Annotated in this window: 54 protein-coding genes (2 of these 54 running past the window's edge); 31 read left to right on the top strand and 23 right to left on the bottom strand. The window is 58.0% G+C overall.

All coding sequences use genetic code 11. The features are described from left to right. The 4 genes from G536_RS0123215 to G536_RS0123200 form a co-directional block, all read left to right on the top strand. Positions 1-669, top strand: partial view of a helix-turn-helix domain-containing protein gene (locus G536_RS0123215; RefSeq protein ID WP_022826005.1) — the 3' portion only. 234 nt of this gene lie to the left of the window's left edge; 669 of the gene's 903 nt are visible here — the last part of the coding sequence; its start codon lies off the left edge, out of view; its stop codon occupies positions 667-669. Between the two features lie 394 nt (positions 670-1,063). Next, positions 1,064-1,912, top strand: coding sequence for an SDR family oxidoreductase (locus G536_RS0123210; RefSeq protein ID WP_022826004.1), 849 nt, complete (start codon positions 1,064-1,066; stop codon positions 1,910-1,912). Between the two features lie 192 nt (positions 1,913-2,104). Then, complete coding sequence (locus G536_RS31130) at positions 2,105-3,484, top strand: OmpA family protein (protein WP_022826003.1); 1,380 nt, start codon at positions 2,105-2,107, stop codon at positions 3,482-3,484. A 292-nt stretch (positions 3,485-3,776) separates the two neighbouring features. Continuing rightward, on the top strand, positions 3,777-4,526 hold the full coding sequence (locus tag G536_RS0123200) for a DUF3667 domain-containing protein (protein ID WP_022826002.1): 750 nt from the start codon (positions 3,777-3,779) through the stop codon (positions 4,524-4,526). An 83-nt stretch (positions 4,527-4,609) separates the two neighbouring features. On the opposite strand, the gene G536_RS0123195 is transcribed toward G536_RS0123200, so the two are convergent. The 6 genes from G536_RS0123195 to G536_RS0123170 form a co-directional block, all read right to left on the bottom strand. Next, positions 4,610-5,581: a deoxyhypusine synthase family protein gene (locus G536_RS0123195; RefSeq protein WP_022826001.1), complete on the bottom strand. Its 972-nt coding sequence runs from the start codon at positions 5,579-5,581 to the stop codon at positions 4,610-4,612. Positions 5,582-5,721: 140 nt separating this feature from the next. Beyond that, entirely contained in the window at positions 5,722-6,219 is a 498-nt protein-coding gene (locus G536_RS0123190) for a hypothetical protein (protein WP_022826000.1), read from the bottom strand. Positions 6,220-6,280: 61 nt separating this feature from the next. Then, complete coding sequence (hslV, locus tag G536_RS0123185; protein WP_022825999.1) at positions 6,281-6,817, bottom strand: ATP-dependent protease subunit HslV; 537 nt, start codon at positions 6,815-6,817, stop codon at positions 6,281-6,283. A 153-nt stretch (positions 6,818-6,970) separates the two neighbouring features. Further along, entirely contained in the window at positions 6,971-9,541 is a 2,571-nt protein-coding gene (locus G536_RS0123180) for a TonB-dependent receptor (RefSeq protein ID WP_022825998.1), read from the bottom strand. A 146-nt stretch (positions 9,542-9,687) separates the two neighbouring features. Then, positions 9,688-11,445 carry a pyruvate dehydrogenase complex dihydrolipoamide acetyltransferase gene (locus G536_RS0123175; RefSeq protein WP_022825997.1) on the bottom strand — a complete coding sequence of 586 codons (1,758 nt, stop codon included), beginning with the start codon at positions 11,443-11,445 and terminating at the stop codon, positions 9,688-9,690. Positions 11,446-11,610: 165 nt separating this feature from the next. Further along, positions 11,611-12,225 carry a histidine phosphatase family protein gene (locus G536_RS0123170; protein ID WP_026880518.1) on the bottom strand — a complete coding sequence of 205 codons (615 nt, stop codon included), beginning with the start codon at positions 12,223-12,225 and terminating at the stop codon, positions 11,611-11,613. An 84-nt stretch (positions 12,226-12,309) separates the two neighbouring features. Between G536_RS0123170 and G536_RS0123165 the strand changes: the two genes are divergently transcribed. From G536_RS0123165 to G536_RS0123140, 6 genes are all read left to right on the top strand, one after another. Next, a complete protein-coding gene (locus G536_RS0123165) occupies positions 12,310-12,753 on the top strand; it encodes a hotdog fold thioesterase (protein WP_022825995.1) in 444 nt (147 codons plus the stop codon). After that, a complete protein-coding gene (locus G536_RS0123160) occupies positions 12,750-14,048 on the top strand; it encodes a chorismate-binding protein (RefSeq protein WP_022825994.1) in 1,299 nt (432 codons plus the stop codon). The genes G536_RS0123165 and G536_RS0123160 overlap by 4 nt, the downstream gene beginning before the upstream one ends. Before the next feature lie 96 nt (positions 14,049-14,144). Further along, positions 14,145-15,851, top strand: a complete 1,707-nt coding sequence (menD, locus tag G536_RS0123155) for a 2-succinyl-5-enolpyruvyl-6-hydroxy-3-cyclohexene-1-carboxylic-acid synthase (protein WP_022825993.1) — start codon at positions 14,145-14,147, stop codon at positions 15,849-15,851. 114 nt (positions 15,852-15,965) lie between these two features. Then, positions 15,966-16,790 (top strand): 1,4-dihydroxy-2-naphthoyl-CoA synthase, encoded by an 825-nt coding sequence (menB, locus tag G536_RS0123150; protein ID WP_022825992.1) that lies wholly within the window; start codon positions 15,966-15,968, stop codon positions 16,788-16,790. 63 nt (positions 16,791-16,853) lie between these two features. Continuing rightward, positions 16,854-17,576 carry a DUF1266 domain-containing protein gene (locus tag G536_RS0123145; RefSeq protein WP_022825991.1) on the top strand — a complete coding sequence of 241 codons (723 nt, stop codon included), beginning with the start codon at positions 16,854-16,856 and terminating at the stop codon, positions 17,574-17,576. A gap of 119 nt (positions 17,577-17,695) precedes the next feature. Continuing rightward, complete coding sequence (locus G536_RS0123140; RefSeq protein ID WP_022825990.1) at positions 17,696-18,124, top strand: DUF1810 domain-containing protein; 429 nt, start codon at positions 17,696-17,698, stop codon at positions 18,122-18,124. A 90-nt stretch (positions 18,125-18,214) separates the two neighbouring features. On the opposite strand, the gene G536_RS0123135 is transcribed toward G536_RS0123140, so the two are convergent. Further along, a complete protein-coding gene (locus G536_RS0123135; RefSeq protein ID WP_022825989.1) occupies positions 18,215-18,430 on the bottom strand; it encodes a hypothetical protein in 216 nt (71 codons plus the stop codon). Positions 18,431-18,583: 153 nt separating this feature from the next. On the opposite strand from G536_RS0123135, the gene G536_RS0123130 reads away from it, so the two are divergent. Then, positions 18,584-19,033, top strand: coding sequence for a hypothetical protein (locus tag G536_RS0123130; protein WP_022825988.1), 450 nt, complete (start codon positions 18,584-18,586; stop codon positions 19,031-19,033). Between the two features lie 63 nt (positions 19,034-19,096). After that, a complete protein-coding gene (locus G536_RS0123125) occupies positions 19,097-20,233 on the top strand; it encodes an AMP-binding protein (protein WP_022825987.1) in 1,137 nt (378 codons plus the stop codon). Positions 20,234-20,333: 100 nt separating this feature from the next. Here the strand turns inward: G536_RS0123125 and G536_RS29515 are convergent, their stop codons facing one another. Both G536_RS29515 and G536_RS29510 read right to left on the bottom strand, forming a co-directional pair. After that, positions 20,334-20,891 carry an FKBP-type peptidyl-prolyl cis-trans isomerase gene (locus G536_RS29515; RefSeq protein ID WP_157530885.1) on the bottom strand — a complete coding sequence of 186 codons (558 nt, stop codon included), beginning with the start codon at positions 20,889-20,891 and terminating at the stop codon, positions 20,334-20,336. A 157-nt stretch (positions 20,892-21,048) separates the two neighbouring features. Further along, the gene (locus G536_RS29510; RefSeq protein ID WP_022825985.1) at positions 21,049-21,960 is read right to left on the bottom strand and encodes an AraC family transcriptional regulator; all 912 of its coding nucleotides are present in this window, start codon (positions 21,958-21,960) and stop codon (positions 21,049-21,051) included. A 346-nt stretch (positions 21,961-22,306) separates the two neighbouring features. On the opposite strand from G536_RS29510, the gene pckA reads away from it, so the two are divergent. Then, positions 22,307-23,920, top strand: coding sequence for a phosphoenolpyruvate carboxykinase (ATP) (gene pckA / locus G536_RS29505; RefSeq protein ID WP_022825984.1), 1,614 nt, complete (start codon positions 22,307-22,309; stop codon positions 23,918-23,920). Positions 23,921-24,021: 101 nt separating this feature from the next. On the opposite strand, the gene G536_RS0123105 is transcribed toward pckA, so the two are convergent. Continuing rightward, positions 24,022-24,744, bottom strand: coding sequence for a hypothetical protein (locus tag G536_RS0123105; RefSeq protein ID WP_157530883.1), 723 nt, complete (start codon positions 24,742-24,744; stop codon positions 24,022-24,024). A gap of 176 nt (positions 24,745-24,920) precedes the next feature. Between G536_RS0123105 and G536_RS29500 the strand changes: the two genes are divergently transcribed. The 7 genes from G536_RS29500 (at position 24,921) to G536_RS0123070 (ending at position 31,494) form a co-directional block, all read left to right on the top strand. After that, entirely contained in the window at positions 24,921-25,409 is a 489-nt protein-coding gene (locus G536_RS29500; RefSeq protein ID WP_022825982.1) for an ABA4-like family protein, read from the top strand. 85 nt (positions 25,410-25,494) lie between these two features. After that, a complete protein-coding gene (locus tag G536_RS0123095; protein ID WP_022825981.1) occupies positions 25,495-26,163 on the top strand; it encodes a CPBP family intramembrane glutamic endopeptidase in 669 nt (222 codons plus the stop codon). A 74-nt stretch (positions 26,164-26,237) separates the two neighbouring features. Continuing rightward, entirely contained in the window at positions 26,238-27,107 is an 870-nt protein-coding gene (locus G536_RS0123090) for a hypothetical protein (protein ID WP_022825980.1), read from the top strand. A 49-nt stretch (positions 27,108-27,156) separates the two neighbouring features. After that, positions 27,157-28,098 (top strand): alpha/beta fold hydrolase, encoded by a 942-nt coding sequence (locus G536_RS31125; RefSeq protein WP_022825979.1) that lies wholly within the window; start codon positions 27,157-27,159, stop codon positions 28,096-28,098. 44 nt (positions 28,099-28,142) lie between these two features. Beyond that, positions 28,143-29,147, top strand: coding sequence for a sensor histidine kinase (locus G536_RS0123080; RefSeq protein ID WP_022825978.1), 1,005 nt, complete (start codon positions 28,143-28,145; stop codon positions 29,145-29,147). Between the two features lie 72 nt (positions 29,148-29,219). Further along, complete coding sequence (locus tag G536_RS0123075; protein WP_022825977.1) at positions 29,220-30,002, top strand: LytR/AlgR family response regulator transcription factor; 783 nt, start codon at positions 29,220-29,222, stop codon at positions 30,000-30,002. A 274-nt stretch (positions 30,003-30,276) separates the two neighbouring features. After that, positions 30,277-31,494, top strand: coding sequence for a PQQ-dependent sugar dehydrogenase (locus G536_RS0123070; protein WP_026880514.1), 1,218 nt, complete (start codon positions 30,277-30,279; stop codon positions 31,492-31,494). Positions 31,495-31,663: 169 nt separating this feature from the next. Here G536_RS0123070 and G536_RS0123065 read toward each other — a convergent pair whose 3' ends face one another. From G536_RS0123065 to G536_RS0123045, 5 genes are all read right to left on the bottom strand, one after another. After that, entirely contained in the window at positions 31,664-32,455 is a 792-nt protein-coding gene (locus tag G536_RS0123065) for a LytR/AlgR family response regulator transcription factor (RefSeq protein WP_022825975.1), read from the bottom strand. Positions 32,456-32,589: 134 nt separating this feature from the next. Then, positions 32,590-33,711, bottom strand: a complete 1,122-nt coding sequence (locus G536_RS0123060) for a sensor histidine kinase (RefSeq protein WP_169515148.1) — start codon at positions 33,709-33,711, stop codon at positions 32,590-32,592. A 157-nt stretch (positions 33,712-33,868) separates the two neighbouring features. Further along, positions 33,869-34,582: a hypothetical protein gene (locus G536_RS29490; protein ID WP_022825973.1), complete on the bottom strand. Its 714-nt coding sequence runs from the start codon at positions 34,580-34,582 to the stop codon at positions 33,869-33,871. 181 nt (positions 34,583-34,763) lie between these two features. Next, positions 34,764-36,956, bottom strand: coding sequence for a TonB-dependent receptor (locus G536_RS0123050; protein WP_022825972.1), 2,193 nt, complete (start codon positions 36,954-36,956; stop codon positions 34,764-34,766). A gap of 112 nt (positions 36,957-37,068) precedes the next feature. Continuing rightward, entirely contained in the window at positions 37,069-37,449 is a 381-nt protein-coding gene (locus G536_RS0123045) for a hypothetical protein (protein WP_022825971.1), read from the bottom strand. 298 nt (positions 37,450-37,747) lie between these two features. Here G536_RS0123045 and G536_RS29480 point away from each other — a divergent pair, with 298 nt between their 5' ends. From G536_RS29480 to G536_RS0123020, 4 genes are all read left to right on the top strand, one after another. Next, entirely contained in the window at positions 37,748-38,566 is an 819-nt protein-coding gene (locus G536_RS29480; protein ID WP_022825969.1) for an aldo/keto reductase, read from the top strand. A 161-nt stretch (positions 38,567-38,727) separates the two neighbouring features. Beyond that, positions 38,728-40,035, top strand: a complete 1,308-nt coding sequence (locus tag G536_RS0123030; protein WP_022825968.1) for a PAS domain-containing protein — start codon at positions 38,728-38,730, stop codon at positions 40,033-40,035. Positions 40,036-40,069: 34 nt separating this feature from the next. After that, a complete protein-coding gene (locus G536_RS0123025; RefSeq protein WP_022825967.1) occupies positions 40,070-40,432 on the top strand; it encodes a CZB domain-containing protein in 363 nt (120 codons plus the stop codon). A gap of 450 nt (positions 40,433-40,882) precedes the next feature. Next, the gene (locus G536_RS0123020; RefSeq protein WP_022825966.1) at positions 40,883-42,082 is read left to right on the top strand and encodes a Gfo/Idh/MocA family protein; all 1,200 of its coding nucleotides are present in this window, start codon (positions 40,883-40,885) and stop codon (positions 42,080-42,082) included. Positions 42,083-42,153: 71 nt separating this feature from the next. Here G536_RS0123020 and G536_RS0123015 read toward each other — a convergent pair whose 3' ends face one another. The 3 genes from G536_RS0123015 to G536_RS0123005 all read right to left on the bottom strand — a co-directional run bounded on the left by G536_RS0123015 (position 42,154) and on the right by G536_RS0123005 (position 44,155). Next, on the bottom strand, positions 42,154-42,456 hold the full coding sequence (locus G536_RS0123015; RefSeq protein WP_022825965.1) for a hypothetical protein: 303 nt from the start codon (positions 42,454-42,456) through the stop codon (positions 42,154-42,156). Between the two features lie 108 nt (positions 42,457-42,564). Further along, complete coding sequence (locus tag G536_RS0123010; protein WP_026880512.1) at positions 42,565-43,104, bottom strand: DUF4136 domain-containing protein; 540 nt, start codon at positions 43,102-43,104, stop codon at positions 42,565-42,567. A 70-nt stretch (positions 43,105-43,174) separates the two neighbouring features. Next, positions 43,175-44,155, bottom strand: a complete 981-nt coding sequence (locus tag G536_RS0123005) for an aldo/keto reductase (RefSeq protein WP_022825963.1) — start codon at positions 44,153-44,155, stop codon at positions 43,175-43,177. Positions 44,156-44,358: 203 nt separating this feature from the next. Here G536_RS0123005 and G536_RS29475 point away from each other — a divergent pair, with 203 nt between their 5' ends. Beyond that, the gene (locus G536_RS29475) at positions 44,359-45,270 is read left to right on the top strand and encodes a fatty acid desaturase (RefSeq protein WP_022825962.1); all 912 of its coding nucleotides are present in this window, start codon (positions 44,359-44,361) and stop codon (positions 45,268-45,270) included. A gap of 139 nt (positions 45,271-45,409) precedes the next feature. Further along, entirely contained in the window at positions 45,410-45,859 is a 450-nt protein-coding gene (locus G536_RS0122995) for a GNAT family N-acetyltransferase (RefSeq protein WP_033370736.1), read from the top strand. Positions 45,860-45,927: 68 nt separating this feature from the next. Here the strand turns inward: G536_RS0122995 and G536_RS0122990 are convergent, their stop codons facing one another. From G536_RS0122990 to G536_RS0122980, 3 genes are all read right to left on the bottom strand, one after another. Next, the gene (locus tag G536_RS0122990; RefSeq protein WP_022825960.1) at positions 45,928-46,359 is read right to left on the bottom strand and encodes an EamA family transporter; all 432 of its coding nucleotides are present in this window, start codon (positions 46,357-46,359) and stop codon (positions 45,928-45,930) included. Between the two features lie 229 nt (positions 46,360-46,588). Further along, positions 46,589-48,130: a glycosyltransferase family 39 protein gene (locus G536_RS0122985; RefSeq protein ID WP_022825959.1), complete on the bottom strand. Its 1,542-nt coding sequence runs from the start codon at positions 48,128-48,130 to the stop codon at positions 46,589-46,591. 78 nt (positions 48,131-48,208) lie between these two features. After that, entirely contained in the window at positions 48,209-48,451 is a 243-nt protein-coding gene (locus tag G536_RS0122980; protein WP_022825958.1) for a hypothetical protein, read from the bottom strand. Between the two features lie 142 nt (positions 48,452-48,593). On the opposite strand from G536_RS0122980, the gene G536_RS0122975 reads away from it, so the two are divergent. Then, a complete protein-coding gene (locus G536_RS0122975) occupies positions 48,594-49,934 on the top strand; it encodes a YfcC family protein (protein WP_022825957.1) in 1,341 nt (446 codons plus the stop codon). Between the two features lie 84 nt (positions 49,935-50,018). Here G536_RS0122975 and G536_RS0122970 read toward each other — a convergent pair whose 3' ends face one another. Further along, entirely contained in the window at positions 50,019-50,423 is a 405-nt protein-coding gene (locus tag G536_RS0122970) for a DUF6960 family protein (RefSeq protein ID WP_157530881.1), read from the bottom strand. A 226-nt stretch (positions 50,424-50,649) separates the two neighbouring features. Between G536_RS0122970 and G536_RS0122965 the strand changes: the two genes are divergently transcribed. Next, positions 50,650-51,339 (top strand): DUF421 domain-containing protein, encoded by a 690-nt coding sequence (locus G536_RS0122965; RefSeq protein WP_022825955.1) that lies wholly within the window; start codon positions 50,650-50,652, stop codon positions 51,337-51,339. 199 nt (positions 51,340-51,538) lie between these two features. Next, on the top strand, positions 51,539-52,240 hold the full coding sequence (locus G536_RS0122960; protein WP_022825954.1) for a DUF421 domain-containing protein: 702 nt from the start codon (positions 51,539-51,541) through the stop codon (positions 52,238-52,240). Between the two features lie 39 nt (positions 52,241-52,279). Here G536_RS0122960 and G536_RS29470 read toward each other — a convergent pair whose 3' ends face one another. Beyond that, entirely contained in the window at positions 52,280-53,590 is a 1,311-nt protein-coding gene (locus G536_RS29470; RefSeq protein ID WP_022825953.1) for a zinc dependent phospholipase C family protein, read from the bottom strand. A 411-nt stretch (positions 53,591-54,001) separates the two neighbouring features. Between G536_RS29470 and G536_RS29465 the strand changes: the two genes are divergently transcribed. Then, on the top strand, positions 54,002-55,819 hold the full coding sequence (locus G536_RS29465; RefSeq protein ID WP_022825952.1) for an alpha-amylase family glycosyl hydrolase: 1,818 nt from the start codon (positions 54,002-54,004) through the stop codon (positions 55,817-55,819). 244 nt (positions 55,820-56,063) lie between these two features. Next, positions 56,064-56,943: the start of a glycosyltransferase gene (locus tag G536_RS29460; protein ID WP_022825951.1), read on the top strand. It continues 959 nt past the right edge of the window; the window shows 880 of its 1,839 coding nt (coding positions 1-880); the start codon lies at positions 56,064-56,066; its stop codon lies off the right edge, out of view.

Here is a 56,943-nt window from a genome sequence, read left to right as displayed (position 1 = left end):
CTGTTCGCCAACCCCATGGTGCCCTACGATTGGGAGCCGCTCGACGACAACCAAACGGGGTACTTCTGTATTTTCACCGAGGCATTTTTGCAGCGCTACTTGGTAGCAGGCGCGCTGGACATGCCCATGTTCAAGCCAGGCGGACAGCCGCTGTACTCCCTCACCGATGCACAGTTAGCTGGCGCTACGCAGCTGTTCGAGAAGATGACGACGGAGTTGGATTCTGACTATGCCTTCAAGTACGATCTGTTGCGCAACTACGTGTTTGAGCTGGTACACAGCGCCCTGAAGCTGCAACCGGCCACTACGCTCTACCAGGAAAGCAACGCCGCCACCCGCATTGCCTCGCTGTTCACGGAACTGCTGGAGCGTCAGTTCCCGATTGAAACGCCGGGCCAGCAGGTGCGGTTACGCAACGCCAACGCCTTTGCCGGGCAACTGGCCGTGCACGTCAACCACCTCAACCGCGCCCTGAAGGAAGTAACCGGCAAAACCACCACTCAGCTCATTGCCGACCGGCTAGTGCAGGAAGCCCACGCGTTGCTCAAGCACACCGCTTGGAACGTGTCGGAAATCAGCTACTGCCTGGGCTTCGAGGAACCTGCACATTTCAACAACTTCTTCCGCAAACAAACGGGCACCACCCCTACGGCTGTACGCACTGTTTGATTTTCGCAAGTATCGGTTTGAAACGGGCAAGCTGACCGGCCTTGCTGTACTCTAGTTTTGCAGTGTACTAAAACACGCAACTATGAGTACTTCTCACATCTGGTTTGTGCCGGTGCCGCCTCTTGGATGCCCCCGCGCTGTCCCATCTGCCCGCCAAGAAATTAGCATCTGGCATTCTCTCACTGTTTCAACTGGCTTCGAGCAGTAGCAGCACCCGAAAGCGGCAGTGAGTATGACTTCTATGTTACGATTTTGCTTTTGGCTGCAATAAAATGAAGCCAAGCGCGTCTGCCTTTGTAGTAGCCTTCCACTTTAACCGCTTTCCTTATGCTCTACCAATTCGCAAGCCTCGCCCTGAGCGATTCGCTGTCTTATCAAGAAAACTATCAACAACATGAAAACCAAGAATATATGGTTCGTGACCGGCGCCTCGAAGGGGTTGGGTCTGACACTAGTACAACACTTATTGGCCCGCGGCTATGCGGTGGCAGCCACCTCGCGCAATCTAGAAGAACTGAAACAAGCCGTGCCGCCTAGCAACGGCCAGTTCCTGCCGCTGCACATGGACCTCGGCAACGAGGACAGCATCCGGCAGGCCATTGCCACTACCATCAGCACCCTCGGCGGGCTTGATGTGGTAGTAAATAATGCGGGCTACGGCCAGCTTGGCGCTCTGGAAGAATTATCCGACCAGGAAGCCCGCCGGAATTTCGATGTGAACGTGTTTGGGTTGCTGCACGTGCTGCGGCACGCCACGCCACACCTGCGGCAGCAAGGCGCGGGCCGCGTGTTCAACATTTCCTCGGTTGGGGGCTTTGCGGGCAACTTTCCAGGATGGGGCGTTTATTGCGCCACCAAGTTTGCAGTGGCCGGCCTCACCGAATCGTATGCGGCGGAGGTAAAGGAGTTTGGCGTGCAGGCCAGCGTAGTATACCCCGGCTACTTCCGCACCGGCTTCCTGACTTCCGGCTCGTTGGGCACGCCCCAACGTCCCCTGCTCGAGTACCAAGCGGTGCGCGACTCCCAGACGGCCCACGAGCACCAAATCAACGGTAACCAACCCGGCGACCCGGAAAAAGCTGCTGCCCTCCTGGTGCAAACCAGTGAAGCCGAACAGCAGCCTGTCCACCTGTTTTTGGGCGCTGATGCCTACCAGATGGCCGCCCAGAAAATAGCCACCGTACAGCAGGATATGCAGCAATGGCAGGCAGTAGCCACCGCCACTGATTTTGCGCAAGCCTAGGTATCTGATTATTAGCAGCAAAAAGCCCACTGCCAAATTTAGCAGTGGGCTTTTTGCTATTAGCTACCAAATCTGACAGGGCTTGCCAAAGGAATTCACAGGTCAAAAAATATAAAAAATCACATATTAATCAGACCTCAACAACAGTATTGCGTATGCACCTATAATCCAAACTTTTACCCACAAAACACTATGAGCCAGAACCTGCTAGAGCTTGTCCAAAACTACTTTGGGGGCGACACAGTGCGCCAAACCAGCACTGCGCTGGGCGAAAATGAAGGCGGTATCGGTACTGCCTTGCGAAGCATTGTGCCGCTTGTGTTAGGTGGTTTATTTGCCCGTTCTCAGCAGCCCGGCGGTACCACCGAATTGTTTGGGCTGGCCCAACAGGCGCACAGCAACGGTATTTTGGGTAACCTGAGCAGCTTGCTAGGTGGCATGGGCGTCAACAGTACGGCTCCGGCTTCCGACGGCGGCCTGCTTAACAAAGGGGCTGAGCTACTCCGCTCGGTACTAGGCAGCAACTACACCTCCGCCGTAGAAGGCGTTAGCCAGCAAGCCGGCGTACGTACGTCAACCACTAGCAGCTTGATGGCTATGGCCGTGCCCGTTGTGCTGGGGCTACTAGGCAAGCACAGCGCCGAAAACAACCTTGATTCCAACGGCTTTGGCAGCTACCTCAACGACCAGAAAAGCAGCATCATGGGTGCGCTTGGCAGCTTGCCAAGTGGGCTGGGTTCTATATTATCCGGGTTAGGCCTGGGCGCAGCAGCCAGCAGCGTAGGCAATACCGCCAGCGCCGCAGCCACCGGTTTCGGCAACGCCGTTTCGGCCACCGCCGACCGTACCGGCGACGCCGTGCGCAACACCGCCCGTGAGGTGGAAGCCACCGCCAGTTCCCCGAGCCGTTGGCCGTGGATTCTGCTCCTCCTGCTGGGCCTAGCGGCGCTGTTTTACTTCATGCGCGGCTGCAACAAAGAGCCTGAAGCCACCGTGCCTGCTGCCACCGAACCCATGGCCGACACCACAGCCATAACGCCAGCCGCTCCCGCTGCCCCAACCGGCCGCTACGACGAAGCCAGTGGCAATTACATCTATGAAACCGGTGCCAACACCGACATCAATCTCTCGGATGGTACCGTACTGAACGTGGGCAGCAGCTCCATTGAAGCCCGCCTGTTCAACTTCCTCAACGATGCCAACCAAACGGTGAGCGACGACAAAACGCAGGGTTGGATGAGCCTTGACCGAGTGTACTTCAATACCGCCAAATCCACGCTGACCGCTGAGTCGCAGGCGCAACTCAAGAATATTGCGTCCATTTTGAAAGCCTTCCCCAATGCAGCCATCAAGTTCGGCGGCTACACCGATAACGTAGGCAAGGCTGACATGAACTTGACTTTGAGCGCCGACCGGGCCAATGTGGCACGCAAAGCCGTGATGGATGCGGGCATCGACGCCGGCCGGGTAGCAGCCGAGGGTTACGGCCAGGAGCACCCCATTGCCACAAACGATACCCCCGAAGGCCGCGCCCAAAACCGCCGTGTAGACGTGCGCGTGACCAAGAAGTAAGAGTAGCACCCAAGTGAAAAGCCCCGCTGCTAGTTAGCAGCGGGGCTTTTTTTATTCTGCTATTTTATACTTAAATAGCTTTAATTCAAACTATTCATCCTCACGTTCTATGCATTCAACTTCTATCTCATCCGTTGTTCTAGACCCCAAGTTGGCTCAGTCAGTGCATGGTGCACCGTTGGATACCTCCACTCACCACGCCCCTGCAGCTTGCTTAAACTGTAGCACACTTGTCGCCGATAGGTTCTGCGGGCACTGTGGGCAGGATGCGCACCATACGCACCGCCTCACCATGGCCGACATGCTGCACGACATTCCGCACAGCATCTGGCACGTAGATAAGGGGATTTTTTACTCTATCTGGAATATTCTGACCCGCCCCGGCTCCACCATCCGCAACTACTTAGCCGGGCAGCGCAAGTACCACTTTCCGCCGTTGTCGCTACTGCTGCTAGTAACTGGTATTTACGCCTTTATTTCCTCAGCACTACACATTGATCTGCTACCGCCCCGCGACCCGGCCGTACCCGAGGCTATATGGGAGGCACAAAAGTCTAGCATCGAATTCGTGGCCAAGTATATGAGTTGGGTTTATGTGGGACTAGTACCGATAATAGCCGCGTTTGCCCGGCTGTTTCTGCGTCGTGGGGGCTACAACTATGCCGAATGCCTTGTTATTGCGGCATTCATCACAGCGGTTTGCAATTCCATCACCCTGTTCTTTCTACCTGTTTCCTATTTCTACTCTGGCACTGTCTACATCACGAAAGTAGGATTCCTGGTATCACTATTAAGCTTCGGCTACGCCACTTGGGCTTATGGCTCTATGCTGGCGCACACGGGCCTAAGTTTAGCCGGGCGTCTGATAAGAGGCTTTTTCCCATTTGTGTTGGGCAGTATTGTCCCATCTGTGCTGGTAGGAATGGTTGTGGCGGGGTTAAATTTTAGTACCATTAAAAAAGACGTGCAGCAGCAACAACTCCAAAAGCAGCAAGCCAAATCGGCCCCTGCGCCGGCACATGCAGCAGTGCCCACTCACTAGGAGCCAGCCGATATCCGGGCATAAACGAAAAGCCCCGCCGCTGACAGTCAGCGGTGGGGCTTTTTAATAACGCTAAGCAACAATTATTGCCCTAGCACCATGGCAAACACCAACGGCGCTACAATGGTAGCATCCGACTCGATGATAAACTTGGGCGTGTCTTGGCCCAGTTTGCCCCAGGTGATTTTCTCGTTCGGCACCGCACCGGAGTACGAACCGTAGCTGGTAGTGGAGTCCGAAATCTGGCAGAAGTACCCCCATAGCGGCACGGAGGTACGGCCTAGGTCTTGGTGCAGCATTGGTACCACGCAGATGGGGAAGTCGCCGGCAATGCCGCCACCAATCTGGAAGAAACCGACCGGGCTGGCGTCGGTGGCTTGCTCGGTGTACCAGCCGGCCAGGTAAATCATGTACTCGATGCCGGTGCGTACGGTGTGCACGTTCTTGATGTCACCCGAAATAACGTGGCCCGCGAAGATGTTGCCCAGCGTGGAGTCTTCCCAACCGGGGCAGATGATCGGCAGGTTTTTCTCGGCGGCAGCCAGCATCCAGCTGTCTTTGGGGTCAATCTGGTAGTACTGCTCCAGTTCGCCCGACTTCAGGATCTGGTAGAAGAACTCGTGGGGGAAATACTGCTCGCCAGCCTTATCGGCCTTTTCCCAGAACTTCAGTACCGAGTGCTCCAGGCGGCGCATGGCCTCTTCTTCGGGGATACAGGTGTCGGTTACGCGGTTCATGTGGCGCTCCAACAGGGCCTGCTCATCGGCGGGCGTTAGGTCGCGGTAGTTGGGTACCCGCTCGTAGAAGTCGTGGGCTACCAGATTGAAGATATCCTCCTCTAGGTTGGCACCGGTGCAGCTGATGATTTGCACCTTATCCTGCCGGATCAACTCGGCCAGTTGGATGCCCATTTCGGCGGTGCTCATGGCGCCGGCCAGCGTTATCATCATCTTGCCCCCTTCGGCGAGGTGCTTGTTGTAGCCTTCGGCGGCATCAATCAAAGCAGCAGCGTTGAAGTGGCGGTAGTGGTGCTTGAGGAAGTTGGTGATTTGCATTGCGTGTATGTTCGGTATTAGTGGGTGTGCGGTGTACAATCAAATTACAACCGGGAATCGTTCAAGAATTAAGCGCTGTATCAAAGATTCTGAATAGCGCCCAATTACAGCTGGGTTCCTCACAAAACGGAGGAAGTTGGCTACAGATCGAAGTGCTTTTTTAGAAGCGCCGGGGGAATTGTGGAATCCCACTCGTCATATTCTTCATCCATGCCTTCGGCAAAGTAAATGAAGTCGTCCGTGCGGGGCAGTTTGTTGAAGTCGAGCTGCTGCATTACCCAGCTGATCATCTGCTTGAACTGCTCTTGCAACTCGTTGGTATCTGTTTCATCGTCGTTGTAGCATATTTCTTCGTACGCCGTAAACAGCGCGAGCGTAGGCTCTGATAGGTCGGCCTGCACATGGTCGGTGTAGTAAAACCAGGAAGCTACATCATAAATGTGGGCCCCTACATCCTTGTGTAGGGCCCGCACTGGTAACAGCATTCCGGTGGCATCCAGGGTCGATTCAAAGTACAGGCAAAAGGCCTGTAGTGGTGCATCTTCGGGATACTTCGCGGCGTAAGAATCAATGAACTCCTGCGTATCAGCCCGCAATGATTCGCCTAAGGCTTCGAAGTCAAATGCTTTCTTCTTCATACAAACCGGTTGAGTGAGCTGAATTTGCTTGACGATATACCTGTTCGGGCAGGCTACTCACCTATACCGGCTGCTCAATCATGAGGTTGTGGTTGGTGTAGATGCAGATGTCGGCGGCAATGTGCAGGGCATCTTCCACCATCTGGCGGGCCGTGAGGTGTGGGGCGTGCTTCTTGAGGGCCAGCGCGGCGGCTTGGGCGTACATGGCCCCCGAACCAATAGCAGCCACATCGGAGTCAGGTTCGAGCACGTCGCCGGAGCCGGCAATGATGAGCAGTTCGTCACGGTCGGCTACCACCATCATGGCTTCCAGCTTGCGCAGATACTGGTCTTTGCGCCACTCCTTGGCTAGCTCAATAGCGGCGCGGCGCAGGTTGCCGCCGTAGCCGTTCAGCTTCTCCTCGAACTTGTCGAGCAGCATAAACGCGTCGGCGGTGGAGCCAGCAAACCCCGTCACGACTTTGCCGTCTTGAAGCTTGCGGACCTTGCGCACGTTGCTTTTCGCTACGTGCTTGTCCATCGTTGCCTGACCGTCGGCGCCCAGAGCTACTTCGCCATTGTGGCGGATACCGAGTACGGTAGTGGATCTTATTCTCATTGCAGTTATCAGTTGTAAGTTGCCCGTTATCAGTTCACCAGTGCCACATAGCTGTAAAAAAACGAAGAGCTGGCTGGCAGTGCCAACGCACCAACAACCAACTCCCCATTCTACCATCTCTGGCAACTACAAACTGACAACAGGCAACTGACCTTAGAATCGGGCCTGCAATTTAGCAAAGTAAAACCGGCCGTTCGAGCCCATCTGCACTGGGTCCCAGGCGCCGCCAGTTTCCGTTACCTGCGGGTTGAAGAAGGTAGGGTACTTATTGAACAGGTTGGAGCTACCTATTGAGAGTTGCAAATGGTCGGTGAGGGAGTAGCTCAACGCCAAATCAGTGGTGATGCGCGACTCGTACACCTGCTCCAAGGCGTCATACCCAATCAGCTTTACATCGGCGAAGCGCACGAAGCGCAGCAGCGCGCCAAAGCGGCCCATCTGATAATCAAAGGTGAGGTTGATTTTGGACGGCGGCGCTGAAGCCTTCACAAAGGCCTGTTCGCGTGGCCCAAAAAACTCGTCTTCCCGTCCGGCCAGCCGGCCCGAGGTCTGCACCCGGTCGATGCGCAAACGGTTGAAATTGGCAGCCAGCGTGGAGTTCAGGCGGCCATTGCTTAGTGCCAGCGTGTGGCTCAGCACTGCATCCAAACCCAACGACTTGGTGGAAGCCGCGTTGGCAAAGAACTGCGCCTGCCCTACGTTCAGCGCCTGCAAATCAGGCCCAATCACCGGGTCTTCGGACGAGAACTGGCTGGTGAGCACCACCCGGTCGTCAATCTTGATGTAATACCCGTCCAGCGTCAAGCTCAGCGAGGAACCGATGCGGCTGGTCAGGCCGATATTGGCGCTGTTAGAGGTTTCTTGCTTGAGTGCCGGAATGCCCAGTTTCTGCGTAACGGCGCTGTTGTTGCGGGCCAGCAGCACTTCCACTGGTTGGCCCTGAATGAAGTTGGTAAACGTGGAATTGAAATTTACTTGGGCCAAGGAAGGCGCCCGGAAGCCGGTGCTGTACGTGCCGCGCAAGGTCAGAAACTCGGTCAGATTGTAGCGGGTGGCTATTTTATAGTTGAGCGTGCTCCCAAAGTCAGTGTAGTATTCGTAGCGCAGCGCGGCAGCTACCAGCCATTGTGGCGTTACACTCAACTCGGCATCCACATAGGCGCCCACGTTGTCGCGCTGGGCCTTGATAGCGTCGGTTGGCTGATACCCTGGAAAACCCTGCGACCCAGCCGCCCGCCGCAACGAATCGGGCGTGCCCGCCGGGTCATAATTGCGGTAGGAAGCTTCCTCGCCGGCAAACAGCGAATACCACTCGTGACGCCACTCCGCCCCAGCGGCCAGGTTCAAGCCGCTCAGTACGCTGGCGTAGTTCCGCGTGAGGCCCAAGCTCTGCACCTGCTGCTGCAACTGGAAGCCGCCCGCCTTGAATTTGGTGGGTGAACTGGCCCCCAACGAGGAATTCAGCGTATTCTCTACGCCATACTCGAACCGGTTCGAGCCGAAGTTATTGCTCAAATCCAGCTCCCACGCGCCTAGCTGCGTGCGCAAGCCCACCACGGCCGAACCGTCCCAGATGTCGCTGGTGATGATGGGGTCGAAGCCGTTGGGGTAGATGGATGGCACGTTGCGGTCATCGTCGGCGAAGCGCGTCCAGGCGTAGGAGTCGCCGCGGCGCTTGTTCAACCCGCCAAAGGCATACACCTGCGCTTTCTCGCTGATGGGAAATTTGGCGTTGAAATAAGCCGCGCCATTTTTCACCTGCGGGTCGCCGTACTCACGGCGCGCAATGCCATCTTCGGCGGGCACGTTGGCGCGCTGCGTGTGCTCGCGCTGGTTGTAATCAAGCGTAGCATTCACATAGCCGCCCTGCTTGCCTACCCCGACACCGTAATTAACGTTGGCGTTGAAGTTGCCACCGTCGAAGTTCTTATCATCGAACCTATACTTGGCGTCGTAAGCGCCGTAGTTGGTACTGACGGTCAGCTCGTTCGTGGTTTTCTTGAGCACGATGTTGATAACGCCCGCAATGGCATCGGAGCCGTACTGCGCCGCCGCGCCGTCGCGCAGAATCTCAATCCGCTCGATGCTCGCTGCCGGAATGACGTTCAAGTCGGTGCCGGTATTGCCACGGCCGCGCGAGCCGAACAGGTTCACCAGCGCCGATTGGTGCTGTCGCTTGCCGTTCACGAGCACCAGCGTTTGGTCGGGGCCAAGGCCGCGCAACGAAGCGGGGTCTACGTGGTCGGCGCCGTCGGAGCCGGTTTGGCGGTTGGAGTTGAACGACGGGGCCACAAATTGCAGCAACTGGTTCACATCAAGCTGCCCGGTTTTGGCCGTCACCTCCCGAATGTCAATCACGTCAACCGGCGAGGGCGAATCCGTTACGGACCGGTTCTGGCTGCGCGAACCCACAATTTGCACTTCGCTTAGGCCGGTAGAGGCCTCCGCCAGCTGCACCCGAACCGGGCCGCTGCCGGCCGTTACTTCCTGGCTGGCAAACCCAATGGAGCTAACTACCAGCGTGGCTGATTGGGCCCGGGCGCGCAACGTGAAGCGGCCGTTGCCATCGGTGCCGGTGCCGTTATTGGTGCCTTTTTCTACCACGGTGGCGCCCACTACAGGCCGGCCGGTGGCATCCAGCACTTGGCCGGTCAGGGTTTGGCTTTGCGCCATAGCCGCCCCGCTGGCTAAACACAAAATGGTGATGGGTACTAGGTTTTTCATAGCGTACTGGAAAAAAGGTTAAGTCTGTTGTAGGGCGGAGCGGGGCGGGAAACGGATAATCTCCACAATAAGGGGAATAAATAAAAAAACCAGCCCCGAGAGGCTGGCTTTTCTATCAAATAAATAATTCCGACCTATTTTTTTGATCAGATCAGCATCCGCATCGGATCTTCGAGCAGGCTCTTCACCGTCTGCAAGAAGGCGGCGCCGGTAGCGCCATCTACCACGCGGTGGTCGCAGCTGAGCGTCACTTTCATGATGTTGCCGATGGCTAGCGCGCCATCCTTCACCACGGCCGTTTGCTTGATGCCACCCACGGCCAGAATACAGGCATTTGGCTCGTTGATGATGGCCGTGAATTCGTCGATGCCGAACATACCCAGGTTGGAGATGGTAAAGGTGCTACCCTCCCACTCCGCAGGTTGCAGCTTCTTGCTCTTGGCTTTGCCGGCCAGTTCTTTTACTTCAGTGGCAATGGTCGAGAGGCCTTTGCCGTCGGCGTTGCGCACCACGGGTACAAGCAGCCCTTCGTCTACGGCCACGGCCACCCCGATGTTCACCACCTTGTTCTGGCGGATTTTGTCGCCGAGCCACGAGGAGTTGATGGCAGGGTGCTGCTTAAGGGACACGGCGCAAGCTTTGATTACCAAGTCGTTGAAGCTGAGCTTCACCGGCGACAAGGTATTGAGCTGCGTACGAACTTCCATGGCGCGGTCCATCACAATTTCCATTGTCAGATAGAAATGCGGGGCCGTGAACAGGCTTTCGGAGAGACGGCGGGCAATAACCTTGCGCATCTGCGACACCGGCGTTTCGGTGTAGTCGGCCGAGGACGTAGCGGGAGCCGGGGCAGCTTTCGGTGCTTCAGCTGGGGCCTGCTGCTCAGGCAAGGCAGCTTTGATGTACTCGGAGGGCTGAGCGGCGGGCTGGGCAGCAGGAGCAGCGGCCGGAGCGGCAGCGGCACTTGGCTGCGCGCTTTCCAAGTCGCGGGAAATAATGCGGCCGTTTTCGCCCGAGCCTTTGATGGTATTCAGGTCGATGCCTTTGTCTTTGGCAATGCTCTTGGCCAGCGGCGATGCCAGCAAACGACCACCTGCAGGCTGCGTGGTAGTAGCGGCTTGCGGTGCGGCGGCAGCCGGGGCATTTTCGGCTGAGGCAGCTTCAGCAGGAGTAGCTTCAGCGGCTGGGGCAGCGCTACCGCCACTTTGGCCACCAATCAGGGCCTGCACGTCGGCGCCTTCCTCCCCGATGATAGCCAGGATGCCATCAACAGCCACCGATTCGCCGTCTTTCGGACCGATATAGAGCAGGGTACCGTCTTCGTAGTTTTCCAGTTCCATGGTCGCCTTATCGGTTTCCACTTCGGCCAGCACGTCACCCGACTTCACTTTGTCGCCTACCTTTTTCAACCAAGAAGCAATAGTGCCTTCGGTCATAGTGTCGCTCATTTTGGGCATACGCACTACGGTAGCCTTCTTGCCGTTACCGGCAGCGGCTGGGGCCGCAGCTACTGGAGCCGAAACGGGGGTAGCGGCCGGGGCGGGTGCGGGGGCTGGTTTAGGAGCCTCAGGCGCAGGAGCCGGAGCGGCTTCCGCTTTGGGAGCCTCCGCGGCTGGCGCTGGAGCAGCACCGCCGCCATCTTGCAGCAGAGCCGAAAAGTCTTCGCCTTCTTTACCCACAATGGCCAAAATGCCGTCTACGGCTACCGACTCACCTTCCTTGGGGCCTATATACAACAGGGTGCCGTCCTCGTAGTTTTCCAGCTCCATGGTGGCTTTGTCGGTTTCGACTTCGGCCAATACATCGCCAGATTTTATTTTGTCACCTACCTTCTTGAGCCAGGACGCAATGACGCCTTCCGTCATGGTGTCGCTCATTTTGGGCATTTTTATGATTTCGGCCATCTGTTTCTTCGGTTGAAATGAGTGGGGGTCAAAATTAGCCCGAAAATCCGGCGGTGCAAACGAATAGTGAGTGAGGAATTAGCAATGAAGAGTACGGAATCGGTTGCGTTACAATTTCGTCGAGTTACATTAACAGGCTGGCGCCTTCTATTCACTGCTAATTTCCTATTCCAAATGGGCTACGTCGAGGAAATTGCGCACTGTGAACATCGAGCCGGTGTAGTGGAGCTTGTAGAGACACAGGTTGCGGTGCTCGAAGGCATCCATGCGGCGGAGCGGGTAGCCTAGCAGTTGGCAAAGCAGTACGCGCATGGCGCGGCCGTGCATGCACACCAGCACGTTTTCCTCTTCGGGGCACGAGGTTAGCAGCTCGATAAACGGGCGCTGGCGGGCGGCTACTTCGTCGGGACTTTCGCCGCCGGTGAGGCGGGCGTGAGTTTCGCCGCGGTTCCATTGGGCCAACACGCCGTGGTACTCGGTGTCTTCTTCGGCCGTGATGCGGGTACCTTCGCGCACGCCCCAGCTGATTTCGTTGAGCGCCGCATACTGCTCGTGCGGCAAGCCCAACTCTAGGAAGCCCTGCACCGACTGATGGGTGCGGCGCAGCACCGAGGTGTAGACCTTATCGAAAGGCATTTGATGGTAGGCGGCAAAAAACTGCGCCGCCTGTTGCCGGCCTCTTTCGTTGAGGTCGGAGTCGATTCCACTGCCCTGCACGATATTCTGCACGTTGAAGTCGGTCTGCCCGTGGCGAATCAGGTATATTTTTTTGACGCTCACTTTCCCGCTAGCTTTGCTGTTTATACCCAAAAGTAGCCCGATTTCAGGCGTTACCGGCTGTAATTGTACGTTTTTCCACCAACAATGACCTATCCCACCCGCGACGTTTCCCAAATCAATGCCTGGTCGAAGAACACCTTAGGCGAGCACCTGGGCATCGAGATTACTGAAGTTGGCGAGCAGACCATATCCGGCCGCATGCCCGTTGACCACCGCACGCACCAGCCGATGGGCTTGTTGCACGGCGGGGCCTCGGTGGCATTGGCTGAAACGCTGGGCAGCATTGGGGCCGCGTTGCAAGTGGATTTACGCAAGAAAGCCTGCGTCGGGCTGGAAATCAACGCCAACCATATTAAAGGAGTGAAATCGGGGTACGTGGTGGGCAAGGCCACGGCGCTGCATGTGGGCCGCACCACGCAGGTGTGGGAAATCCGGATTACGCACGAAGAAACCGGTGCCTTGGTGTGCATCAGCCGCATTACGATGGCCGTTATTGATTTGCCCGCCCCAGCTCAGCCGCAAGTATGATTAAAGCGCCCTTAAGTATTACCTGGCCGGCGCCGGCTACGCTGCTGGAGCAGTTGCGCCGCCTTACGGCTTTTGCGCTGCACCACCGGCTACCCGTGGCCATGTGGCGGCTGCCACAAGCCCAAACTACACAGCTGTGCTTCAGCTTCTCGGCGGAAGCGGCTTTGACTGGTTTACCGCCCGCGCTGGAAGCCACGGCTCCGGCCGGTTTCGCCTTCTTTCCCTTCCGCGACACCGACCACAATCCGGCCTTGTTCATCCCCGCCGACGTGTGGTTCGACAGCGCCCAGCCCCGAGAGCTACGCATCAACGAAACGGCCATTGGGGCTGCTACTTTGCTGCCGAAGCTGCGGGAGTGGCTGCAAGGTGATGGAGTTGAAGCGGCAGATTCAAGGAATCAGGAATCAACAAGCAACGCCCAACAGGCAGCAACGCTACCTTGGCATATAAGCCCGCAGCCAGTGCCGCACGAGGCTTCTAAGGAGGAGTACACGGCCTTAGTGGAACGCGGGGTGGCAGCTATTGAGGCGGGGCAAGTACTGAAAGTAGTGAGCAGCCGGACCGTGCGGCGCCCGTTGCCTGCGGGGTTCGATGCATTGCGGGCCTTTGTAGAACTGGAGCATCGGTATCCACTGGCGTTTGCCAGCTTAGTGAGTGCACCTGGGGCCGGCACGTGGTTTGGGGCTACACCAGAAACGCTGGTGCAGCTCACCGAAGATGGCCGTTTCTGCACGATGGCGCTGGCCGGCACCCAGCCCCGCCCCCACGACCACTCGCCGTACACAGCGGTCTGGCGGCAGAAGGAAATCGAAGAGCAGGCCCTAGTGGCGCGCTACATCGTGAGCTGCTTCAAACAACTACGGCTGCGCGAATACGACGAAACCGGCCCCCGCACCGTGGCCGCCGGCGAGCTGCTGCACTTGCGCACCGACTTCTCGGTGAACTTACGGCGCGTTCCCTTCCCTACCCTCGGCACCGATATGCTGCGGCTGTTGCACCCCACCTCGGCCGTGGGCGGCATGCCCAAACAAGCGGCGCTGGATTTCCTGCACCAATACGAAGGGTACGACCGGGCGTATTACAGTGGTTTCCTTGGGCCGGTGAACTTGCCGGTGGCCGGTGTGTCGCGCTTGTACGTAAACCTGCGCGGCCTTCAGCTCCGCCCCCAGGAAGCCATCCTCTACGCCGGCACCGGCCTCACCGTCGATTCCGACCCCGCCCGTGAGTGGCAGGAAACCGAGCTGAAGCTAACCACCGTAGGCGCCGTGTTACATGCACACACAGCACCGGGCTAGCTGAGTGAATCCTTGGTGGTTGTACGATTTCCTTGACTCGTTAATTCATCTACTTGTTCACGCCGTTACTCAGCTACTTAATCACTCAGTTACTCTATGCAGGTTGTTCATAATATTGCTGAAATCTGTGCCCAGCATGGCATTACCGATGTGGTGTTGTCGCCGGGTTCCCGCTCGGCTCCACTGACGCTGGCTTTTGCCCGCCATCCCGCTCTCACGGTGCGCGTGGTGCCCGATGAGCGTGCGGCGGCCTTTATTGCGTTGGGCATGGCGCAAGCGCAGCGGCGGGCGGTGGTGCTGGTGTGTACGTCGGGCACGGCGGGCCTCAACTACGCCCCCGCCGTGGCCGAAGCGTATTTTCAGCACATTCCGCTGGTAATTTTCACCGCCGACCGGCCGCCAGAGTGGATCGACCAGCTCGACGGCCAGACCATCCGCCAACACAACCTGTACGGTGCCCACGCCAAAGGTGCTTTCGAGTTTCCGGCCGACACGACGCACACCGATGCCAAGTGGCACTCGGCCCGCATCGTGAATGAGGCCATCAACTTGGCCCAGGCTGGCCCCGCCGGACCAGTGCAGGTGAACGTGCCGTTGCGGGAGCCGTTCTACCCGAAAGCCGGCGAGGCAATCCAGTACGAACAGAACGTAAAGATTGTGCGGGAACTGCCTGCCTCTGCTTCAACCACGCTGCCTGCCAACTGGGCTGAACTCCGGGAGGTCATTCTGGCTTCCGACCGGACGCTGGTGGTATTAGGCCAGCAGACCGCCGACCCAGCGCTGTTGCAAGGTTTAATGGAGTTTCTAGGTACTAAGTACGCCACGGTGGTAGCTGATTGCCTGGGCCAAATCAATGCTTTCGACCCGGTGACGGCTCAGGATGTCTTTCTCCCGCATATCGAGCCGCACCTGCTGCAACCCGATGTACTCATTACTTGCGGCTTGTCTTTAATTTCCAAGTCGCTGAAGCTGTTTTTGAGGAAGAATCCACCCAATCGACACATCCACGTGTTGCCGGGCGGCATTGCACCCAATACGTTTCAGGCACTTACAGATGTAGTGTATGCCGAGCCGGCGGCCTTTTTTTCCACTATACTAGCGGGCCATGAAACAGTAGTTGATAGAGCCATCCCTTTTCATCAGGCGTGGTCAAAGGCCGATGCCGACGGAGCCGCTCTACCCCGAAAGATCATTCGAGCGGCTGGGCAAGGAACCCTAACTGAGTTTGGGGCAATGGCTACGGTATTGCCCTATATTGCACAGGGTACTGCCCTGCACCTCGCCAATAGCATGGCCGTGCGCTACGCCAATATTTTGGGTATCGAAGCAGGTATCGAAGTGTTTGCCAACCGCGGCACCAGTGGCATTGATGGCTGCAATAGTACGGCAGTAGGCGCGGCATTGGCGCAACCCGAGCGGCCGGTGGTGCTGCTCACCGGCGACGTGGCGTTTTTCTACGACCGGAACGCCTTCTGGCACAACTATCCCACGCCCAATCTGAGGGTTATCGTGTTCAACAACCACGGCGGCGGCATCTTCCGTATCATCGATGGGCCGCGCCAGCAGCCGGAACTGGAAGAGTTTTTCGAGACGCGCCAACTGCTGACTGCCGAGAATACGGCGCGGGATTTCAAGCTGCGGTATTTCCCGGTTTCGTCGTTCGCTGAACTAGAGTCGGCGCTACCGGTTTTCTTTGCACTGGAAACCGGCGCGGCCTTACTCGAAGTAACTACCGATAGCAAGACCAACGCCGAATTCTTTGAACAGTATCGTGCCGCGGTGAAAGCCGCTTTCACTAATTAGAACGTCGTGCTGAGCTGGCTGAAACAGCTCTTCCGCTTTGTTGAAAAAACCCGGTAGAAATATTTCGACCAGCTCAGCACGACGGCCTTTTTTCCTTACATCACTCTTAGACCTATGGCCGAACAACTTATCTGGACCCCGATCAAGGAGTTCAAAGAAATTCTCTTCACGCAGGCGGGCGGCATCGCCAAAATCAGCATCAACCGCCCACAGGTGCACAACGCCTTCACGCCTCTCACGGTGCAGGAGATGATTGACGCCATGCGTATCTGCCAGGACCGCACCGATATTGGCGTTATCATTCTTACCGGCGAGGGCGGCAAGGCCTTCTGCTCGGGCGGCGACCAGAGTGTGCGGGGCCACGGCGGCTACGTCGGCGAGGACACCGTACCGCGCCTCAACGTGCTGGAGCTCCAGAAAATCATTCGCTCCATCCCGAAGCCGGTGGTGGCTATGGTGGCGGGCTGGGCCATCGGGGGCGGCCACGTACTGCACGTCGTCTGCGACCTAAGCATTGCCGCCGACAACGCCCGTTTCGGCCAGACTGGCCCCAATGTGGGTTCGTTTGACGGCGGCTTTGGCGCTTCGTATTTGGCCCGCGTAGTCGGCCAGAAGAAAGCCCGCGAAATCTGGTTCCTCTGCGACCAGTACAACGCCCAAGAAGCCCTCGACATGGGCCTCGTAAACAAAGTAGTGCCACTTGACAAGCTGGAAGAAACTACCGTGGCCTGGTGCAACAAGATTCTGGAGAAAAGCCCGTTGGCGCTGCGCATGCTGAAATCCAGCTTCAATGCCGAACTGGACGGCCAGGCCGGGATTCAGGAACTTGCTGGCAACGCCACCTTACTTTACTACCTGAGCGAGGAAGCCAAAGAAGGCAAGAACGCCTTCATCGAAAAGCGCAAGCCCGACTTCTCGAAGTATCCCAAGTTTCCGTGAGGCTAGGATTTGCTTGTTGCTGAACGGTCTTTTTTTGGTTAGGCTTATTACTACAGTGCACTGATGAATAAGATTCTAGACTTTATCACCACTTTCTTTGATAGCAAAAAGATGGCGGCCATAGGACAGACGAATGCTAATCTTCAGCAATACGGAGCACGAGACCTTACCGATTTCGACCTTACGCAGCAGGCTCACCAGCCTACTGCAACCGAGATACGTGGCTTAGCAACCGGAGGCATTCTATTTTATTGGGGTGATAATCCAATCAAAATATTGCCAGCGCTAAGGCCCGAGGTACTGGTGGAGCGCAAGGCGGCAACCGCTGAATGGTGGGGCATCACGGACACCGAAGAAGCCCTGGAGATTTTGCATTGGCTACGCCAGGAGGGCCATCGTAAGGACTTTCGCCAAACGCTAAAAACCGATGCCGCGCATTGGCAAGAGGTGTTTGCAGCCAATCCGTTTCTTGCAACCCGCAGTGTTTCCAGCGTAGCGGCTTGGGACTACGCCCGTAGCGTGAACGTAGCGCGCTGGTGCTACGACTACGGGTACCTAAGTTGGGCACAAGCCTGGGAATTTATTGATGCTGCCACTCAGCTAGCCGTGCGTGACTACGACTCGTGGGAGAGCTTTGCAACCGGCTTTGTGGCAGGCCGTATCATGTGGAGCCCCGAAAGTGACAGCCACAACGATATTGCCGAAATCAGCAGTTACTTATTGGAATCGAAGTACAGTCCGTGGCGCGACATTCCGTGGCTTCCTTACCCCTGCCCGGCGCCGTAACCCTAAAGCAACCATGTAGAAAAGCGCCACCTATCCTGGGTGGCGCTTTTGGGTTGCACGAAGTACGCCACCCAACCAGTTTCTGAGTCTGACTCCACCACTCACCTAAAGAAATCAAGATGGCCGAAGAGAACAACCTGGCAAGATTCATTGATGCCCAAGCTCAGAACTACAAGGATGCCTTGGCGGAAATAAAAAACGGCCGCAAGCAAACCCATTGGATGTGGTACGTATTTCCGCAAATCCAGGGCCTGGGCTTAAGTGAAACAGCTAAGTTTTACGCCATAAAGGATGTGCAAGAAGCCGAGGCATTTGTGCAGCATCCGGTACTGGGCAGCCGCCTACTCGACATTAGCCGCGCTTTGCTAGCCCTACCCGGCAACGACCCGTACCGAGTATTGGGCAGCCCCGACGACATGAAGCTCCAGTCTTCCATGACGCTGTTTGGCGCGCTGCCCAACGCCGACCCGGTGTTCCAGGCCGTGCTAGACAAGTTTTACAACGGCAAGCAGGATTCTAAAACCTTGCAACTACTTGGCCGGCAGTAGGCCCAAGTACAGTCGCCGCTACTATCCTAAACTAAAAACGAAAAGCGCCATCCTGACGGGTGGCGCTTTTCTTATGCAAAATCATTACTACTAGAATATCGAACCGTACGCCGCGCAACCTTCGCACCAACCAAAGAAGTTGCGCAACCGCTCGTTCTTCGCTTCTTTCTTCCGCAGCTTGCGGGCTCGGCGGGCAACTTGTGCCGCCAAATCGGTGGCGGAAGTAAACTGGTAGCGGAGTGTGAGGTAGCGCCGAAACACGAAGGTACGGGCACCGGCAAATGGACTTAGAACGGTGGTCTTCATGATGGTGAGAATTGGTGAGTAATTTTAAGGTACGGTTTAATTACCTATGTATCAAGCTCTGCTATGTTTTCCTTGCCTTCCGCAAGGCAGCTTCGTATGCTAATTTGTTTATTGATGCGTGCCTAGTCTCCCCTCCTGCCGGCCTCCCCACCCATGACCGACGCTGATTTTCACCAAACCATCCGGCGCATTCGGGCGCGGCATTGGCTGCACTACTTGGTGCAGGCACTCTTAATGGGTGGGTTGGTGCTGGTGGGTGGTAGCCGGTCGGCAACGGGCCTGGACCCACAGCCACAGCTAGCGTCGTGGCCGCTGCTGCTGCTGCTAGGCGCGCTACTGCCCTTGCTAGGCATACTACTGTATGTAATGGCGCGGCGCATGCAGCCCAACCTGCGCCGACCCGCCGAGCAAAATCTGCGGGTGTACCAAAGCCAAGTGTTTTTGCGCGACAGTTTATTGAGCTTGCTGGCGCTACCGTTATTGATATCGTATGTTTTCACGCGGGCCCCGCTGGATTTGGTGTCTAGCGGCGTGTTGCTGGGAGCCCTGGCCTATCTGACCCTACCTTCGGCCAAAACGTATCAACGGTGGCTGCTTAGCTAGCGCAACAGGTGAGTTGCCTGCCAGTACGTTTTCGTTGACAAATTTTTCCTTTCCCTGCTTTCGATGGCCTCTTCTTCCGATTTGCTTCCTGATTCCTTGTTGCTCAACGGCCGCGAATTTCGCTACGCCGACATTCAACAGTACCCGGCTACCACCCCGTTTGAACTGAATGGGTACGAAGCCAAGGTGCTGGATTTCTGCCGGCAGTGGCTGAACGGCACTCAGGACGTAGCATTGCATACCAGCGGCTCGACGGGCCAGCCTCAACCGGTGCTCATGAAACGGCATCAGTTGGAAGCCTCGGCCCGCCGCACCGGCGACTATTTCGACCTGGGCCCCGGCGACCGGATGCTGGTGTGCCTTAACTGCGAGTTTGTGGGTGGCATGATGATGTTGGTCCGCGGGTTCGAACGGCGCATGCACCTCACCATTGTTGAGCCCCAGGCCGACCCATTGGCGCTGGTGCCTTCGGAGGCGCAGTTCGATTTCGCCTCGTTTGTGCCTTTGCAGCTGCGGGCGGTGCTGGCGGCCGGGCACGCAGAACGCCTCAACCAGATGAAAGCCATACTGGTGGGCGGTGCCGCCGTAGATGCCAGCTTGGCCAAGCAAATCCGGCAGCTGACCGTGCCGGTGTACCTCACGTATGGCATGACTGAAACGGCTTCGCACATTGCTTTACGCCGCCTCAACGGCCCCAAACCCGCCACCGCTTACCAAGTGCTACCGGGTATTCATGTTGCGCAGGACAACCGCGGCTGCCTCACGGTGCGGGCCGACGTAACCGATGACCAGCTTATTACTACCAATGACCGGGTGAAGCTGCTCGACGCGCATACCTTCGAGTGGCTGGGCCGGGTTGATTTTGTGATAAACAGCGGCGGCGTGAAAGTGCAGGCCGAGAAGGTGGAGCAGGTGCTGGAAGTGGCCCTAGCTGAGTTGGACTTGCCCGGCCGGCGCGTATTCATTGCCGGCCGCCCCGACGAACGGCTGGGCGAGCAGGTAACAGCTTACTTGGAAGGCGAGCCGCTACCCGAAGACCAGCAGCAGCAGCTCCTGAGTTTGTTGCGCAAGCGCCTAGGCAAGTACGAGCGGCCTCGTGAGCTGGTGTACGTGCCGCAGTTCCAGACCACACCATCTGGCAAACTCAACCGGCTAGCTACCTTGCAAGGCCTGCCTATTGCCACTGAAACCAAGGAATAATTGGCCGGCCTGCTACAAAAGCCCACCGCCTCAGTTGAAACACAATATATGGTTTCAACTGAGGCGGTGGGCTTTTACTAGGGCCTATTGCCGAATTGGGCTAGCGTATGTTGGTCAACTCTACGTCGAAGCGCAGAGGACTATCCGGCGGGATGGTGCTGGCGCCGTTTGGGCCGTAAGCCAGCTCGGAGGGTATCAGCAGAATGGCTTTCTGCCCTAGGCGCATCAACGAAACCCCTTCCTCGAAGCCAACAATAACCGGGCTCTGCCCCAAAGTAAAAGTGTATGGCTTGGGGTTATTGTCTTTATCCGTACCCGGATCGAATACGCCGCGGATGTCAAGGAAAGAACCTTTATAGAGCACGGTTGCCGTCTGCCGTGGGGTTGGCATAGCGCCCGTGCTGGTGTTTTTATAAATGATATACAGGCCCGAGGGCTGCCGCTGGGCATTAGTGAGGCTGCTATCGGCAATGTATTTGGTGATGGTCAGCGAATCGGCAGTACGTATCTGCCTCTGGCGCTGTAAGGCCTGCTCTTTCAGGGTTTCCGGCGCAACGCTGTTATCGTCGCAGGAGGTTAGCAGCAAGGGCGCGACAAGCAGAAGCAACCCACCAATGAAGGGCCGCCACCAGAAACGAACAGAAGAACAAGACACCATAGGGAAATAGAAAACTAGAAAATAGCCACGCGCCGGCTGCACTGCCAGAACGAATAGGCAACTTGGTTATTTTGAGTACACTCTTGTCACCGAACAAGCAAAAATATCAATTCTTAAATCTCAGCCGCCCAAAACTCAACCTTAAGCTATCAGAAAGTCAGGCAGCGGGCTTCTGGTTTTGTTTTTCGTCGTGGTAGGCGCGGGCGCGGTAAGCCACGGGTGAGAGGCCAGTATGCTTACGAAAAAAGCGTGTGAAGTAACTGGAATCGGCGAATTGCAGCGTGTAGGCTATTTCCGAAATCGACGAGGACGTGTACACCAGATGGTTGTGGGCGCGCCGGATGGTGTTGGCATTCACGATTTCCAGGGCCGAGCGACCTTTCACAGCTTGGCAAATTCGGTTTAGGTGTACGGCCGTAATGTTGAGTTCCTGGGCATACTGCGAAATCTTCTTTTCAAATGGCGCGGCGCGGGCCACGCTTTTCTGAAACTCATGGAAGTAGTGCAGGTTGCGGTTGGAGCTACCCTTAGCCTTGTTCTGCTGGTGCTTGAGCAGCCGAAACAGCTTCACAAACAGCAATTTAAAGTAGCCATTTAGCGCCAACTGCTTTTCGGGTAGCTGCGAGTGCATTTCGGCGTGAATGGCGCGTTCCAAGCTCAGCAATTCAACGAAGCTTTCCTCTTCGGTGAAGTCGCTGAGCACGTACACGCTGTTGAGTTCGATGAGAATGGCCGGACTCACTTGCAGAATCGTGTCGAGGAGAGCGTCAGCCACGGTGAGGGAGCGGCCCCGTACCTGCGCACTGAACGTGAAGGCGTGTACGGTATTGGACGGAATCAGCACCACGCAGGGCGTACGCAGCGGCACCGAGTCGGCATCAACATCAAGCGTGGCCTGCCCGGCTTCCAGAAAAAACAACTGGTAGAGGTTGCCGTGCAGGTGTGGCTTTAGGCCCCAGGTGGTGGTGCGGTTGCGCTGCCCAATGAGCTGGCTATAGATATAGGTGTGCGACACCTGCGCCTTATCGTCGCCGTAAAGGCCGTTGTAGTGCGCTATTTCTGTGGGCATAGGAGCGAAGAATGTTGGGAATGCACGCTGCTTGGGTATTTAGGAAAACACAAGCTAAGGAAGGCCAACTAGTAATGTTTGTTTTGTCCTAGTAATATAAACAAATATCTAACTCGGCGCAGGCATTAGGCTGTAGCTTTGATACAAGCTTACGAGCAGTAATTCAGAAGCACGCTCCTCGGGCCGGTTAGGCAGCCTTTCCCCCCCTATTTCCTGCATGTTTTTTTTGTCCGCTTAGCACTGCGGCCGAAACAGGAAGAGGTATGCCCGCTTTTGAGTGCTCCGCAAGCCTTCCCCTCCCCCCAAGATTTTCGGTTTTCCCCATTTCCCACTTTTCCCCAACCGTATGTCTACTGCCCTTCTTTCCCGTTTAGCCCCGCTGGGCTTCACCACCACCCCGGCCCAGGTGCACCTTAATCTACCTGCCAACGAGCTGGTGCAACATGCCCTGCGCCGCCACGAAGGCGTGCTCACCGATACCGGCGCGCTAATGGCCGATACTGGCCGCTTCACTGGCCGCTCGCCCAAAGACCGGTTTATTGTACAAGACGAGCTAACCAGCCCGCAAGTATGGTGGGGCGACATCAACATTCCCTTCGCCCCCGACAAGTTCGACCAGTTGCAAGCCAAGATGGTAACCTATCTGGCTGAAAAGGAGCTGTACGTGCGCGAAGCCTATGCCGGGGCCCATCCGGCCTACCAGCTCAAGCTGCGTGTAATCAACGAGCTAGCTTGGCACAACCTGTTCAGCCACCACCTGTTTCTGCGCCCTGAAGCGGGCACCGACACCAGCTGGGTGGCCGATTTCACCATTATCAGCGCCCCCGGCTTTGAAGCCGACCCGGCTGTAGATGGCACCCGCCAGAAAAACTTTGCCATTCTCAACTTCACCAAGAAAGTGCTGCTTATTGGCGGCACAGGCTATGCCGGCGAGATGAAGAAAGGCATTTTCGGGGTGCTCAATTTCCTGTTGCCGGTGCAGCACAACACGCTGCCCATGCACTGCTCGGCCAACGTGGGAGCCGCCGGCGACGCAGCCATTTTCTTTGGCCTCTCGGGCACTGGCAAAACCACCCTCTCCACCGACCCCAACCGTGGCCTCATTGGCGACGACGAGCACGGCTGGACTCCGCAGGATGGCATCTTCAACTTTGAAGGCGGCTGCTACGCCAAGGTTATCGACCTGAACCAGGACAAGGAGCCGGAAATCTGGAATGCCATCCGGCCCGGCGCCATTCTGGAAAATACCCGCTTCGTACCCGGCACCACCACCGTAGATTACGCCAACAAGACCGTAACCGAGAATACGCGCACGGCCTACCCGCTGTCCTTTATTCCGAATGCAGTGGAACCGAGCGTGGGGCCCTCACCGAAGAACATCTTTTTCTTGACTGCTGATGCCTTCGGAGTGCTGCCCCCCATCAGCCGCCTAGACAGGAGCCACGCCATGTACCACTTCCTGTCGGGCTACACTGCCAAGGTAGCGGGTACCGAAATGGACGTAACCGAGCCCCAAACCACTTTTTCGGCCTGTTTTGGGGCCGTATTCCTGCCCTTGCACCCTACCCGCTACGCCGAAATGCTGGGCGAAAAGATGGACGAACACTCCGATGTGCAGGTGTGGCTTATTAATACGGGTTGGAGCGGAGGCAGCTACGGCACTGGCTCCCGCATGAAACTGAGCTACACCCGCGCCATGATTACGGCTGCCCTCACCGGCGCTCTGGCCGATGTTTCGTTTCACCAGCATCCGGTATTTGGGGTGGCTATGCCCGCTACCGTGCCCGGCGTACCCGCTCATCTGCTCGACCCACGCCAAACCTGGACCGACCCCGAAGCCTATGACCGCACGGCTGCCGAGCTTGCCCAGCAGTTCATCACCAACTTCCGGAAATACGCCGACTTTGCCAGCACCGACATTCTTGCTGGTGCTCCCAAAGTACAGCTAGTAGAAGCTTAGTATTCTCCCAATTCCTTATTGTCCGGCCTGCCCTGCTTCCTGCTTTTAGGAGGCAGGGCTTTTTGGTGCCGCAGCGTGCTACCTACTTGGCTGCGCACGGGCTACCACTCAGAGCGGCGCAGGCCACGCTGGCTGAACACTCGCTCCCGGCCACGGGCTATCTTGTATAAGTCGCCGAGGGAAACCTTGACGCGGCCGTAAAAAACAGGGCCGTTCAGCTCACGCTGGGTGAGGCTATTCACAAACACCGGCTGCCGCCAGCCCAAGCCACTACCCAACGCCAGCCAGCGGTACACCCGCATTTGCGCAGCAATAGATGGCTCTACTAGCCAGATAACCCGTTTGGGGGAGCGAATCACGCTACCATCCGGCAGGTCGTAGTGAGCGTAGGTTTTGCCTACCCCAAGCTGAAGCTGATTGGTAAGTTCCCAGCGCGGGTTGCCTAGCACCACATACTCGCCGAAGCCCGCCACGTAACGCAAGCGCAGCTCAGCGGCAGTGGCTGCTGGCAACTCAGTGGGAATAGGTTGGCGCGACGGAATGCCATTGCTGAGCAGGTAGACTCCCAGGCCCGTCCGGATTCGGCCGCGCCATTCTATGCCCAGCTTTAGGCCCGGCAGCGTCACAACGCGGTGGTTGATAATGGAATTGCGGATGTCGAGCTGAAACGTGAACCGCCGGTGCGGCTGCCGCACCGTTACGCTGTCGTGCGGCGCGGCGCCGGGGGCCGCGGACAGTTCGTGCGCCTGCGCTACGCCCGACAGGCCCACACTTAGCCCCAGGGCCAGCAGCAGCGGCGTTGCATATCGAATCAGCAGTTTCACGCCGCAAGGTACGGCCAGATACCGGCGAAGTTGTAAGCCCAACCACGGAATCTCGCCACGCCTCACCCGCCAGCAAGCTACGCTTCGCCACCGCGCGGCGGCGATTCACCTTGTTTAGCAGGGCGCTGCTAGTTGCCAGGCAGTAGTTTAGAGCTGTCTTCTAACCGCTACCGGCTATGGCTTTCACTCCCGATTTTCTGTTTTCCTTGGCCAACCCAGTAGCTATGCTGGGCTGGGCGCTGCTGGTGCTAGCTCCGCGCTGGGTGGGCACGCGCCGCGTGGTACTAAGTGGGGCGCTGCCGCTGGTGCTAGCCGCAGCATATGCGCTGCTCATCGGCAGCCACTACCTGGGGGCGCACGCCTCGGAGGGTGGGTTTAGCTCGTTGCAGGGCGTGGCCGCGCTGTTCCAAAGCCCGTGGGCGCTGCTGGCCGGCTGGGTGCATTACCTGTGCTTCGATTTAGGCATTGGTATCTGGGAAAGCCTGGATGCGCGGCGGCGCGGCGTGCCGCATGTGCTGCTGGTGCCTTGTTTGCTGCTCACGTTTCTGTTCGGGCCGGTGGGGCTACTGCTCTACGCCGGGGTGCGGCGCTTTTATCACCCAGTTGCGGCTGTGGCTCCTCAGCTTTCTGCCACGTCCCATCATCCAAAGACTTCAGAAGCGTAGCGCACAGCCTTGGGTGAAACACCACGAAGCCTGAACCAATTGCCTTTACACCACAGCTGCCACACGCCGCTTAAAATCCTCTGTCATGGACTACCTCAACAAGTTGCCGAAGATTGAATTCATTCTCACCCTCGTCTGCTTTATCATCATCCCATGCATTCCACAAGTTGGCGTAATAGGCGCGTTCATTCTTGTAATTGCTTACATCAGAAGATCCAAAAACAGGCCGCTGCTATTGCGTTCCATTGGCTTTAGCAGCCCCGCTAATTGGCTGAAAGTGGTTGGCGTATCCGTAGTATTAGGTGTAGCGGCTGAGCTGTTTGCGGAAATTATTTTCAATCCATTAATAGAAAAAATCACCGATACACCTATTGACTTAACCAAGGTTGATTTTCACACCAACCTGCTTATTTACATGGGCTGGGTGGCCTTGGGCTTTATTGTTGGTGGACTATTGGAAGAAGTTTTATTTCGCGGATTTCTTTTAACACGGGTTTCCAAACTATTTTCTAGCACCACAACAGGCAATTTGTGCGGGCTCATAGCTACTTCCACCATTTTCGGCTTGTGCCACTTATATCAAGGCTGGAGTGGCGTAGTAAGCACGGGGTTTATCGGACTTATTCTAGGTGGCATTCTGCTTGCGAAAAATAATTTATGGTATTCTATTCTGACACATGGCTTTATAAATCTCACAGGCCTTACTATTCTCTATCTGAATTATTATAGCACTATCAGCACACTGGTTTTCTAAAACAAAACACTCAGCAATAAACGAACGATAAACTTCCTGTTGGCAAATCATTTATTTCCTTACAGAACACTGTTATGCCAGTCTCTTCTCCTCCGAAAACCGGTGCCGCGCACCTTGGTTGGCCAACAGCTTGGCAGTCGTCGCTCCCGCATTTCGTTGCCCATTGGTTCCGGACCCTGCACCGTGCAAATCCGGTTTTGTCGGGGGCGGGGTGGCTGCACATGCTGCTGCTGCCGGTAGCCTTGGTGGCCTTGGTCGGCGATGAACGGCTGGTCACCAATCTGAATCCCTGGGTGAAGCCGCTGAAATTCCTGCTTTCGGGCCTGATTTACCTCTGGAGCCTAGGGTGGTTGCTGGCCGATTTGCCGGCCCTCGCGCAGCGCGCCGTCCGCCGCATCAGCTGGGGCGTGGCCGTAGCTATGGTGATGGAAATTGTGGTTATCTGCGGTCAGGCCGCCCGGGGCACCACTTCCCACTACAACACCAGCTCCGCGCTGGATGGTGCGCTGTTCGGGCTGATGGGCATCTTCATCTTGCTGAATACCGTGCTGATAATCTGGGCGCTGTATCTGGTGTGGAAGTACCGGCCCCACGGCCCGGCCAGCTACGTGTGGGGGGTGCGGCTGGGGGTGTTGCTGTTTCTGGTGGGCAGCGCCGTAGGTGGGGCTATGATCAGCCACGCCGCGCACACCATCGGGGGCCCCGACGGCGGCCCCGGCCTGCCCGGCATTGGGTGGAGCACCCGCGCCGGCGACCTGCGCATCGCGCATTTTCTGGGGCTGCACAGCTTGCAGTTACTGCCGCTGCTGGGCTGGTACCTGAGCCGCCGGCTACCTCGCCGGGCCGTGCTGCTTACCTGGCTGGGAGCCGCCGCCTACACTGGCTTGGTGGCTTGGCTCTACACGCAGGCCCTGCACGGAGTACCGCTGGTAGCCGGCCGCTAACAATCTGCACCTAGTTCTTGAATCAGCTATTCCACTTGCCATTTCTGTTATGAACGGTTTTTCTGCTGCACTCCGCTACTGTTTCCTTGGCTTCGGCCTTCTCTTGCTGCTGACTACGGCCGCACCGGCCCAGCGCGGCCTCACCAACGGCCCCACCACATTGCTTACTTCCGATTCGGTGCGGTTGTACGTGCAAGTAGCGGGCCGGGGCGTGCCTTGCGTATATGTGCACGGCGGGCCGGGCGCGGGCAGCTATTCGTTTGAGAAGCTGGGCGGCAGCCGCCTCGAAGACAAGCTGCGCATGGTGTACTATGACCAGCGTGGCAGTGGCCGCTCCGCCAGCTCGCCGCGCCAAGACTATTCGATGGCGCGCATGGTAGAGGACTTGGAAGAGTTGCGGCAACACCTGGGCCTGGAAAAATGGGTGGTACTGGCACACTCGTTTGGAGGCACCATTGCTACAGCTTACGCCACGGCGCATCCGCAACGGGTACAGGCGCTGGTATTTACCAATGTCGTTTTGAATCCTCCGGCTTCGTTGGAAAGCATGCTGCAATACGGCGCTTCGTTGCTCCCGGCAGCCGCGCAACCCAACTCTAGTTTGCCACTACCCCAGCGGTTTGGTATGGTGATGGGCGCCTTACAACAGCAGAAACTAGCCTGGCAGCTTCAGTTTTCTGCCGATTCGTTGGCCAACCGCGCCAGCCGCGTAGCCCGCGCTGTACCCAGCAATTCGGATTTCGGCCAGCAGGTGTTCAGCGGCAAGCTCCCCGACTACGGCCAGGATTTCGGCCCCGCTACCGCCCGCCTAACCATGCCCGTGCTCAACATTGTGGGCCAGGACGACCGCACCACCGGCACCACGCCCGGCACGTTTAAATTCCCGAAGCAACAAACCGTTACGCTGCCCGGCAAGCACAATTCGTTTCTGGAGCAGCCGGTGGCATTCCGGCAGGCAGTCGTTAGCTTCGTGCAGAAGCTCCCGCGCTAACCTCCTGGCTTATGCCGCTGCCCCCCAGACCTGCCTCCGTTTTCATGAATGACCGTTGGTTTCTGCTCATCGGCATTCCGGTGTTGGGCATGTTGGCGCTGCTGCCGCGTGGCCTGACGCGGGTGCAATCGGTGCCGGAGGTGCTGGGGGCGTGGCTGGTATCCATGGGCATTACCACCACGTTCTGGCTGATAAGCCGGGGCTTGTGGCGGGTACTGTTTCGGCGCTTTCCGCAGGTCGAGCAAACGGCCCGGCGGCTGTGGCTACTGGCCCTCATCAATACCGCTCTTACGGCCCTCGTGACGCTGGGTATCGGCCAACTCGCCGCCTACTCGCAGCACGCCCACCTCACGCTGGCAGAGTTCTGGTTTGAGTTTGGCCTGAACATGTTGCCAACCATCGTCATTCAACTCATCTATGAAAGCTGGAATCTATTTCGGCAGTGGGAGCAGAACGTGCGCCGCGCCGAGCAGTTGCAAAGCGCTGGCACCCGCAGCCAACTCGAAGCCCTCCAAAGCCAGCTCGACCCGCACTTTCTGTTCAATTCTCTGAACACGCTGTCGGCCCTCATCGAACCTGAAAACGAACCGGCCCAGCAGTTTGTAGAGCAGCTCGCCGACGTATACCGCTACGTGCTGCTGGCCCGCGACAAATCCACCGTACCCCTCAGTGAAGAGTTGGAATTTGTAGCTACCTACCTGGCCCTACACAAAACCCGTTTCCGCGACAATCTGCGCGTGAGCCAGCAGGTGCCGGCAGCAGTTCTGACGCGCCACGTAGCGCCGCTGAGCGTGCAGCTGCTGGTAGAAAACGCGCTAAAGCACAACGTAGCCTCACGGGAACATCCGCTGGAATTGCGCCTGTGGGTTGAAACCGACAACTATCTGGTGGTGGAAAATACGCTGCGGCCCCGCACGGCCGGCCTCGCGCCGGGCACGGGCACCGGCCTGCGCAACGTGCGCCACCGTTATGAGTTGCTACACGCCCCACGCCCGGTGGAAGTGCAGGCGGAAAATGGCTGGTTCCGGGTACAGTTACCTTTGCTTTAAATTCAGAATCACTACTTGACGCCATGCGCAGCAGCGCTAATCCTGAATTCAAAATTCTTGACTTCTAAAAACATGACCGTTCTGCTGCTCGAAGACGAGTACCCCGCCGCCGAGCGCCTGCAACGCCTGCTTCAGCAAGCCGCACCCGAAGCGCAAGTACTGGCCGTGCTCGATAGCGTAGCCGGAGCGCTGGCGTGGCTGGACGCAAACCCCGCCCCCGACCTGATTCTGAGCGACATTCAGTTGGCTGATGGCCTCAGCCTAGAGGTGTTTGAGCAAGCGGTGGTGCGTAGCCCGGTCATTTTCACTACCGCCTACGACGCTTACGCCATCCGGGCCTTCAAGGCCAACAGCGTGGACTACCTGCTGAAACCGGTGAAGCTGGCGGAACTGACGGCGGCCCTCACCAAGCTGCGCGAATGGCGCACCCCGGCCCCCACCACGCCGCCGCCCGATGACACCGCGCGCCGCCTGGAACGCCTCCTCGACAGCCTCCCCCGCCCTAACCAGCAGTACAAAACCCGGTTTCTGGTGCGTAGCGGCGAGCAACTGTTGCCACTGCCCGCCACCCAGATAGCCTGGTTCCAGAGCCGCCACGAAACCACCACCCTCGCCGTCACCGACGGCCGCCGCTTCGTGGTGGACTACACACTGGAACAGCTGGAAGCCTTGCTCGATCCGCGCCACTTCTTCCGGCTCAACCGCCAGTTTATTGCCCAACTGCCCGCCGTGCAGCGCCTACACTCGCATTTCAACGGCAAGCTGCTGCTCGATTTGCACCCTGCCCCCACCGATGAAGTGCTGGTGAGCCGGGAGAAGGCTGCCGCCGTGAAAAGCTGGCTGGAAGGCGGCTGACATGCGAATTGAGTAACGCCAATTAACTGTGGCATAGCTGATTCAAAAGCTATGTAAGAACGTCGGGCAGCGCGCAACGTAGCATAACAACCTATTAATTTTTTGATTTCACCTACGTGCGTGTAGGAAGCTCTGCTGCTGACTGCACCGCCGTTGCCACAAATGGCATAACGGACTCATAGACACTGGGGAACACAAGCGAAAATCGACGAAAACCTCAACTGTTACGTAGTAAAGGCTTCGTTTATTCAACCACGTTTAATTCGCCACTGCTATGAAGCGAAGCTTGATGTACTTTTTTGGTGGTTCGCTGGCCCTGCTCTCCTGCTCGCAGGATGATGACTCGGCGACAGAGCCGACCCTGCCCCCAGTGGAAACTAGTGCCCCCAACACCGCCTACAAGCCAGCTTTTGCGGGCCAAACCCGCGTGGGCGGTGTCATGACTCCTACCGACGCCTATAAGGCCACGGTTGTTACCTCGGCCCTAACCAATCCGTGGGGTGTTACGGCGCTGCCTGATGGCCGCTTGCTAGTAACTGAGAAAGCCGGTCGCCTGCGCATTGTCACGGCGGCGGGGGTGGTGAGTGCGCCCATCACGGGTATTCCGGCCGTAAACCCGGCCGGGCAGGGCGGGCTGCTAGGGCTGTGCCTCGACCCGAACTTCGCAAGCAACCGCATGGTGTACTGGTCGTTTTCGGAGGCCATTTCCGGCGGCAACGTAACGGCCATTGGCAAAGGCCGCCTGGCCAACAACGAGCAAAGCATTGAAGGTGCCACCGTTATCTACCGGGCGCTACCCGCCTACTCCGGCGATTTGCACTACGGAGGCCGCGTGGTGTTCGACCGCACCGGCAACCTAGTAATAAGCACCGGCGAACGGTCGGATCTGGTGACCCGGCCCCAAGCGCAAGTGGCATCGTCGGCGCTGGGCAAGGTTATTCGCATCACCAAAGACGGGCAGCCGGCCCCCGGCAATCCCACCTTCAGCCAGGCCGGCGCGCGCCCCGAACTGTACTCCATCGGCCACCGCAACCCGCAGGGCCTAGCTATTCACCCCACCACCGGCGACGTATGGCAGGGTGAGCACGGCCCCAAAGGCGGCGACGAAATCAACCGCCTGCAAGCCGGCGCTAACTACGGCTGGCCCACTATCACATATGGCATTGAGTATACTGGCCCAGCCATTGGCGCAGGCATCCAGCAGCAGGACGGCTTGGAGCAGCCCGTATATTACTGGGACCCGGTGGTGTCGCCGAGCGGCATGACGTTCTACACCGGCGACCGGGTAGCTGGCTGGCGCAACAACCTGTTTATCGGTGCTTTGAGCGGCCAGCATATTGTACGTTTGGTTATTGATAACAACAAGGTAGTAGGTGAAGAACGCCTGTTGGCCAGCGAAGGACAGCGCTTCCGCGACGTAACGCAAGGCAGCGACGGCGCCCTGTACACCGTCACCGACCAAGGCCGCCTCTACCGCATCGATAAGCCATAAGTGGTATAGCTAATACCAAGCAGCGCAGCCAGCAGACTGCTTGGAAAACAGAAACTCGGCCCGACACATACGACGCATATTTCAGCGTTGTGCGTGTCGGACCGTAGTGTTGATATAGGGTCAATGAAGCTCGTTGCGAAGCCCGAAAAGCATTTTTCCTATAGGTGCGTTATCGGTCCAGCCAGGCTTTGAAGGCGGCTACTTTCTCGCGGCTCACTAGCACAGTATCGTTGTCGGGGGCGGTGGGTTTGAGTACGGTTTGCAGGCGCGAGTTGGTGTAGTGGATGATGTCGTGGATGGCTTCGGCGTGGGCGAGGTAGGCGCGGTTGAGGCGAAAGAATTCGGTGGGGTCGAGCATCTGCTCTAATTGCTCCAGCGTGTAGTCCACCACAAATTTGCGGCCTTCGCGGGTGTGCAGCAGCGTCACTTTTTCCAGGCTGGCGAAGTAGGCAATCTGCTCCACCGGAATGGCCTTGAGGTGCTCCCCCACCCGCACCACAAACCGCGACTTATACTCCTTGGCCGGCTGCGCCTGTTGTAGCACCCGCGCTAGCAGCGTGGCGTCAAACTGAGGCGTGGCGGCTTCGCGCTGACGGTGTAGCTTGGCGAGAGCCGCCGTTAGCTCGTCCGGGTCGATGGGCTTGAGCAGGTAGTCTACGCTGTTCACTTTGAAGGCGCGCAAAGCGTACTTGTCGTAGGCTGTAGTGAAAACGACGGGGCTGCGGATTTCCAGCCGCTCAAACAGCTCGAAACTCAGCCCGTCGGCTAAGTGAATATCCAGAAACAGCACGTCGGGCGCGGGGTGAAGGGCGCGCAACAGTGCTTCCGCCTCCGCCACCGATTCGGCAGTGCCAACTACCTCTATCGGCTGGTTTTGCTTTTTGAGCAGCCCGGCCAGGCGGCTGGCGGCCAGCGGTTCGTCTTCGACGATAAGCGCACGGAGCGGAGTAGAAAGAGCCATTAGGCGAAGGTAGAAGCTGGTTTGATTGTTGAAAATTGGCTAAAACCCATCATAAAATAAAAAGAACGTCATGCTTCGCTGCGCTCTGCATGACATGTTCTATGGTAATTAAAACTGATTTTGGGCTGCCCGTGCTACACCTCCTCGAGTTGTAGCACGGGCAGCGTCACGATGAACTCGGTATCGGTTTTCTCGATTGTCACGGGCTGCTTGGCGAGGAAGGCGTAGCGGGCGCGCAGGTTTTCCAGGCCCAGGCCCGTGGATTCGCCTTCGGCGAGGCGGCGTGGGCGTAGTGCATTGCGCACTATCAGCTGCTGGTGGGCGGCATCTAGGGTAATGCTAATACGCAGCGGGTCGCGCTGGGAGGTGGCGTTGTGCTTGAGGGCGTTTTCGAGGAGCAGCTGCACGGCCAGCGGGGGCAGCTGCAAAGCATCTAGGTCGAGGCCGGGAGGCAGGCTGATTTCCACCTGCACGCCGGCCCCAAGGCGGGTTTGCTGCAAAAACACGTACGACTCCACGAAGCGCATTTCCTCGGCCAGCGACACCACTTCCTGGGCCTGGCTGTCGAGTACATAGCGGTACACCTGGCTGAGCTGGCGGATAAAGCGCACCGCGCGGGCAGGATCGTTTTCTTCCACCAAACTGGTGAGGGCGTTCAGCGAGTTGAATAGAAAGTGCGGGTCTACTTGCCGGCGCAACGAGTCGAGGCGAGCCACGGCAGTTTCTTTTTCGAACCGCTCGGCGCGCACGGCGGCTTCGCGCCATTGTAGGAAAAAGGCCCGGCTGTGGTTGAACAGCGAGATGATGACCGTGATACTGAGGGGCACCAGAATCTGCCAGTACACGTTGTCCGACCACAGCTGTGCCATCGGCTTGCGCAGCAGCAGCAGCAACACGGCATTCATAAACACAATCACCAGCACCGAGCCGCCCAGCGACACGGCCAGCGTGAGCAGTAGCCGGCGCAGCGGCTGTGTCGTCCAGGCATAGTGCTGGTTCAGCCACTCCACCACGTAGCCGTTGGTAAGCCACAGGCCGGTGCTGTACATCACGGTATAGGCGTAGGTGATGGCAAATGCCTGCCCGCTGTGCAGTGCCCGCGGGTTTACCAGCAGGCTGATGACCACGGACATGAGCAAGATAATCCGCAGGGCCCGCCCCACTGAACGCAGCGAGTTAGGCGCGCGAAACACGGGGGCCATTGCAGGCAGAGAAGGCTTGGGAACGGCCACGGTAGCAGGCAGGAAAGTTTGCATCAAAGTAAGGGAAAATGCGACGGTGACCGATAGCAGCACGTCAGGCCAAGCGCAGCGAAACAGCTTTACCGTAATAGCCATTCCTATCGATTGAATTGCGTTGCGCGGGCAGGATGCTGCGCTCGGCCTGACGTGTTTTTTTGTTCTTACCTCCCGCTTACTGAGCAGCCGGGGCCGGCGCGGCGGCGTACTGCTTCAGGCGGCCCGTTAGCTGCCGCTCGCCCCAGTTGGGAGCAATGTCGGAAGCGGGTTTGAAGGCGGCGTAGCGCTTCTTGGCTTCTTCGTAGAGCGGCTTAGCTGCCTCGGCGCCGCCCCCGAACATGGCGGGTGTGTAGTACACGTTGTTGGCTTGCACCAGGTAGATGCGGGGGTTGGCGGCATTGGCTTTCTTGGCTTGCTCCAGGGTTTCGGTTACCATGCGCGAGTATTTCATGGAGCGCAGCATCGGCGACACGCCTAGGCGGGCCTGGTAGATGTAGGCCTGCAATACCAGCAGCTCCGATTCGTCGCCACCCAGCTTGCCGGCCTGGGCTAGGGCTGCTTCGGCCTGGTCGAGATACTTGTCTTTCACGTCGCCTTCCTCTTTGCTCTGGAAACAGGTGATGAGGCGGGCGTAGGCCTGGTAGTAGCGGGGCAGCCAGTCTTTGCCGTTTACGGCGGCGGCCCGCTCGAATTTGGCATCGGCCTGCTTGAGCTGGGCGGGCTCCCCAGTGCTCATCAGCTCCTGAATGGTAGCAGCCATCATGCTAGTGTAAGCATTGGTAGCAGGAGCAGCTATAGCGGCAGCGGCCGGAGCTACGGCGGCAGGCTTCTGGGCAACGGCGGCGAAGGAAGCGGCAACGAGGGCGAGGGTGCAGAGCGACTTTTTCATAATGGGGAAGGAAGTATGATGTGGAAGTGGTTTATGGCGTTCAAGTGATTCAAAGGTGCACGACACCTAGCCACCAGGAAATTTGCTGTTACCGAAGCGTCGGATAAGCCGGATGAAGCGTTGGATTCAGTTGCCAGTTGCCAGAAATACAGCTCCAATGACTGGCAACCAGCTCTGGCGCCTATTCCGGCCGCTCGTTCACGTTGCCGGGGTTTTTCTTGTTGATGGAGATGAACACGCCCACGAACAGCATGCGGGGAGCAGTGGGCGTGATGGCTACGCGGTTGAACTGGCCGGTGGCGGCATCGGGGGCGGTGGCGTAGCGGTAGCCGTAGATGTTGGGGCGGGCCAGCACGTTGGAGGCCGACACGTGCACGATGGTGAACTGCCCGAACAGACGGGTGAGGTAGCTGGCGTTTAAACTCAGGTCCTGATAAGTGGGCAGCACGCCTTGGTTGTAGCCTTCGCGGTTGAGGTCGTGGTAGCGGCGGGGGCTTCCGTAGGAATAGGTGGCCCCAAAGAGCGTGTTCAGCTTGGGCACCCAGTACTTGCCCACCACCGATACGTTGTGCCGAGCGGCAAAGGTGGGCACGGCCGAAACGGGGTCCTGGCGGTACTGGCGGCGGGTATCCAGGAAGCCGTAGCTCACCCAATACTCCAGGTTCTTTATGGTTTTCCGGTCGCGCCACAGTATATCAAGGCCGCGGGCGTAGCCGGAGCCGCCGTTGTCGTAGGTGGCGGGGTTTCGGAGGTCGTGGCCATCGAAGCGGGTAAGGTGGTCGTAGGTTTTGTGGTAGCCTTCGAGTTGCAGCAGCTTGCCGTCGTGGTTGTACTGGTAGGTGAGTACAGCGTGGGTAGCCTCCTCGAAGCGCAGGTGAGGCTGCACCAGCAGCAGGCTGTTGTCGGGGGTCTGGTAGAACCGACCGTAGGCACCGGATACCGAGCTGTTGTCGGTGGTTTGGTAGGCCAGCGCCACGCGGGGCGCGGCGTTGGCGCGGCCCAGCAGCGCCGAGTATTCCACCCGCCCCCCGGCCCGGCCCGCCAGCCGGTCGGTTAGCTGAAAATCAGTTTCTACGAAGCCCGCCGTGCGTTTTTCCAGGAAACTGGTTGTGTAGCGGGTAGCTTCCGAGAGCAGGGGCTGGTACGTTTGGGTTACGCGCTGTCCTACGCCTTCCACGCCCAGTTTCAGGTTCCAACGGGTGCCGGCCGAGTCGTTGGTGAGCAGCACACGGCCTACCAGGGCTTGCTCCAGGGTGCGCAAGCGCAGGGTGTCGGGGTGCAGGTCTTTGTCATCCTGGCTGAGAGCCACACCGGTTTGGATGCTCCAGCCGCCACGCAATGGGCTACGGAAGGTGGTGTTGAGGTAGTGGTTGCCGTTCTGTAAGGCCACCGTTTGCCGGCCGGCGGGCTCGGGGCTGGGCTGCCCGATGGTGAAGCGCTGGGCGCTCCAGGTGCCGTACACTTTCAGCATGCCGGCCTGCCCAGTGCGGTGGCTGAGCTTCAGGGAGCCGCTACCGCCGCGGGGCGCCTGCTCCCAACGCACGTTCTGGGGCAGCAGGCCGGTGTAAGGCGTCAGGTTGGTGTAGTCGGCCGATACAGCCAAGGAAGTACGGTCCCAACGCTTGGTGCGCGAGGCGCCCACAAACACCGACGACAACGAAATACCCGTCTGGGTTTCCTCAGCCAAATCGGTGGAATTCAGCGCCAGCACGCCCGACAGCGCCTGCCCGTATAAGGCCGAGTAGCCGCCGGTGCTGAACACCGTTCCGCGAAACAGGGTGGGCGCAAACCGGCCCCGGGCAGGCACAGCGGGTACCGAGCCAGCGTAGAAGTTTTGCACCAGCAGCCCGTCCATGTACACTTTGGTTTCGTTGGCGGCCCCGCCCCGCACGAACAGCATGCCATCCTCCCCTACTTTGGTGGTGCCGGGCAGCGTGTTGAGGGCCGCCGCCACGTCTGATAATGCGCCGGCCGTAGTTTGCACGTCGCGGGTGTTGAGGGTGGCCCCGCGCTTCTCGTCGCTGGCCTCGAAGGCCCCAGCCGTTACTACTACCGAGCCTAGGGCGTGGGGCGTGCCTTTCATTTTCAGCGGCAGCTTCACGGGCTGGCCGCTCAGCGTTACGGGTACTTCCTGGGCTTGATAGCCCAATAGGCTGAGCACCAGCGTAGCCGCGCCTGTTTGCCCCGTATCAAAGCGGAACACGCCCAACGTATCGGTGCTGGTTCCGTCGAAGGTGCCTTTGAGAAACACGTTCACGCCGGGCAGAACCTGGCCCGCCGCGTCGCGGACGGTACCGCTGAGGATAGTGGATTGAGCCAGCAGACCCGAGGCCGAGGCCAGCAGCAGGAACAGGGCGAGTAACAGACGTTTCATGGCGGTGCAGTGAAGTGATGCCCAAAAGTGGGCGGCCACCGCGGCCGTTGAAACTTGCTGTTACCGAAGCGTCGGATTAGGGGGATGAAACGTAGTGATGGTAACTACGGCGTTACTCGTGCATGAAGTAGCTGTCTGTCTCTACGCCATCATCCAGCATTTTCACGTCAACTGCGAATAAGTCACGAACAGCTTTTTCGCGCTTTCTCACCTCAATAATCTTTGCTATTTCACTAAGTGGCCTACTTAGCTTGTCGAAGTTCAGAAGCCCGTGTTGGGTTACGTATCGGACAAGCATAGTCACTTCTGGCGACGGTACTTCTTGCTCGGTCATATGCCATACAAAAGCCTGTTGCTCCTCCACGTCTTTTACAGCATATAGCACCGCCCCGTAAATTTTATTAAAATAAGCGTCTCCCCACACAAGGTCAACAGCACCCAATGCCCCCAAGAATACGCTTAGAAAAGCTTTCCGCTTATGGGCTTGCGCCATCTAGGCTTGGGGTTGCTTGTACAACATCATTATTGACTACTGCTAGCGCATATTAATTAACAACCAGCCGTTTCGACTTATCTATTTTGTTCTTTTAAGCCCGGTAGCAAAAAACCTGTCAATATAGTTCTGAGGTGGCAGAGCACTTTCACGCATCAGGGAATACACCTCCGTTTTGTTGTTAATTTTCTCGTCTACCAGCTTATACACCTCAACGTACCCCCGGTACACAAACCCAGAATCTTCGTGAGCGTACGTCAAGGCTTCTTTTTCCGCTTCGGCAATCCGCTTCAACTCTATGCTCACCCGCCTGATTCCCTCCAGCCAAGAGCCCCTACCCGTTATTGGAGTAGGTACCTGGCAAACCTTCGACGTAGCCGACAAAGCCGCACCGCGCCACCTCGTAGACACACTTACCACCTTGCGCGCGGCGGGTGGCACCGTCATCGACTCATCACCGATGTATGGGCGAGCCGAAACTGTGGTCGGCCTTACTGCGGAGGCAGTTGCCCCTGATGACTTCTTCTACGCCACCAAAGTCTGGACTCAGGGGCGAGAGGCGGGTATCCGGCAAATAGAGGACTCCTTGCGTAAGCTGCGCCGCCCCAGCCTCGACCTGATGCAAATTCATAACCTAGTGGACTGGCAAACCCACCTGGCTACGCTGCGGGAGTGGAAAGCCGCCGGCAAAATCCGCTACATCGGCCTCACGCACTACACCGATGCCATGCACGACCAACTGGCCCGGATTCTAGCCACCGAACCCGTGGATTTCGTGCAGTTCAACTACTCCATCCTCGACCGTCACGCCGAACAACGCCTCCTCCCCGCCGCGGCCGACCACGGCGTAGCAACGCTCATCAACCGGCCTTTCACCGAAGGCAGCTTGCTGGCGAAGCTACGTAGCAACGCCCTGCCGGAATGGGCCACCGAACTAGGAATAAGCACCTGGGCCGAGTTCCTCTTGAAGTTCATTGTGGCGCACCCAGCCGTGACCTGCGTGATACCCGGCACCCGCAACCCCGCCCACCTCACCGACAACTTGCAAGCCGGCGAAGGCGAGCTACCAGATGCAGCTATGCTAGAAAAAATGGCGGCCTTCATGCGTCAAATCTAGTTGGCGCAGCTAATCTTGCTTTGCTGCTAGTGAGAACGGCCGCCACACTTCAAGTTTCAGAAGCCACCCAACCGTTTGCAGAATTTGTCGTTTCTGGGCAGTAGGGGCATTTGCGCCCTATATTGTTTGCTCCTCTTCCGCCTCTTGGTTCTTACCCGTTTATGTCTGCTCCTGCCCTCCCTATTGATTTTCAAGCTCTTTTCCACCACCTTCCTGACTCCTTTTTGTTGCTTGCACCCGATGGCACCATCGTTAGCAACAGCGACCAGCATGTGGCCGTGTCGCTGCTGCCACGAGAGCAGGCGGTAGGGCGCAACATCTTCGAGGCGTATCCGTCGGCGCCAGAAAGCCAGCGGGCCCTGTTTGAGTCGCACGAGCATGTGCGCCAGCATAAACAGCCCCACACTATGCCCTTAACGCGCTACGACCTCGACCGGCCTGCCGAACTGGGCGGGGGCACCGAGGAACGGTACTGGCAAATCACGCATTACCCAATTCTTGATGCCGACGGTGAACTGCAATATATTTTGCAGCGCCCTCAGGATGTAACTCAGCAGCACTTGGCCGAACTGCGGGAAGAGGAAATGCAGCGCCAGTTATTGGATAGTCAACAGCAGGCCCGCTTCGTGCTGGAAGCCCTGCCGGTGCTTATCTGGACCTGCCAGCCCGACGGGGCGGTTACTGCCTTCAATCAACGCTGGCTCGCCTTTACGGGTCGTGCCAAAGAAGAATCGGTGGGCTGGGGTTGGGCCGAGGACATTGCCCCCGATCAGCGCGCCAACGCGGTGCAGCGCTGGCAAGCCGCCGCTGCCGCCGGCGAGGAGTTTCAGATGGAATTTCAGCTACGCCGTGCCGATGGGCAATACCGCTGGGTGCTGATCCGGTGTGTTCCACGTCGCACCGAAACGGGCAGCATCAGCCAATGGGTGGGCGGCGGCACCGACATCAACGAGCAAAAGGAACTAGTGCAGGAAATGCTGGTAGCCAACGAGCAGCAAGCCGAAATGGCCGAGCTAGCGTATCAGGCGCAGCGGCAAGCCCTCAGCCAGCGCGAAACATTTTACAACTTATTTCAGCAAGCGCCGGCGCTCATCTGCATTTTGCGCGGCCCCGGGCATACGTTCGAGTTTGTAAATCCGCTCTACCAGGACTTGTTCCGGGGCCGGCAATTGGTGGGCAAAGACGTGCTGAATGCGTTGCCAGAAGTACTTGAGCAAGGCTTTGTAGACTTGCTCGACAAGGTGTACAACACCGATGAAACGTTCTACGGCAAGGAAATTCTCATCATAGTAGACCACGGAGGCACTGGCCCGCAACGGCATTATTTTAATTTCACCTATCAACTGTTCACAGAAAACGGCCAAAAAGCAGGCATTACGGTATTTGCCTACGATGTAACCGACTTGGTGGAAGCACGCAAAGCCGTTGAAAAACGGCATGATGATGCCTCCCAAGCCTCTTCCCAGTAATTCTGGCATCCTTTTAGTGCCCCGCCGCTCCTCTATGGATATTTCTGCTCTGGACTTCCAGCAAGCCAGTATCAAGCAAGTACTTTTCAAGTCCCGGCTCCGCTCCGTGCTTTACGGGGTGCGCGAGGCCGACCCCACCCTTTTTTCGCCTGAACTTAATCCGCTGGGTCAGTGGCTAAACACCACCATCAAGCCCTACTATGGCACTCAACCCGAATTGCGCGAAATAGAGCACCTGATTCAGCAGATGCTTAGCGCCGGGCAGAGCCTCGTAGCCCAATACCAACGGGGCCGCATTGAAGAGGCTCGCGCTGGCATGGAGCAAATCAATAAGTATTCTGACAGATTGACCGAGTTGCTTCAGCAATTTGAGCGCAACTTGATACGAACCGTCTGAGTTAGTTAAGCACTTCGCTAGTAAAGCCCCAGCCAAATTGGTTGGGGCTTTTTTGTGCCGAACAGGTTTCAGAGGAGCAATGGTGTTTGTCAAGCAACGACACGCTTTCTATTTCTGAACTGATGTTGCATCCGACAATTCTATTATCATTTTCAGCTACTGGGAACGTAAAGCATACGAGCAGCAAAGTGAGTCGGCGGCGAGCAGCGGAGCAGGCAAGGCGTATTATTACCTGCGGCGGGGGCCTCCCTAAATACTTCTTATAAGGGTTAGATGATGATGAAATAACCGAACCGCAATAGCATGGGCTTTTCACAAACTGTAACTAAGTTGCCGGCGGCACGCCTAGCAGATGTGCAGAGCCCAACAGTAACGCCAACTACCACTGCTTGTTACGCAACCATCAACCCTGGAATAGGGTACTGCTTACCTAACTTAATCATCAACGCTATGAAGCCTTTCAACCACTTGTCTTCCGTTTCCCGCCGAGAGTTTATGCGCACCTTGTCGTTGGGGGCAGGGGCTACGCTGGTGGGGTCGTCGGCGCTGGGTAGTTCCATGTCGTGGCTTGATGAGGCCAGCTACGGGCCGGCCAGCTTGGAGGCCTTGCAAGCTGGCCGGCAGTTGGGCGTGGCGCTGGTAGGGCTGGGTGGCTACAGCAAGGGGCAGTTGGCCCCGGCTTTGCAGCAAACCAAGCTGTGCAAGCTAGCCGGCATCGTGACGGGCACCCCCAGCAAAGCCGCGCAGTGGAAGCAGCAATACAGCATCCCCGACCAAAACATCTACGACTACAAAACCTTCGACCGGATAGCCGACAACCCGGCCATCGACATCATTTACATTGTGCTGCCGGTGGGCTTGCACGCCGAGTATGTGGAGCGCGCCGCCAAGGCCGGCAAGCACGTTATCTGCGAGAAACCTATGGCCACTTCTGCCGCCGACTGCCGCCGTATGATAACGGCCATGCAGAAAGCGGGCAAGAAGTTCAGCATCGGCTACCGGCTGCACTTCGAGCCGCACAACCGCGAAATGATGCGCTTGGGCCAGCAGCAAGTCTACGGCCCCATCAAAAGCATGAAGGCCGACAACGGCTTCCGGGCGGGCAGCAAAACGTGGCGGCAAGATAAGGAGCTGGCCGGCGGCGGACCGCTCATGGACATGGGCATTTATTGCCTGCAAGGCATTATCTACACCAAAGGCCAGTTGCCGGTATCCGTCACGGCCAAGTTTGCGCCTAACCCCGACCCAACCGGCTTGTTCAACGAGGTAGAGGCGGGCGTGAACTGGCAGATGCAGTTTGCCGACGGAGTAGTGGCCGACTGCCGCACCAGCTACGCCGAAAACATGAGCGGCCTGCTTCGCGCTGATGCCGCTAAAGGCTGGATGGAATTGGAGCCGGCTTTCGGCTACGGCGGCTTGCAGGGTCGCACTAGCCAGGGCCCCATGAACATCGAAAACGTGCCCCAGCAGGCCCGCCAGATGGACGACTTCGCCGACTGCATCCTCAACAACAAGCCTACCCGCGTACCCGGCGAAATGGGTCTGCGCGACATGCAAATTATTGAGGCCATTTACCGAGCCGCCGCTACTGGCCAAAAGGTATCCACAAAAGACGTGGTAGCGGTACTCGATAAAGTAGGCAGCCGGTAGTTTCGTTAAACGCACCAACAAAAAAGCCCCACCCTGTACAGGGTGGGGCTTTTTTGTTGACAGGCCTACACTTAGTCGGCGTTGCCGGTAGCACCGTCGTCGGTGAATTCGCCGTTGTTGTTGGGATTATGCATCGTCGATTCGGCTACCTCATTGGTGAGGGCTACGTCCACGTTGTCGGCGGCACTCTTACCGTGGGCATTGGCCCCGATTTTTTTGCCGGGAATTTTCTTGCCAGCGAAAGGCCAGGTGCCTTTGTTGTAGCTATAGTAGGCAGCTCCTGCGGCCACGGCTGCCAACGAGGCGCCTACAATGGCGGCCGTGTTTGGTTTCTTGCTGATTTTCTTCTTGGTGGTGCTTGTTTGCTTGCTCATCGTAGAAAGTTCTGATGGTGAATGCACCTACTGAAACAGCAGGCACTTGCAACAGCTGTCTATTACGCACGCGGCACCATTTTGGTGGCCGTGGCGCTACATTTCACGCTATTGCCGAGGTGGCACCGGGTAGGCCTTGAACATATCGGCAATACCTTCATCAATACGGGCGGCCAGCTTTTCGGGGTCTTTGGAAAGGGCACTGGCGGCTATCCCCTGCCAGATTTGCTCGTTGCGGGCAGCATCTACTATGTCCACCGTAGCGGTGCCTTCCCGGTACGAGCCAACCGGCACTTCCTGGCTTTGCCAGTGGTAGTTGCGCTGCCCAATGTAGCGCGGTGCGTCCCAGATATTGGTTTCCCGGGTTTGCACCTTATTCTGCGTTACTACCCCAATGTTCACCCACAAGTCAGGCTTGTCGGCGCGTTGGTAGCCACGCTGCTCCAGTTGCCGCGCCACGGCTTGCTTGAGTTGTTCGACGTTGGCGCTACTGCCCCGAAATATATCTTCGTTGCGCGCCGTCACGTCCATGAAATTATAGGTTTTGTAAGCCCGGAAGTTTACGCCCGGCATCTGGGTAGTGGACTCCACCCGCACCGGCGAACAGGCCACAAAAGCTAGTAAGGAAGCAAGAAGCAGCGTTTTCATAGAATCAGAGAGAAGGTGTACATCAAGGTTCAAACGGGGTGTAACCAGAGGTCAGCGGCGCCGCTTTGCCTTACGAAAACCCTAGCACCGGATGCGGCTGATACAGCTCCTCCAGGCGCTTGATTTCCTCACCCGACAATTTCACTCCCACAGCGGCCACGGCATCCTCTAGATGGCCGGGCTTACTGGCTCCCACAATCGGGCTGGTGATAACCGATTTGGAGAGCATCCAGGCCAAGGCTATCTGCGCGTTGGGCAGGCCCCGCTCCTGGGCTATTTCCGTTACCCGGTCGGCTACGGCAAAATCGTCGTCGCGGCCGTAGAGGCTTTTGCCGAAAGCGTCGGTTTTGGCCCGCTCGGTTTCGTTGCGCTCTTTGCCGCGCCCGCCCGTAAGCAGCCCCCGCGCCAGCGGCGACCAAGGAATCACACCAATATTCTGGTCTTGGCACAGCGGCAGCATTTCGCGCTCCTCCTCGCGGTACACCAGGTTGTAGTGCGGCTGCATGCTCACGAAGCGGGTCCAGTTGTGCTTGTCGGCCAGGTACAGGGCTTGCGCAAACTGCCAGGCAAACATCGACGAAGCGCCGATGTAGCGGGCCTTACCAGCCTTCACCACGTCGTGGAGGGCTTCCAAGGTTTCCTCAATCGGCGTATCGTAGTCCCAGCGGTGAATCTGGTAGAGGTCCACGTAGTCGGTGCCGAGACGGCGCAGGCTGGCATCAATGGCACTCATGATGTGCTTGCGCGAAAGGCCTTTTTGGTTGGGGCCGGGGCCCATGGGGTTGTACACTTTGGTAGCCAGCACGATTTCGTCGCGTTTGGCGAAGTCGCGCAGGGCACGGCCCACCACTTCCTCGCTGGCGCCGTTGGAGTACACGTCGGCAGTGTCAAAGAAATTGATACCTAGCTCTAGGGCTTGCTTGATGAATGGGCGGCTTTGCTCTTCCTCAAGAGCCCAAGGCCAGCGCTCAGTGGGCGTGCCGTAGGTCATGGTGCCCAAGCAAATGCGGGAAACTTTGAGGCCCGTGGCCCCCAAGCGGATATAGTCCATGTGGTTGGTAGTTGCAGCCAGTATAAACGGCTTGGTGTCGGAAAGAAGTTATACGCAGCAGTAGCCATAAGTGCTGTGGTTGAGGTTGCTGTGTCAGCGTAATTCAGGGCACTGACAGGCATAATTTTAGGGCTATTTGTGTGCTTTAATGTTGGGTTTACTATCTTCAACACAACAATTTTTCACACGTATATATTTGCTTTATGCCTTTGTTTAATCCTACTTCCAGTGTGACCGAAGGTGACCGGCTGGTGTTAGGTCAACTGAAATCAGGGTGGCTCTATCTAATGCTTATTCCGGCGCTGTGGTGGGGCTGGTCGTCGTTGTCGTTGGAGCGCAGTCTAGCATCTATTGCCCTAACGATTTTCTCGGTTGGGCTGGGCCATTCCATTGGATTGCACCGTGGTATCATTCACCGGGCGTACCGCTGCTCTCGGTTTACTAGAGGATTCTTGGCGTATTGCTTTGTGCACTCCGGCCTGGGCGGTCCTCTCTCTTGGATTCGGGTACACTACTTCCGCGACTATTGGCAGAACCGCCCCGACTGCCCGCCTTATTTCCGCTACGATCATTCGGCGCTACAGGACTATGGCTGGAACCTGCACCTAACCCTGCTACCCGCCGACGAAAGCCGCTACGCCATTCCTGATGAAGACCTGCACGACCCTTGGCTGGTTTTTCTGCAAAACACCTGGTACTGGCACGTTTTGGGCGCAGCTGGCCTAATCTGGGCGTTCTTCAGCTTCGAGGCCATGATTGTGTGTGTTTGCCTGCGCATCAGCGTTACCATTTTAGGGCATTGGTTTGTGGGCTTTATCTCGCATAAATACGGTTACGCCCGCTACGACATCGACGAAGCGGCGGAACATGGCTACAACAATTTTGTACTGGGCGCGCTGTCGTTCGGCGAAGGGTTTCACAACAATCACCACGCTCACCCTAGCTCTGCCAAAATGGGCACCGAGTGGTATGAGCTGGATTTGGGCTGGCACCTCATTACCGTTTTGCGGCGGTTAGGCCTGGTGTGGGATGTGCAAGTAGCCGGCCAAACCAACACCCAAAAGCCCCAAGCCAAAGCGCGGGCTTATCGCTGGCGGTGGCCTTGGCAGGATTAAGTGGTTTCTTGATCCACGTTGTTTTTGCCAGAACTAGGCTGGCGGGCTCAGATTCATTCTGCGCCCGCCAGCCTTTGTTATTCACAGAATTCAGTTGGCGGCCACCATCTTTGCAGCTGTATTCACCTCACTCCTGCCCATGACGCTCACCTGGATTACTAAGCCCTTCGAGGCCCTTACGCTTACCGAGCTGTACGCTCTGCTCCAGCTCCGCGCCGAAGTATTTGTGGTGGAGCAGAGTTGCGCGTTTCAGGACCTTGATGGGCAGGACCAAGCCGCCACGCACCTGCTGGGCTACACCGAAGCCGGCGAGCTGGCGGCTTACACCCGCCTGTTCGAGGCCGGCATCAGCTACCCCGAGGCCAGCATCGGGCGGGTGGTTACCAGCCCGAAATTCCGGCGCTACGGTCTGGGCCGGGCCCTCATGGAGCAGTCGATTAAAGCCATAGAAACCCTGTTCGGCCCCCAGCCCATCCAAATTGGGGCGCAGCACTACCTCAAGGAGTTTTACGAAAGCTTCGGGTTTCGGCAGCACGACGAAGGCTACCTCGAAGACGGCATCCCGCACATCCACATGACTCGACACTAACGCAACAGGGCCCGGCAATTGCCGGGCCCTGTTGCGTTAGTGTAACAGTACGAAGAGGTGGGGCGGCGTTATTCGCCCACTGGCTTGGACATGGCAATGACTACGGCGCCAATTACCATCAGGCCCGCGCCGAGCATCACCTGCCAGCTTATTTTCTCTTTCAGGAACACGGCGGCCAGCACAATAGCAAACACCAACGACACCTTATCGAGCGGCGACACGCGGGAAGCGTTGCCCAGCGCCAGCGCCCGAAACGAGAGCAGCGACGACACGCAGGTAATTACGCCGGCGGCCACCAGAAATGCCCAGCTGCGCCCATCAATGGCCGCTACGTTGGGCAAGTTGCCTTGCCACGCCACCACGCTCCAGGCTACCAGTACAATCAGAATGGATTGCACGGCAAAGGCTAGGCTGGAATCTACATTTTTGATGCCCGCCTTCGATAACGTGACGACTATCGCCGCCGACAAAGCGGCCAGTAAGGAAAAAACTATCCACATAGAGCGTATTTGAGTGCTGTTTGGCTACTGCAAGAACAAACCAACCTTACGGCAGGGTGTTTGGCGTACGGGTCACCCCCTACAAGGTTGTTGGCAGGCTCGCATCCTAGAATTTGCTACTCTAGCTTCAAGAACACGCTTATTTCCACCAGGATGCACTGCACTTCAGTTAACTGAAAACGGTAGCTACATCGTTCAACTACCAAGGGACGCAGCACTTTCCGGGTGGTTACTTTGGGCCCTGCCACTCCGCTAGTGCGGCTTGGTGCTCTTGGTACACCCGGTCCAGTAGGGCCGCGCTGGGGTCGGTGCCGAGGTAGATGGTGGTGCCCAGTTCGCGGGCGTAGGGGTTGGTGATTTCGCCTACTTTTTGCAGAGTGCGAAAGTATGGCACCAGCTCCGAGGGGTTACCTTCCCCAACGAGCAGCAAGTGGCGGTAGGGCTGCGCAGGGCGCGGCGGAAACCAAAACAAGTAGCTGCCATTGAAACTGTGCGCGGCGGGCAGCGGCCGGTGGCGGTTGTAGTAATTGATGGCGCCCGCCTGCCCGTAATTGTCGCACTTGATAAGGGTGAACTGGCGGGTGGAATTGGGCAGGTGCTGGTAGGCCTGCCAGGTTTTGTCGGCCAGTTCCTGCCAACCCACCATGTCGGCGTAGTCTTGGGGCAAAGGGTGATTTTGGCCGTCTTCCCAGCGCAGAATACCCAGGCTTTGGTACTGCGGACCAATGCGCTGCATGTGCGCCGGTGGATAGAGCGTGAACAGAAACGGCAGCACCGGCAGAATCAGGAGCACGGGCACCGCCAGCAGTATCGGCCGCGCCACCACGCCCCACCGGAACCGCGCCAACTGCGGCTCCAACCACACGGCCCCAAACGAGAGCAGCACCGGGTAGTAGCCCAACGCGTAGTAGCTTTTGCCGTGCAACACGGTCAGAATCAGTAGCCCTGCCAGGTAGATAAACCCCACCACACGGTACGTCCGAAACGGTTGGTAAAACAGCAACGCCAGCAAACCCGGCACCCAAATCCACACCGCCGGAAAGCACATCAGCAACTGGTCTTTCCAGAAGTCGGCAACTGATACGTGCACCAGCTGCGACTCTTTCAGCAAGGCCATGTGGTGCAGAAACGGCACGCCGTGCGCCAACTGCCACAGCATATTGGGCAGCCACAGCAGCAACGCCAGCACGGCGGCGCCCCACCAATGACGGGTAAGCAGCAGGCGACGCTGGGGCGTCAAGAGCAACGAAGCCAGCAGCGCCCCCACAAAAAAGAACGTAGTGTACTTGTTCAGGGCTCCTACTCCCAGCAGTACACCCAAGGCGTAGAGGTAGCGGGGCTCGCTGGTTTGCAGGTGGCGCACCAGCGCGTACACGGCCCCGGTGAAAGCCAGCACCTCAAACGAGTTAGGTTGAAACAGAAAGTTGAGCCGCGCATACGCCGATACCACGTAGCCGATGCCCGCCAGCGCCACTGCAAACCAGCCGCCTCCCACCCGTTGCGCCAGCCGGGCCACCAGGTACACCGTAATGCTACCCCACAAAATTGGCCAGAGCTTCACCCAGAACCAGCCCCCACCCAGCGCCAGTGTCAACCAGCTTTGCACAGCCGTGAGCGGCGGTACCTCCAAGTAGCCCCAGGCAAGGTGGTGACCATAGTTGAGGTAGAGGTATTCGTCGCGGTGCAGCTCGTAGGCCCGGCTAGCCAATAAGTAACTACAAGCAAATTTGAGGGTAGCCAGCAGCAGCGGTAAAAGGCGAGAGGGTTTCATGCCTTTAATATAGACGACTCCGCATAAAGCAGTTTGCCGATCTACTATTACCCGAACCGTACCTTGCGCAACTGCCGCTTACACCTCGGGCAGCCGAATGGTGGCCAGGTATTCACGCAAGCCGCCGGAGTGCTGAAACAGGTGAATAAAGAGGATGTGGTCTTCGTCGTGGACGCGCCATTCCTCGGCGTAAAAATCACCCAGCGCATAGAGGCGCAACCGAAAACTGTCTTCGCGCCGCTCCACCAAAAAATGCCCTTGCTTCCGCAGCAGGTCGGCTTGTTGGCCCATTGGGAGCTTCTTGAAGGCAAGCAAGTTCATGCGGTGTACTGGTGGTAGTATGAGCTGGTGCAGCAGCGCATGGATGGCAGTGAAAAGGCAGGTTTGCTGTTCAACCTGCGCATATTGCGCTGCCAGAACGACAAACTCCCCATTTTACAAGTTCGCAATTTCACTGTTTTTAATGAAGACACTCCGCTTTCCGCACCCGCTGGTTTTGATGCTGGGCTTTATCCTGCTGGCCTGTGTGCTGAGCTACGTGCTGCCCGCGGGCGTGTTTGAACGCCACCCTGACGCCGCCACCGGGCGCGACGTAGTAGTGGCCGGCTCCTACCACCGCGTGCCCGCCTCGCCGGTTAGCCCGCTGCAAGCCCTAGTGGATATTCCGAAGGGCCTGGTGGATGCGGCTTCGGTTATCTTTCTGGTGTTTGTGGCGGGCGGCGCTTTTACCGTGGTAGACCATACCGGCGCCCTGCGGCACGGCGTAGACTGGCTGCTGGCGCGGTTTCGGGGGCGCGAGGCCGTGGTGATTCCCATTGTATCGGTACTGTTTGCTACTATGGGGGCGCTGGAAAACATGCAAGAGGAAATCATTCCGCTGATTCCGGTGCTGCTGGTACTGATGCGGCGCATTGGGTACCCACCCCTTACGGCAGCGGCCGTAAGCCTGGGTTCGGCGGCGGTAGGCGCGGCATTTAGTCCGCTCAACCCCTTTCAGGTGGGCGTGGCGCAGCAACTGGCGCAGTTGCCGCTGCTGTCGGGTGGTGGGTTCCGGCTGGTATTTCTGGTGCTGGCCGTGGCCTTCTGGATTGCTGGCACCCTGCGCTACGCCACGCGCCACCGCGTAGCCCCGGAAACCGACGAGCCGACCTCCGAAACCGCCCACGGCGCGCGGCGCAGCCTAGTGCTGGCCTTGCTGCTGGTTACGTTTTCGGTGTTTGGCTACGGGGTGCTCAAGCTGGGCTGGAACTTCGAGCAAATGGGGGCACTGTTCCTAGGTTTGGGCCTGGCAGCCGGCTTCATCGGGGGCCTAGGTTTGACGGGTACCGCCGAGAGCTTCATCAGCGGCTGCCGCGACATGACCTTTTCGGCTCTTCTCATCGGGTTTGCCCGCGCCATCTTCGTGGTGCTGGAGCAGGGCCAGATTGTCGATACCGTGGTCAACAGCTTGTCGGCGCCGCTGGCCGGGCTACCGGTTACGCTCTCGGCGCTGGGTATGCTGGGGCTGCATACGGCTCTGCACCTGCCGGTGCCCAGCGTGAGCGGCCAGGCCGTACTAACTATGCCGCTACTGGTACCCCTCTCCGACCTCATCGGCCTCTCGCGGCAGGTAACGGTGCTAGCCTACCAGTACGGCGCGGGCCTCTGCGAGCTAATCACGCCCACCAACGGCGCCCTCATGGCCATCGTGGCAGTGTGTGGCGTCCGGTTCGATGCGTGGTGGAAATTCGTGCTGCCTTTATACCTGGGCTTGGTTCTGCTCGGCATCACCGCCATCATCACCGGCATTTTGGTGGGCCTTTAAGGCGAGTAATTGAGCAGCGGAGTAGCTGAGCAATCCTTCCAAATTAATTTAATGAGGCAGAAAACCACTCAGTTACTCCACTACTTAATTGCTCATCCGTAGCTCGTTCCCTTCAAAGATGCGGGGGAGCTTACGCTTGCGCTCCACTATCTGGTAGCGGGCGGTGGCGCTGGGTTCGTCCCAATACACGTCGGAAACCAGGCCCTGGTGGGCGGGTTGGCCAGGGGCCGGGCTTACTTCTTCCACCAAGTCGCCGAAGCTGAAGGTGGGCTTGTCGTATAGCTCTTTGAACAGTTCGCCGCTGACTTTGAACTGCTGCTCGTCGTAGCGCAGCAAAATCCAGTCGTCGTTTTCGTCGATTTTCTCGAACAGCTTACCCACCGGTTCCAGCCACTCAAACGAGCGGCGGTTGGCGGGATGAATGTAGCGGAAGCCATAGTCGGGCGTCCAGGAATACAGGCCGTAGGTAACTGGTTTCGGGCGGGGCACAGGAAAAAAGTAACGGAGTGAGGGAGTGACGAAGTAAGCGTAGGAATTGGTAAACACCGTTTCAAAGGTAAAAACTCCCATCTGCTCCCCTTATTCCTGCATTTGCGAGGTGGCTTGTCATTGGGCTGAAATCAGGGTTTATACGGAAGGCTTTCCGTCTTAACCCTGGCAACGTGCCTGCATAGGCTAGCGTTTAGCCTTATAACCAAATGGGGAGTAGAGCACGATGACGAAGGAAGATATTCACTTAGGCGACTGGCAGCGCCTGCTGTTCGGCGACACGCCGGGCGTATTTGCGTGGGAAGTGGTGGTCCGTACCCTGCTGATTTACTTGTTTTTTCTGGGCATCATGCGGCTGCTGGGCAAGCGCATGAGCGCGCAGCTCACCATCACCGAGCTGGGCGTGATGATTATGCTGGGCGGCATCGTGTCGGTGGGCATGCAGATTCCGAACCGGGGGTTGCTGCCGGTGGCACTGTTGCTGCTGTGCGTGCTGTTATTTCAGCGTGGCCTCAACTGGCTGGCCCTGAAAAGCCGTCGCGTGGAGGTCACCCTCCAAGGCGACCTGACGCTGCTCGTCAAAGACGGCGTGATTCAAGTCGAGCAGTTGCGTGCTGAATCAGTTTCGCACAACGAGCTGTACGCCCAGCTGCGCGACCAGAAAATCAGGCAGTTGGGCGAAGTGCAGCGCCTGTACTTGGAAGGCGACGGCAACTTCAGCGTTTTCAAAAACGAAACGCCCCCGCCGGGCCTGAGCGTATTTCCAGCCAAAGACCAACGGATTCTGGAAATTCTTGCTACGTCCGACGAGCAGAAAGTATGCCTCTATTGCGGCCACCTAGCCCAGCCTCACGCCCACAATGGCAAGCAGTGCCCCAACTGCAGCCACGATGAATGGACTACCGCAGTGCAGTGAAATAGTGAGCTGGTGAGTTTCACGTTCTACCCCGCACCTTATGCGCAAGTACCCTCATTGTGCAACCGCCACTCTTGGGCAAGCCAGTAGGCAAAAGCGGGTGTCCTTCCGAGCTTGTCAAGGCGTCTCGCCCTGAACACAGATGCACAACCAAGCGCCGTTCTTATCCTTTTATCTTCTCATTCTTCCTCTCTATTCTATGTCTGATTTCAAGCTGTTTGATGGTATGCGAATGCTTCTGGGGGATGTACCCTGGAGCTTTTTAGCGGAAGGTGTCATTCGGGTTTCCTTCATATACGCGCTGCTGGTGGGCTCAATGCGCCTGATGGGCAAGCGTATGGGACAGCAGCTGAGCCGCAACGAAATGGCAGCAATGGTATCGTTGGCAGCGGCGGGCGGCGTGGCCGTACTGGCCCCTGACCGAGGGCTACTGCCGCCGCTGGTAGTGGCCAGTATTCTAGTAGTAGGGCAGCGCCTGATAGCACGGGCCACTATGCGCAACAGCCGCTTCGAGCAACTTTCCCAAGGAGATATTGGCATTATGGTGGCCGACGGCTGCCTGCAATTCAACGACATGGCGGAGGCGGTGTTGTCGCCGGAGCGGGTGTTTGCCAAGCTGCGCAGCCAGGGAATCACCAACTTGGGGCAGGTGAAGCGGCTATACATGGAAGCCAACGGCTCGTTCACCCTCGTGGAGCAGAACCCGCCCCAGCCCGGCCTCACCCTGGCCCCCGACTGGGACCAAGACTACATCCGGCAGCAGCCCCACGTACCCGGTACATTTGCCTGCACCAAATGCGGCCATCTCACTCACGCCGACCAGCTACCGGCTACAACCTGCCCGCGCTGCCAAAACCGGAAGTGGAGCCCCGCTGTCATCACGCAGACCGCAACCCAGTAAAATAGCTCGCCCCCAGAACTTAGGAATGACACCGTTTGCTTACGGCAGCAACTGGCGCAAGGCTTCCAGGGCCTCGGCAGTTTTTTGGCGTTCCTGAGCTTCTTCGCGCTGGTCATCTGCCTCCTTATCGTCGTCGTCGGGGGCTTTGCGGTCGGTTTGCTGGGCGGGGGTAGGAATACCGTTGGCAAAGTACGTTAGCAGCTCTTCGCGGAGGGAGGGCGTGATGTGCTCGAATTTGCGCTTGTGCAGCTCCCGGAGCAGTTCCCCGTACGACTCGTCGGCGAGCTGGTAGGCGGTGGCGCGGGTGGGCTGGCCGGTGTCGAGGTTGGTGTTCAGCAGGTGCGGGTTCAGGGCAGTGGTGTCGGGCGGAAGCTGGGCGGCGAGGGCGCAAAACTGCCCCAGCACGGCCCGATAGCTGCGCCGAAATTGCTTTTCCCCGTCGGCGCTGGGCAACTCGAAGGCGTAGGTTTTCAGCGGGCCGATTTTGGGCAGCAGGTTGATAACCCGCGCCGCCAGCCGCGCCCCAAAACCGGGCTTCTCGTAGCTGGTGCCATACTCTTGCTCGAAGCGGCGGCGGTTGGTTTTGTAGAGGTACTCGCGGCGACGGGTACGGGGGCTCACCCGCCGGATTTCCTTGTGCTGACTGTGCCAGGCGGCCCGCGCCGCGGCCGGCAGCAGCTGGTTGACGGCAAACCGAAACGAGGCCACACTCACATCCACGTTCAGAAATACCTGCCCGAGTTCCAGCCCATACGTCTGCCGAAACGCCCGTTCCAGCACTGGCTTACTCACTTGAAACCCCACAGCCTTGTGGTAGTCCTGAGTGCGGTAGCGCCCAGCTGCTACCTGCACCACATCAAACGAAAACTCCAGCTCGGTATGCCGGATGGGTGCATTTTCGTAGGTAACAACAGGGCCGTATTCAGCGCGCAAATTGGGGTACACGGTGGGCATAATGCGGTTGGTACCCTCGGGGTGGCCCACGTTGTCGGCGGCATAGTGCGAGAGGGCGCCTAGGGCAAAGGCATACTCGGTGGGGGTGCGGGCCTGGCGTAGCAGGTTGCGCACAAAATCGCCACTACGGACGTAGTGCGTGAGGTTGGTAAAGAACTCGGCGCCCAGCGGGTAATAGCCCATATCCTGCAAAATGGCGCCGCCGTAAGCGTAGCTCTTGGCCTCGATAAGCTGCACCGAGTCGGTGGTGGGGTAGCGCTGGCGCAGCAGGGGCACCAGGCACCGCTCCCAGGTGGAATCAATAACGGCCTGGTGAGTAAGCACCGAGTAGGCAGCAGCCGGCGCGGCGGGCAAGGCCAGCAGCAACACCAGCAAAAGGCGAAACAGGAGAGGCATAAGACAGCGAAAACTCTCTCTCCCAACGGCGAAGCTGAACCGCGCGTTGCCGGAAATACCCTTAGCAACGTCGTTCTACCGGGGCCTCACCTCTCGGCCCCTCTCCTGTGGGAGACCAGGAATCTAACGAGGCAGCGCCGACATTCCAGCTGTTGCCGACGTGACGACTACTTGGTTATGAGCTAGTATAGTTATTTGAAAAGCAGCTCATATGTCCGCTAGCTAGCAGTTGCTTAGGCGTGAGCCGGAGCGGCTGCGCTGCTTAGTCTGGCGCCACCTGCCCTCTAGGAAAGAGGCAGGGGGCGCCAGGAAAGCCAGAAACCAACCACTAAGCGCCAACCCCAACCTTAACCGCACCTTCACAGTAAAAGACTCAACCCCAGATTTCTGGTTGACTTCCTTTCTACTTCCATGCTCGAAACCGCTCCTCCCTCTACCCCCGTGCTGCAAGTTGGCATGGGTGCTTTACCACACCCCCACGGTACCACTTTTCGCGTTTGGGCACCCGCGGCCACAGCCGTTTCGGTGGTAGGCCCCTTCAACGACTGGGATGCCAGCACGCATCCCCTCACCCACGAAGCCGATGGCTACTGGGCCGCCGACTTTGCCGACATCGAATCAGGCACCGAATATAAGTTTCAGCTGACCACGCCTACCGGCGAGTTGACCCGCAACGACCCTTACGCCCGCCAAGTAACGCACTCGGCCGGCAACTCTATCGTGCCCGACCACAGCTTCGACTGGGAAGATGACCAGTTTGAAATGCCCGCTTGGAACCAGCTAGTGATTTACGAGCTGCACGTAGGCACCTTCAACGCGCCCGACCCCACCCGGCCCGGCACCTTTCTGGATGTGATTGAAAAGCTCGGCTACCTGCGTGAGCTAGGCATAAATGCCATTGAGATTATGCCGCCCACTGAGTTTCCGGGCGGCCGCAGCTGGGGTTACAATCCCTCCCACCCCTTTGCCTTGGAAACCGAGTACGGTGGCCCACAGGCGTTCAAGCAGCTGGTGAAGGAAGCTCACCGCCACGGCATTGCCGTAATTCTGGATGTGGTGTACAACCACTTCGGCCCCGGCGACTTGGACCTCTGGCAGTTTGATGGCTGGCAGGAAAATGACGGCGGCGGCATCTACTTCTACAACGACTGGCGCGCCGAAACCCCCTGGGGCCACAACCGCCCCGACTACGGCCGCGACGCCGTGCGGGCTTACATCCGCGACAATGCCTTAATGTGGCTGGAAGAGTACCGCGTGGACGGCCTGCGTTGCGACTCCATTTCGCACATCCGCAACGTGGATGGTTCCTCCGACCCCTCCCGCGACCTGCCTGAAGGCTGGAGTTTGATGAAGTGGATCAACGAGGAAGTGCACCAGCACATGCCTTGGAAAATCATGATTGCCGAGGATTTGCAAGGCAACGAGTACATCACGCGCCGTCCCGAAGAAGGCGGCCAGGGCTTCTCTACGCAGTGGGACGCAGCCTTCGTCAATATTGTGCGCGACGCCCTCACCACCCCTTCCGACGACGACCGGGACTTGCAGAAAGTGGCCGAAACCATTACTAGCAAGTACAACGGCGACGCTTTCCAGCGGGTTATTTACACCGAGAGCCACGACGAGGTAGCCAACGGCAAGCAGCGAGTGGCCGAGGAAATTATGCCTGGCCAGGCCGACCATTGGTTTTCCAAGAAACGCTCCACCCTAGGTGCCGCGCTGGTATTCACTTCGCCGGGTGTGCCCATGATGTTTCAGGGCCAGGAAATGCTAGCCGCTGGCCACTTCTCCGACGACCAGCCCCTGGAATGGGAGCACACTGAGCAGCGCCCTGGCCTCGTGCGCATGTACCACGACCTGATTGCGTTGCGCCGCAATTTCGACGGCCATACCCGCGGCCTCAGCGGCCAGCATACCGAAGTGCACCACCTCAACAACGACGCTAAGGTGCTGGCCTTCATCCGCCGCGACCAGTCGGGCCCCGGCGACACCACCGTGGTAGTAGCCAACTTCGCCAACCGTGCCCACGATGCCTACACCATTGGCTTGCCCCGCGGCGGCAACTGGCGCGTGCGCTTCAATTCCGATTGGGAAGGCTACGACCAAGAGTTTGGCAACTTCGACAGCCTCGACACTCACGCCGAGGAAGGCATCTACGACGACCAGGCCTTCCACGCTTCGTTCGGGCTGGCCCCCTACTCGGTACTGATTATATCGCAGGAGCCGGGATAAACCGGTATAACGATTCCCGCCGAAGGCGCAGAAGGAGCGCAGAAGTGGCAGATCGTTCTGCCACTTCTGCGCTCCTTCTGCGCCTTCGGCGGGCTAAATCCGTTGGGTTTTGGCTGCTAATCATATCGCTATTTTCTTGCGCGCCCACGAAACCCTGCTTTTTATATCGGGTACATGCTATAAGCAGGCTAGGTAAACGCCGCCAGAAACCTATCTTGCCGCTCTCCCACCAAGCATCCACTGTATGCAAGTTCCTTCCTCTGCTCCCGCTCCTGTTGCTCCCAATGCGCTACTCGTTGAAGTAGCCTGGGAAGTTTGCAACCAGGTGGGCGGTATTTACACGGTTATCCGCAGCAAAGTACCAGCCACCATGCAAGGCTGGGACGACCGGTACTGCCTGCTCGGCCCCTACTTTCCAAAGCAGGCCCAAGGCGAGTTTGAAGCCTACGACGACTATCAGCTCAGCACCCTCTCCGACCCGTTTGCCCGCGCCGTGCGCCGCATGCGTCAACTCGGCTACGATGTTTGCTTAGGCGTGTGGCTGGTAACGGGCCGCCCGCGCACCGTACTGCTCAACCCCTACCAGGCCTACCCAATGCTGGGCCAAATCAAGTACGACCTCTGGGACCACCACCGCATTCCGTCGCCCGACAACGACGATTTGCTGCACCAGGTGGAGGCGTTTGGGTATTTGAGCAAGATATTCCTGCAAGTGCTGGCCGAGGAGAAAGACGCCGAGCAGCAGGTAGTGGCGCATTTCCATGAGTGGATGACCGGCGTGGCCATTCCGGCTTTGCGCCGCGAGCAAACGCCGGTGCATCTGGTGTTCACCACTCACGCCACGCTACTGGGCCGCTACCTGGCCATGAACGACCCCAATTTCTACGATCACCTCATGCAAGTGGACTGGCTGCCCGAGGCCAAGCACTTCAACATCGAGCCGGCCGTAACGATTGAGCGGGCCGCGGCCCACGGAGCCCACGTGTTTACCACCGTGAGCGAGTTGACCGTGCGGGAGTGCATTTACCTGCTGGACCGGATTCCGGATGCCGTACTGCCCAACGGCCTCAACATCGAGCGGTTTGTAGCGCTGCATGAGTTCCAGAACCTGCACCAGCAATACA

The organism is Hymenobacter norwichensis DSM 15439 (assembly GCF_000420705.1).
GTDB classification, from domain to species: Bacteria; Bacteroidota; Bacteroidia; order Cytophagales; family Hymenobacteraceae; genus Hymenobacter; species Hymenobacter norwichensis.
The sequence above is the reverse complement of the archived record's forward strand: the minus strand, read 5'-3'. Positions and strand labels throughout refer to the sequence as shown.

Coding starts and splice junctions, on each gene's coding strand:
- G536_RS31130 (WP_022826003.1), top strand. CDS start 2,105: ATGAGCCAGAACCTGCTAGAGCTTGTCCAAAACTACTTTGGGGGCGAC.
- G536_RS0123135 (WP_022825989.1), bottom strand. CDS start 18,430: ATGAAGACCACCGTTCTAAGTCCATTTGCCGGTGCCCGTACCTTCGTG.
- G536_RS0123195 (WP_022826001.1), bottom strand. CDS start 5,581: ATGCAAATCACCAACTTCCTCAAGCACCACTACCGCCACTTCAACGCT.
- G536_RS29490 (WP_022825973.1), bottom strand. CDS start 34,582: ATGAAAAAGTCGCTCTGCACCCTCGCCCTCGTTGCCGCTTCCTTCGCC.
- G536_RS0123050 (WP_022825972.1), bottom strand. CDS start 36,956: ATGAAACGTCTGTTACTCGCCCTGTTCCTGCTGCTGGCCTCGGCCTCG.
- G536_RS0123025 (WP_022825967.1), top strand. CDS start 40,070: ATGGATATTTCTGCTCTGGACTTCCAGCAAGCCAGTATCAAGCAAGTA.
- G536_RS0123030 (WP_022825968.1), top strand. CDS start 38,728: ATGTCTGCTCCTGCCCTCCCTATTGATTTTCAAGCTCTTTTCCACCAC.
- menD (WP_022825993.1), top strand. CDS start 14,145: ATGCAGGTTGTTCATAATATTGCTGAAATCTGTGCCCAGCATGGCATT.
- G536_RS0122995 (WP_033370736.1), top strand. CDS start 45,410: ATGACGCTCACCTGGATTACTAAGCCCTTCGAGGCCCTTACGCTTACC.
- G536_RS0123080 (WP_022825978.1), top strand. CDS start 28,143: ATGAATGACCGTTGGTTTCTGCTCATCGGCATTCCGGTGTTGGGCATG.
- G536_RS0122975 (WP_022825957.1), top strand. CDS start 48,594: ATGAAGACACTCCGCTTTCCGCACCCGCTGGTTTTGATGCTGGGCTTT.
- G536_RS0123005 (WP_022825963.1), bottom strand. CDS start 44,155: ATGGACTATATCCGCTTGGGGGCCACGGGCCTCAAAGTTTCCCGCATT.
- G536_RS0123065 (WP_022825975.1), bottom strand. CDS start 32,455: ATGGCTCTTTCTACTCCGCTCCGTGCGCTTATCGTCGAAGACGAACCG.
- G536_RS0123140 (WP_022825990.1), top strand. CDS start 17,696: ATGGCCGAAGAGAACAACCTGGCAAGATTCATTGATGCCCAAGCTCAG.
- G536_RS0123010 (WP_026880512.1), bottom strand. CDS start 43,104: ATGAAAACGCTGCTTCTTGCTTCCTTACTAGCTTTTGTGGCCTGTTCG.
- G536_RS0122980 (WP_022825958.1), bottom strand. CDS start 48,451: ATGAACTTGCTTGCCTTCAAGAAGCTCCCAATGGGCCAACAAGCCGAC.
- G536_RS0123145 (WP_022825991.1), top strand. CDS start 16,854: ATGAATAAGATTCTAGACTTTATCACCACTTTCTTTGATAGCAAAAAG.
- G536_RS0123175 (WP_022825997.1), bottom strand. CDS start 11,445: ATGGCCGAAATCATAAAAATGCCCAAAATGAGCGACACCATGACGGAA.
- G536_RS0122965 (WP_022825955.1), top strand. CDS start 50,650: ATGACGAAGGAAGATATTCACTTAGGCGACTGGCAGCGCCTGCTGTTC.
- menB (WP_022825992.1), top strand. CDS start 15,966: ATGGCCGAACAACTTATCTGGACCCCGATCAAGGAGTTCAAAGAAATT.
- G536_RS29480 (WP_022825969.1), top strand. CDS start 37,748: ATGCTCACCCGCCTGATTCCCTCCAGCCAAGAGCCCCTACCCGTTATT.
- G536_RS0123190 (WP_022826000.1), bottom strand. CDS start 6,219: ATGAAGAAGAAAGCATTTGACTTCGAAGCCTTAGGCGAATCATTGCGG.
- G536_RS0123165 (WP_022825995.1), top strand. CDS start 12,310: ATGACCTATCCCACCCGCGACGTTTCCCAAATCAATGCCTGGTCGAAG.
- G536_RS31125 (WP_022825979.1), top strand. CDS start 27,157: ATGAACGGTTTTTCTGCTGCACTCCGCTACTGTTTCCTTGGCTTCGGC.
- G536_RS29515 (WP_157530885.1), bottom strand. CDS start 20,891: ATGGTGTCTTGTTCTTCTGTTCGTTTCTGGTGGCGGCCCTTCATTGGT.
- G536_RS29465 (WP_022825952.1), top strand. CDS start 54,002: ATGCTCGAAACCGCTCCTCCCTCTACCCCCGTGCTGCAAGTTGGCATG.
- G536_RS0123125 (WP_022825987.1), top strand. CDS start 19,097: ATGGCCTCTTCTTCCGATTTGCTTCCTGATTCCTTGTTGCTCAACGGC.
- G536_RS0122990 (WP_022825960.1), bottom strand. CDS start 46,359: ATGTGGATAGTTTTTTCCTTACTGGCCGCTTTGTCGGCGGCGATAGTC.
- G536_RS0123020 (WP_022825966.1), top strand. CDS start 40,883: ATGAAGCCTTTCAACCACTTGTCTTCCGTTTCCCGCCGAGAGTTTATG.
- G536_RS29500 (WP_022825982.1), top strand. CDS start 24,921: ATGGCTTTCACTCCCGATTTTCTGTTTTCCTTGGCCAACCCAGTAGCT.
- G536_RS29510 (WP_022825985.1), bottom strand. CDS start 21,960: ATGCCCACAGAAATAGCGCACTACAACGGCCTTTACGGCGACGATAAG.
- G536_RS0123130 (WP_022825988.1), top strand. CDS start 18,584: ATGACCGACGCTGATTTTCACCAAACCATCCGGCGCATTCGGGCGCGG.
- G536_RS0123180 (WP_022825998.1), bottom strand. CDS start 9,541: ATGAAAAACCTAGTACCCATCACCATTTTGTGTTTAGCCAGCGGGGCG.
- G536_RS0123015 (WP_022825965.1), bottom strand. CDS start 42,456: ATGAGCAAGCAAACAAGCACCACCAAGAAGAAAATCAGCAAGAAACCA.
- G536_RS0123070 (WP_026880514.1), top strand. CDS start 30,277: ATGAAGCGAAGCTTGATGTACTTTTTTGGTGGTTCGCTGGCCCTGCTC.
- G536_RS0122960 (WP_022825954.1), top strand. CDS start 51,539: ATGTCTGATTTCAAGCTGTTTGATGGTATGCGAATGCTTCTGGGGGAT.
- G536_RS0123090 (WP_022825980.1), top strand. CDS start 26,238: ATGCCAGTCTCTTCTCCTCCGAAAACCGGTGCCGCGCACCTTGGTTGG.
- G536_RS0123075 (WP_022825977.1), top strand. CDS start 29,220: ATGACCGTTCTGCTGCTCGAAGACGAGTACCCCGCCGCCGAGCGCCTG.
- G536_RS0122985 (WP_022825959.1), bottom strand. CDS start 48,130: ATGAAACCCTCTCGCCTTTTACCGCTGCTGCTGGCTACCCTCAAATTT.
- G536_RS29475 (WP_022825962.1), top strand. CDS start 44,359: ATGCCTTTGTTTAATCCTACTTCCAGTGTGACCGAAGGTGACCGGCTG.
- hslV (WP_022825999.1), bottom strand. CDS start 6,817: ATGAGAATAAGATCCACTACCGTACTCGGTATCCGCCACAATGGCGAA.
- G536_RS0123160 (WP_022825994.1), top strand. CDS start 12,750: ATGATTAAAGCGCCCTTAAGTATTACCTGGCCGGCGCCGGCTACGCTG.
- G536_RS29470 (WP_022825953.1), bottom strand. CDS start 53,590: ATGCCTCTCCTGTTTCGCCTTTTGCTGGTGTTGCTGCTGGCCTTGCCC.
- G536_RS0123045 (WP_022825971.1), bottom strand. CDS start 37,449: ATGGCGCAAGCCCATAAGCGGAAAGCTTTTCTAAGCGTATTCTTGGGG.
- G536_RS0123095 (WP_022825981.1), top strand. CDS start 25,495: ATGGACTACCTCAACAAGTTGCCGAAGATTGAATTCATTCTCACCCTC.
- pckA (WP_022825984.1), top strand. CDS start 22,307: ATGTCTACTGCCCTTCTTTCCCGTTTAGCCCCGCTGGGCTTCACCACC.
- G536_RS0123060 (WP_169515148.1), bottom strand. CDS start 33,711: ATGCAAACTTTCCTGCCTGCTACCGTGGCCGTTCCCAAGCCTTCTCTG.
- G536_RS0123210 (WP_022826004.1), top strand. CDS start 1,064: ATGAAAACCAAGAATATATGGTTCGTGACCGGCGCCTCGAAGGGGTTG.
- G536_RS0123200 (WP_022826002.1), top strand. CDS start 3,777: ATGGCCGACATGCTGCACGACATTCCGCACAGCATCTGGCACGTAGAT.